At 42.4% G+C, this 57671-nt stretch carries 57 protein-coding genes and 2 riboswitches (1 of these 59 only partly in view); of the genes, 32 read left to right on the top strand and 25 right to left on the bottom strand.

Annotated elements, in window-relative coordinates:
* Nucleotides 1-500 precede the first annotated feature (500 nt).
* From MKZ11_RS02500 to MKZ11_RS02480, 5 genes are all read right to left on the bottom strand, one after another.
* Nucleotides 501-986, bottom strand: a complete 486-nt coding sequence (locus MKZ11_RS02500) for an NUDIX hydrolase (RefSeq protein ID WP_340792486.1) — start codon at nt 984-986, stop codon at nt 501-503.
* Between the two features lie 99 nt (nt 987-1085).
* Nucleotides 1086-1358, bottom strand: a complete 273-nt coding sequence (locus tag MKZ11_RS02495) for a hypothetical protein (RefSeq protein ID WP_340792485.1) — start codon at nt 1356-1358, stop codon at nt 1086-1088.
* A gap of 87 nt (nt 1359-1445) precedes the next feature.
* Nucleotides 1446-1769, bottom strand: coding sequence for a hypothetical protein (locus MKZ11_RS02490; RefSeq protein ID WP_340792484.1), 324 nt, complete (start codon nt 1767-1769; stop codon nt 1446-1448).
* Between the two features lie 369 nt (nt 1770-2138).
* Complete coding sequence (locus MKZ11_RS02485) at nt 2139-3548, bottom strand: amino acid permease (protein ID WP_340792483.1); 1410 nt, start codon at nt 3546-3548, stop codon at nt 2139-2141.
* 247 nt (nt 3549-3795) lie between these two features.
* Nucleotides 3796-5418, bottom strand: a complete 1623-nt coding sequence (locus MKZ11_RS02480; RefSeq protein WP_340792482.1) for a PucR family transcriptional regulator — start codon at nt 5416-5418, stop codon at nt 3796-3798.
* A 151-nt stretch (nt 5419-5569) separates the two neighbouring features.
* On the opposite strand from MKZ11_RS02480, the gene MKZ11_RS02475 reads away from it, so the two are divergent.
* Entirely contained in the window at nt 5570-7033 is a 1464-nt protein-coding gene (locus MKZ11_RS02475) for a CoA-acylating methylmalonate-semialdehyde dehydrogenase (protein WP_340792481.1), read from the top strand.
* A 40-nt stretch (nt 7034-7073) separates the two neighbouring features.
* Nucleotides 7074-8432 (top strand): aspartate aminotransferase family protein, encoded by a 1359-nt coding sequence (locus MKZ11_RS02470; RefSeq protein WP_340792480.1) that lies wholly within the window; start codon nt 7074-7076, stop codon nt 8430-8432.
* 60 nt (nt 8433-8492) lie between these two features.
* Here MKZ11_RS02470 and MKZ11_RS02465 read toward each other — a convergent pair whose 3' ends face one another.
* A complete protein-coding gene (locus MKZ11_RS02465; protein ID WP_340792479.1) occupies nt 8493-9119 on the bottom strand; it encodes a glycerol-3-phosphate acyltransferase in 627 nt (208 codons plus the stop codon).
* A 143-nt stretch (nt 9120-9262) separates the two neighbouring features.
* Nucleotides 9263-9378, top strand: a riboswitch (SAM riboswitch).
* Nucleotides 9379-9503: 125 nt separating this feature from the next.
* On the opposite strand from MKZ11_RS02465, the gene MKZ11_RS02460 reads away from it, so the two are divergent.
* The 3 genes from MKZ11_RS02460 to MKZ11_RS02450 are packed head-to-tail and all read left to right on the top strand — an operon-like array spanning nt 9504 to nt 12635.
* Nucleotides 9504-10793, top strand: coding sequence for an O-acetylhomoserine aminocarboxypropyltransferase/cysteine synthase family protein (locus MKZ11_RS02460; RefSeq protein ID WP_340792478.1), 1290 nt, complete (start codon nt 9504-9506; stop codon nt 10791-10793).
* A gap of 4 nt (nt 10794-10797) precedes the next feature.
* On the top strand, nt 10798-11691 hold the full coding sequence (locus tag MKZ11_RS02455) for an alpha/beta fold hydrolase (RefSeq protein WP_340792477.1): 894 nt from the start codon (nt 10798-10800) through the stop codon (nt 11689-11691).
* The gene (locus tag MKZ11_RS02450; RefSeq protein WP_340792476.1) at nt 11649-12635 is read left to right on the top strand and encodes a homoserine dehydrogenase; all 987 of its coding nucleotides are present in this window, start codon (nt 11649-11651) and stop codon (nt 12633-12635) included. The genes MKZ11_RS02455 and MKZ11_RS02450 overlap by 43 nt, the downstream gene beginning before the upstream one ends.
* Before the next feature lie 136 nt (nt 12636-12771).
* Here MKZ11_RS02450 and MKZ11_RS02445 read toward each other — a convergent pair whose 3' ends face one another.
* The 3 genes from MKZ11_RS02445 to MKZ11_RS02435 all read right to left on the bottom strand — a co-directional run bounded on the left by MKZ11_RS02445 (nt 12772) and on the right by MKZ11_RS02435 (nt 15370).
* The gene (locus tag MKZ11_RS02445; protein ID WP_340792475.1) at nt 12772-14262 is read right to left on the bottom strand and encodes a BCCT family transporter; all 1491 of its coding nucleotides are present in this window, start codon (nt 14260-14262) and stop codon (nt 12772-12774) included.
* A 309-nt stretch (nt 14263-14571) separates the two neighbouring features.
* On the bottom strand, nt 14572-14802 hold the full coding sequence (locus MKZ11_RS02440; protein WP_340792474.1) for an excisionase family DNA-binding protein: 231 nt from the start codon (nt 14800-14802) through the stop codon (nt 14572-14574).
* 67 nt (nt 14803-14869) lie between these two features.
* Nucleotides 14870-15370 (bottom strand): QueT transporter family protein, encoded by a 501-nt coding sequence (locus tag MKZ11_RS02435; RefSeq protein ID WP_340792473.1) that lies wholly within the window; start codon nt 15368-15370, stop codon nt 14870-14872.
* Between the two features lie 7 nt (nt 15371-15377).
* A riboswitch (PreQ1 riboswitch) is annotated at nt 15378-15422 on the bottom strand.
* A 248-nt stretch (nt 15423-15670) separates the two neighbouring features.
* Between MKZ11_RS02435 and MKZ11_RS02430 the strand changes: the two genes are divergently transcribed.
* The 6 genes from MKZ11_RS02430 (at nt 15671) to MKZ11_RS02405 (ending at nt 22453) form a co-directional block, all read left to right on the top strand.
* Nucleotides 15671-17359: a peptide ABC transporter substrate-binding protein gene (locus MKZ11_RS02430; RefSeq protein WP_340792472.1), complete on the top strand. Its 1689-nt coding sequence runs from the start codon at nt 15671-15673 to the stop codon at nt 17357-17359.
* Between the two features lie 173 nt (nt 17360-17532).
* Nucleotides 17533-18471 carry an ABC transporter permease gene (locus tag MKZ11_RS02425; RefSeq protein WP_340792471.1) on the top strand — a complete coding sequence of 313 codons (939 nt, stop codon included), beginning with the start codon at nt 17533-17535 and terminating at the stop codon, nt 18469-18471.
* On the top strand, nt 18468-19391 hold the full coding sequence (locus MKZ11_RS02420) for an ABC transporter permease (protein WP_340792470.1): 924 nt from the start codon (nt 18468-18470) through the stop codon (nt 19389-19391). Before MKZ11_RS02425 ends, MKZ11_RS02420 begins: the two co-directional genes overlap by 4 nt.
* A gap of 14 nt (nt 19392-19405) precedes the next feature.
* Nucleotides 19406-20434 carry an ABC transporter ATP-binding protein gene (locus tag MKZ11_RS02415; protein ID WP_340792469.1) on the top strand — a complete coding sequence of 343 codons (1029 nt, stop codon included), beginning with the start codon at nt 19406-19408 and terminating at the stop codon, nt 20432-20434.
* Nucleotides 20427-21419: an ABC transporter ATP-binding protein gene (locus MKZ11_RS02410; RefSeq protein WP_340792468.1), complete on the top strand. Its 993-nt coding sequence runs from the start codon at nt 20427-20429 to the stop codon at nt 21417-21419. Before MKZ11_RS02415 ends, MKZ11_RS02410 begins: the two co-directional genes overlap by 8 nt.
* Before the next feature lie 131 nt (nt 21420-21550).
* The gene (locus tag MKZ11_RS02405) at nt 21551-22453 is read left to right on the top strand and encodes a DMT family transporter (protein WP_340792467.1); all 903 of its coding nucleotides are present in this window, start codon (nt 21551-21553) and stop codon (nt 22451-22453) included.
* 69 nt (nt 22454-22522) lie between these two features.
* Here MKZ11_RS02405 and MKZ11_RS02400 read toward each other — a convergent pair whose 3' ends face one another.
* The 3 genes from MKZ11_RS02400 to fdhA form a co-directional block, all read right to left on the bottom strand.
* Nucleotides 22523-23410 carry a CPBP family intramembrane glutamic endopeptidase gene (locus tag MKZ11_RS02400; protein WP_340792466.1) on the bottom strand — a complete coding sequence of 296 codons (888 nt, stop codon included), beginning with the start codon at nt 23408-23410 and terminating at the stop codon, nt 22523-22525.
* A gap of 243 nt (nt 23411-23653) precedes the next feature.
* A complete protein-coding gene (locus MKZ11_RS02395; RefSeq protein ID WP_340792465.1) occupies nt 23654-24460 on the bottom strand; it encodes an MIP/aquaporin family protein in 807 nt (268 codons plus the stop codon).
* A gap of 106 nt (nt 24461-24566) precedes the next feature.
* Nucleotides 24567-25787 carry a formaldehyde dehydrogenase, glutathione-independent gene (fdhA, locus tag MKZ11_RS02390; protein ID WP_445326971.1) on the bottom strand — a complete coding sequence of 407 codons (1221 nt, stop codon included), beginning with the start codon at nt 25785-25787 and terminating at the stop codon, nt 24567-24569.
* A 250-nt stretch (nt 25788-26037) separates the two neighbouring features.
* Between fdhA and MKZ11_RS02385 the strand changes: the two genes are divergently transcribed.
* Genes MKZ11_RS02385 through MKZ11_RS02375 form a run of 3 tightly spaced genes read left to right on the top strand, consistent with a single transcriptional unit; the run spans nt 26038 to nt 29085 of the window.
* The gene (locus MKZ11_RS02385) at nt 26038-26727 is read left to right on the top strand and encodes a response regulator transcription factor (protein WP_340792464.1); all 690 of its coding nucleotides are present in this window, start codon (nt 26038-26040) and stop codon (nt 26725-26727) included.
* Entirely contained in the window at nt 26705-26881 is a 177-nt protein-coding gene (locus MKZ11_RS02380) for a hypothetical protein (RefSeq protein WP_340792463.1), read from the top strand. The genes MKZ11_RS02385 and MKZ11_RS02380 overlap by 23 nt, the downstream gene beginning before the upstream one ends.
* Before the next feature lie 2 nt (nt 26882-26883).
* A complete protein-coding gene (locus tag MKZ11_RS02375) occupies nt 26884-29085 on the top strand; it encodes a histidine kinase dimerization/phospho-acceptor domain-containing protein (protein WP_340792462.1) in 2202 nt (733 codons plus the stop codon).
* A 61-nt stretch (nt 29086-29146) separates the two neighbouring features.
* Here MKZ11_RS02375 and MKZ11_RS02370 read toward each other — a convergent pair whose 3' ends face one another.
* The 3 genes from MKZ11_RS02370 to MKZ11_RS02360 all read right to left on the bottom strand — a co-directional run bounded on the left by MKZ11_RS02370 (nt 29147) and on the right by MKZ11_RS02360 (nt 30430).
* Complete coding sequence (locus tag MKZ11_RS02370; RefSeq protein WP_340792461.1) at nt 29147-29506, bottom strand: hypothetical protein; 360 nt, start codon at nt 29504-29506, stop codon at nt 29147-29149.
* Between the two features lie 13 nt (nt 29507-29519).
* Nucleotides 29520-30164: a CPBP family intramembrane glutamic endopeptidase gene (locus MKZ11_RS02365; RefSeq protein WP_340792460.1), complete on the bottom strand. Its 645-nt coding sequence runs from the start codon at nt 30162-30164 to the stop codon at nt 29520-29522.
* Between the two features lie 158 nt (nt 30165-30322).
* The gene (locus MKZ11_RS02360; RefSeq protein WP_340792459.1) at nt 30323-30430 is read right to left on the bottom strand and encodes a YjcZ family sporulation protein; all 108 of its coding nucleotides are present in this window, start codon (nt 30428-30430) and stop codon (nt 30323-30325) included.
* A gap of 353 nt (nt 30431-30783) precedes the next feature.
* Between MKZ11_RS02360 and MKZ11_RS02355 the strand changes: the two genes are divergently transcribed.
* Both MKZ11_RS02355 and MKZ11_RS02350 read left to right on the top strand, forming a co-directional pair.
* Nucleotides 30784-31116 carry a hypothetical protein gene (locus tag MKZ11_RS02355; protein WP_340792458.1) on the top strand — a complete coding sequence of 111 codons (333 nt, stop codon included), beginning with the start codon at nt 30784-30786 and terminating at the stop codon, nt 31114-31116.
* A gap of 69 nt (nt 31117-31185) precedes the next feature.
* Complete coding sequence (locus tag MKZ11_RS02350) at nt 31186-31659, top strand: DinB family protein (RefSeq protein WP_340792457.1); 474 nt, start codon at nt 31186-31188, stop codon at nt 31657-31659.
* Between the two features lie 333 nt (nt 31660-31992).
* On the opposite strand, the gene MKZ11_RS02345 is transcribed toward MKZ11_RS02350, so the two are convergent.
* The 5 genes from MKZ11_RS02345 to MKZ11_RS02325 form a co-directional block, all read right to left on the bottom strand.
* Complete coding sequence (locus tag MKZ11_RS02345) at nt 31993-32625, bottom strand: response regulator transcription factor (RefSeq protein WP_340792456.1); 633 nt, start codon at nt 32623-32625, stop codon at nt 31993-31995.
* Nucleotides 32600-33646, bottom strand: a complete 1047-nt coding sequence (locus MKZ11_RS02340; protein ID WP_340792455.1) for a sensor histidine kinase — start codon at nt 33644-33646, stop codon at nt 32600-32602. Before MKZ11_RS02340 ends, MKZ11_RS02345 begins: the two co-directional genes overlap by 26 nt.
* Entirely contained in the window at nt 33643-34344 is a 702-nt protein-coding gene (gene liaF / locus MKZ11_RS02335; protein ID WP_340792454.1) for a cell wall-active antibiotics response protein LiaF, read from the bottom strand. Before liaF ends, MKZ11_RS02340 begins: the two co-directional genes overlap by 4 nt.
* 79 nt (nt 34345-34423) lie before the next feature.
* Complete coding sequence (locus MKZ11_RS02330) at nt 34424-35110, bottom strand: PspA/IM30 family protein (protein WP_340792453.1); 687 nt, start codon at nt 35108-35110, stop codon at nt 34424-34426.
* A gap of 16 nt (nt 35111-35126) precedes the next feature.
* Nucleotides 35127-35477, bottom strand: coding sequence for a lmo0954 family membrane protein (locus tag MKZ11_RS02325; RefSeq protein WP_340792452.1), 351 nt, complete (start codon nt 35475-35477; stop codon nt 35127-35129).
* 187 nt (nt 35478-35664) lie between these two features.
* On the opposite strand from MKZ11_RS02325, the gene MKZ11_RS02320 reads away from it, so the two are divergent.
* From MKZ11_RS02320 to MKZ11_RS02295, 6 genes are all read left to right on the top strand, one after another.
* Nucleotides 35665-36813 carry a thiolase family protein gene (locus MKZ11_RS02320; RefSeq protein ID WP_340792451.1) on the top strand — a complete coding sequence of 383 codons (1149 nt, stop codon included), beginning with the start codon at nt 35665-35667 and terminating at the stop codon, nt 36811-36813.
* 13 nt (nt 36814-36826) lie between these two features.
* Nucleotides 36827-37597 carry an SDR family NAD(P)-dependent oxidoreductase gene (locus MKZ11_RS02315; RefSeq protein ID WP_340792450.1) on the top strand — a complete coding sequence of 257 codons (771 nt, stop codon included), beginning with the start codon at nt 36827-36829 and terminating at the stop codon, nt 37595-37597.
* A 64-nt stretch (nt 37598-37661) separates the two neighbouring features.
* Complete coding sequence (locus MKZ11_RS02310) at nt 37662-38810, top strand: acyl-CoA dehydrogenase family protein (RefSeq protein ID WP_340792449.1); 1149 nt, start codon at nt 37662-37664, stop codon at nt 38808-38810.
* A gap of 140 nt (nt 38811-38950) precedes the next feature.
* A complete protein-coding gene (locus tag MKZ11_RS02305) occupies nt 38951-40573 on the top strand; it encodes a long-chain fatty acid--CoA ligase (protein ID WP_340792448.1) in 1623 nt (540 codons plus the stop codon).
* A gap of 521 nt (nt 40574-41094) precedes the next feature.
* Complete coding sequence (locus MKZ11_RS02300; protein WP_340792447.1) at nt 41095-41706, top strand: DedA family protein; 612 nt, start codon at nt 41095-41097, stop codon at nt 41704-41706.
* Nucleotides 41707-41713: 7 nt separating this feature from the next.
* The gene (locus tag MKZ11_RS02295; RefSeq protein WP_340792446.1) at nt 41714-42541 is read left to right on the top strand and encodes an undecaprenyl-diphosphate phosphatase; all 828 of its coding nucleotides are present in this window, start codon (nt 41714-41716) and stop codon (nt 42539-42541) included.
* Between the two features lie 97 nt (nt 42542-42638).
* Here the strand turns inward: MKZ11_RS02295 and MKZ11_RS02290 are convergent, their stop codons facing one another.
* A complete protein-coding gene (locus MKZ11_RS02290) occupies nt 42639-43379 on the bottom strand; it encodes an IclR family transcriptional regulator (RefSeq protein ID WP_340792445.1) in 741 nt (246 codons plus the stop codon).
* 170 nt (nt 43380-43549) lie between these two features.
* Here MKZ11_RS02290 and MKZ11_RS02285 point away from each other — a divergent pair, with 170 nt between their 5' ends.
* From MKZ11_RS02285 to MKZ11_RS02250, 8 genes are all read left to right on the top strand, one after another.
* Nucleotides 43550-44422 carry a dimethylarginine dimethylaminohydrolase family protein gene (locus tag MKZ11_RS02285; RefSeq protein ID WP_340792444.1) on the top strand — a complete coding sequence of 291 codons (873 nt, stop codon included), beginning with the start codon at nt 43550-43552 and terminating at the stop codon, nt 44420-44422.
* 17 nt (nt 44423-44439) lie between these two features.
* A complete protein-coding gene (locus tag MKZ11_RS02280) occupies nt 44440-45201 on the top strand; it encodes a dimethylarginine dimethylaminohydrolase family protein (protein ID WP_340792443.1) in 762 nt (253 codons plus the stop codon).
* A 42-nt stretch (nt 45202-45243) separates the two neighbouring features.
* Nucleotides 45244-46662 (top strand): amino acid permease, encoded by a 1419-nt coding sequence (locus MKZ11_RS02275; protein ID WP_340792442.1) that lies wholly within the window; start codon nt 45244-45246, stop codon nt 46660-46662.
* A 12-nt stretch (nt 46663-46674) separates the two neighbouring features.
* Nucleotides 46675-48312, top strand: a complete 1638-nt coding sequence (locus tag MKZ11_RS02270; protein ID WP_340792441.1) for a M20/M25/M40 family metallo-hydrolase — start codon at nt 46675-46677, stop codon at nt 48310-48312.
* A 95-nt stretch (nt 48313-48407) separates the two neighbouring features.
* Nucleotides 48408-49115, top strand: coding sequence for a response regulator transcription factor (locus MKZ11_RS02265; RefSeq protein WP_340792440.1), 708 nt, complete (start codon nt 48408-48410; stop codon nt 49113-49115).
* Complete coding sequence (locus MKZ11_RS02260; RefSeq protein ID WP_340792439.1) at nt 49105-50466, top strand: sensor histidine kinase; 1362 nt, start codon at nt 49105-49107, stop codon at nt 50464-50466. Before MKZ11_RS02265 ends, MKZ11_RS02260 begins: the two co-directional genes overlap by 11 nt.
* A gap of 38 nt (nt 50467-50504) precedes the next feature.
* Nucleotides 50505-51200 (top strand): PepSY domain-containing protein, encoded by a 696-nt coding sequence (locus MKZ11_RS02255; protein ID WP_340792438.1) that lies wholly within the window; start codon nt 50505-50507, stop codon nt 51198-51200.
* A gap of 86 nt (nt 51201-51286) precedes the next feature.
* The gene (locus tag MKZ11_RS02250) at nt 51287-51823 is read left to right on the top strand and encodes a PepSY domain-containing protein (RefSeq protein WP_340792437.1); all 537 of its coding nucleotides are present in this window, start codon (nt 51287-51289) and stop codon (nt 51821-51823) included.
* A 56-nt stretch (nt 51824-51879) separates the two neighbouring features.
* On the opposite strand, the gene MKZ11_RS02245 is transcribed toward MKZ11_RS02250, so the two are convergent.
* Nucleotides 51880-52614 carry an MBL fold metallo-hydrolase gene (locus tag MKZ11_RS02245; RefSeq protein ID WP_340792436.1) on the bottom strand — a complete coding sequence of 245 codons (735 nt, stop codon included), beginning with the start codon at nt 52612-52614 and terminating at the stop codon, nt 51880-51882.
* Nucleotides 52615-53011: 397 nt separating this feature from the next.
* Between MKZ11_RS02245 and MKZ11_RS02240 the strand changes: the two genes are divergently transcribed.
* Complete coding sequence (locus MKZ11_RS02240; protein ID WP_340792435.1) at nt 53012-53932, top strand: nuclease-related domain-containing protein; 921 nt, start codon at nt 53012-53014, stop codon at nt 53930-53932.
* 172 nt (nt 53933-54104) lie between these two features.
* Here the strand turns inward: MKZ11_RS02240 and MKZ11_RS02235 are convergent, their stop codons facing one another.
* The 3 genes from MKZ11_RS02235 to MKZ11_RS02225 are packed head-to-tail and all read right to left on the bottom strand — an operon-like array spanning nt 54105 to nt 56778.
* The gene (locus MKZ11_RS02235; RefSeq protein ID WP_340792434.1) at nt 54105-54995 is read right to left on the bottom strand and encodes a glycine betaine ABC transporter substrate-binding protein; all 891 of its coding nucleotides are present in this window, start codon (nt 54993-54995) and stop codon (nt 54105-54107) included.
* A 2-nt stretch (nt 54996-54997) separates the two neighbouring features.
* Nucleotides 54998-55651, bottom strand: coding sequence for an ABC transporter permease (locus tag MKZ11_RS02230; protein ID WP_340792433.1), 654 nt, complete (start codon nt 55649-55651; stop codon nt 54998-55000).
* On the bottom strand, nt 55648-56778 hold the full coding sequence (locus tag MKZ11_RS02225) for a betaine/proline/choline family ABC transporter ATP-binding protein (RefSeq protein ID WP_340792432.1): 1131 nt from the start codon (nt 56776-56778) through the stop codon (nt 55648-55650). Before MKZ11_RS02225 ends, MKZ11_RS02230 begins: the two co-directional genes overlap by 4 nt.
* 248 nt (nt 56779-57026) lie before the next feature.
* Here MKZ11_RS02225 and MKZ11_RS02220 point away from each other — a divergent pair, with 248 nt between their 5' ends.
* Nucleotides 57027-57671, top strand: partial view of a response regulator transcription factor gene (locus MKZ11_RS02220; RefSeq protein WP_340796894.1) — the 5' portion only. Its footprint extends 39 nt past the window's final position; the window shows 645 of its 684 coding nt (coding positions 1-645); the start codon lies at nt 57027-57029; its stop codon lies off the right edge, out of view.

Below are 57671 nucleotides of genomic sequence, written 5' to 3'. Positions count from 1 at the left end.
AGTTGATCCTACTTATAGTCAAGAAAGACGCACTCCAGGTTGCAAATTTCATCACAGCTAATGAAATGCGCTTTCTCACATAGACCATCCAGCGAAGGCGCGTCTTCGTGGTAGCCGGAGCGATAAGACTGAAAGTGATCTCCTTTCTGGCTTATCGCGGGAGGCATCCACAAAGCGCCGAAGCGGTATTAGTAGGGTTTCTAATTCATCCCACATGTATTGGGACATTCGTTGATCACATTCGATCGATTTATTTATGGCATTCCAGGTTGTAGGTCTCATCCCTGAAAACGAAATGCGCTTTATCAAATAGACTATCCAGCGAAGACGCGTCTTCGTGGTAGCCGGAGCGATAAGACTGAAAGTGCTCTCCTTTCCGGCTTATCGCGGGAGGCATCCACAAAGCGGCGAAGCGATATTAGCAAGACTTTTGATTCTATCCATTGTAAAGCTCATACGCCGTAGTCATTTGTTCAACATATATAGCTAATTAATTTTTCTTATATGTTTCTTTCAAGTTTTAATTCAAATTGTGGCTTAGTTATATAGTCCATATAATGGACACTTCCGTTATAATCTAAATATGCTTGAAAGCGTGTACGTAGTGCGGGGGTTGAGACCATATCTAGAACTTCCTCTTTACTAACCCAGCGACTATCTGATGTTTCATCCGATGTTGTCAACTTCCCACCTACGGGTTCACATACAAAATCAAACATAACTTTTGTGGGTACTATCTTTACACCGCTATGGCCCTCATATGTTGCTGTATTAGAGTAAATCCCTACCAAATGGGATACTTTAACGTCAATTCCACTTTCCTCTTTAACTTCTCTGATTACCCCATCTATTAAGTTTTCCCCGACCTCCACTTGACCTCCAGGAAATACCCAATCACCATCTCGACGGGTTTTTACTAATAATATTTCCCCTTTGGTATTTTCAACAAAGCCCCCCGCAGCAACAATATGTACTGGCATTTGCATTGTCTATCCCTCCATTAAAATATGACTTTATCCCACAATCTGGCCCGATCAAGCAAAAATGGGCGAATGCTTATTTTGCGAAAACGCCCGTTTGCAGAATTACCTCTGCTCGGTGTTAATTGACGATTTAATAAACACAATATATAAAATTATCGCCACGCCTATAACAGCTACGTAAAAGTACCAAATTCCGAAAAGTAACAGATTTGTCATCAAACAACCTATGAGTACTGCTACTCCGATTCCTAATATATGCCTAATCACCGTGGAAGGTAAGAATCTGTAACCTGTTTGGTAAACTAAAAACCCTACGATTGCACTCATTATCACGGAAAACACAAAAACAGAGAAAATCGTAAAATATATTAACATTAAAATACTCCTTATAAATTAATAATCTGGCCCTATTCTGGCAGAATGTTTCTTCAACAACTACGTCCGTTAGTTGTCCTCTTGAAGTTATTTCATTTTTTCTATCTTAAGAGCGTTTACAACCGGTGGAGCTATTTCCATGACTTCATCATATTCTACCCTTACCTTGTCGCCTGCTTGAAATGTTTCATTAGGATACACTGATAGTCCTACTTCAAAGGTGCGGCCTGCCAGTTCACTGTTTGCAGAATCCGATACAACAACAGTAGCGGTTTTACCGTGAACTTCCTCAATTGTACCAACAAAAGTTGTTTTAATTTCATTCTTCGGATTCTCAGCTTTCTCTGAATTACAAGCAAACAATAAACCGTTTGTTACAATGAAGCACAGTAAAATGATCTTATTTTTCAATGTCGCCTTCCACCTTTAAGACTTAGACGAGTATCAAAAAGAAATGTCACATTTTATTCCTCTTAATGGCCCTATAACTGAATAGACGTAGATCCTTACTCCAGAATTGCGCCCGATTGTGGAACTGTATTATTTAAATGCCGTTGATTCAAAACTTTAAAACGTTCCTTCCGCTTTTCGGCGTTTCTCATATCTGGCCACTTTCTAGGGGGTTATGAGACTTGTTAAAGAAAATAACAGATAATACTAAGAAAATTATAGGCACATATTCTATAATGAATCATTGGAATGGCCTGTAAGATTAAATACTGTATAGAAAAAAAACAACCGGTTTCGTCCATATGAACGACTCAGGTTGTTCATTTTTCACTAGCGAATCGTCCTAGAAGACGCTTGTATTATACCTTTCTTCAATTCACCGAGACCGTCTTTCTTGCGGGCAAAGATGAAATAACAAGCGACGGTCACGCCTGCAATCAGTAAGGTGAGAACGGCTTGAACCCTTAATGAGTCAATGACGAGCATTGCAATATAGATTCCTGCAATGACGAAAATGGTTGCATACGTCAGATAAGGGAATAGCCACATTCTAATTTGAAGTGCTTCAGGGTTTTCCCGTTCAAGTCTTCTACGCATTTGCAGATGCGAAAATGCGATGACAAGGTATACCAACAGTGCAACAGCTCCTGAAGAATTGATGAGAAACAAAAATATCTTGTCAGGAGAGGTATAACTAAAGATGACCGCGATATATGAAAAGAGTGTACTGAATAGAATCGCTCGTATAGGGACACCTTTTTTGCTTAACTTTAAAAATGCTTTTGGCGCATCGCCTTTTTGTGCCATTCCAAACAACATGCGTGAGTTTGCATACAATGCCGAATTTAAGCAAGAGAGAACTGCGGTTAAGACGACAAAATTCATAATTTGAGCAGCGGCAGGTATGCCGACATAATCGAGAACCGCAACGAATGGACTGACAAGAAGATTAGCAGAATTCCAAGGCAACAAAGTGACTACAAGTGCAATAGACCCGATATAGAAGATTAGAATTCGCCAAATGACGCTGTTCGTCGCAATCCGGACTGCTTTTGCCGGATGATCTGATTCGCCGGCTGCGATCGTGACAATCTCAGTTCCCATGAAGGAAAAGATGACTACTGTAATTCCCAGCAAGACAGAACCAAAACCGGTCGGCATGAATCCGCCTGCCCCTAAAAGGTTCACCGTTCCGGGAGCTTCTACGCCCGGATACCATCCGAAAAGTACACAAAGTCCAAGAACGAGGAACAAACCGATGCTAACCACTTTTATGAGGGAAAACCAATATTCAAATTCCCCGAACGACTTCACTGAAAAAAGATTCGTCAGTGTTAATAAAACGGTTAGAATCAATGCCATTAACCAAAGTGGGAAATCAGGAATCCAGTACTGCATAATTGCTGCGCCAGCAATTGCTTCTATCGCGATAACGACAACCCAGAAAAACCAATATAACCATCCGATTGTGAAGCCTGCCCAAGGCCCGATCGATTCGGTTGCATAGGTCGAAAAGGACCCGCTTGTTGGATGGGCAGCTGCCATCTCACCGAGCATTCGCATGACTAAGACAACAATTGTCCCCGCAAATGCGTAGGATAGAATAGCGCCTGGGCCAGAAGAGTTAATTACTGCCCCACTTCCGATAAACAGCCCAGCTCCTATGACACCTGCAATTGAAATCATACTGATGTGTCGGATTTTTAAATCTGGGTTTAATTGTCCTTGTGGATTAGACATGTACATTCCCCCTTATGAAAATAATGAATTTCAGTTAAGTGTAAGCGGTTTCAATAATTGTGACTGAATAATCTTTCAACTATTTAATCTAATCATACAGAAATGAAACTAAAAAATTATGGACAAGTTGTAAGATGAAATGAATTTAAATTATACGGAGTGTTAAATAAGTACATGACTACGCTATCTCTGTCGATTTTCTGAACATGAAAACCGATTTACGTGTACTAGCGCAACCGGTTTTAACTTACTTATCCTTCAATAATCGAGAAGCCATGATAGCACTTTCAAGCGCAAGACGCTTAGACGGTTCCATAAAGTTTTTACCTAAAAGTGATTCCAACTTTTCAAGGCGGTGGTAAAGTGTCTGCCTGACGATGAAAAGACGGTCCGCAGTCTCTTTTTTCGATCCGCCGCATTCGAGATACATACAAAGTGTTTCAAAGAGATTGCTATCCATTTCCTGATCATAATCGAAAATGGCAGATAAGTAATCTAGGATATATGTTTTTAGATAATCGTTGTTCTCTACTAATAGAAGGAGTCTGTAAATACCTAAGTTTTCATAAAAATACGTCTCACAAATGCCGGATTCCTGCATTTGTAAAACTTTATTTGCTTCTTCGTAACCTTTTTTTACATCCGTTACCTCTTTGTAGACCGTACTAACTCCGACCGTACATCTAGTACCGTCAATTAAGGTATTGTCCTTCATCTTACCAATGGTTTCGATGATTTGAGAGAAACGTACTGTCTCGCTTAGTAGATGATCTGCGGCAATGAACGAAGCAATGATTACAATCTCATTCTTGTAGGAAGAAACCGCGGGGAAAAAACTATTACGTTTGAAAAGAGCTCGGATCATCATTGATCGTTGCAACTTTATCTCTTCCCAGTCTCCCTCGCCATGGTTTGTTTCCTCTATATTCAGCTGTATAATGAAAATCCTGAAATTCATAGTTCGACTTGTAGAAGGCAGATACGTATGAAGGTCTTCTTCTTCGAAATCTTTACCGTTCAATAAACTTCGGACAAATTCATCTTCGTTATTCTGTTTGCGTTCTTCAATTGTACGATTGCGTAATAAAATTTGAGCAATGGCAAGTGCAGCGCGGTCTAAAATGAGAAATGGGAATTCATCTGACGGTGGTTCTGTTACTTCGAGGAATAGATGTCCCAAAATTTGTCCTAACCCACTAACAGGCATAAGGGCAAAATCTCGATCGTTGAGTGTAAGAATTTTCTGTCCATTATTTGTTAATGGGGAACTTTCAAGGTGAGACCGGATGGACGTTTCCAACACCTTGATCTCCGATGGGTAATAATAAGGTTTCGCCTCATCGGTAATGAGGAGAATATTATGCAGGAAAAATTGGTTCAGTTCCTGAAGAATCTTCAAAATACCATTGGGGGCAAGAGAATGTGTAATGAATTTCCTCGATAAGGTATCGAGTTGTGAAAGCATCTGATGGTGTTGATTAATGATAAATGTATGAAGATCTTGCGTGATATCAACAAATTTTACGGTTTTCTCAAAAATGATGAATGGAAATGCATGATTGTTTACTAAATCGATAATTTCGGGTGGAATCTTCTTGAAGTAAGGACCTACTTCTATACAAAGGCAAGCTACATCTTTTTCTATCAAGCTCGTTACATACTTCAGTTGGCTTGGAAGGTCGAGTTGTAAGCCTACTCCTGTAGTCAGGATCATCTCTCCTCCGTTTATTAAGGCCTCGAATTCTTTTACTTCTAATACATGGGACCATTTTACTTGACGGTCTAGTCCTTCTTGTCCTGCAATGACTTTCGCATATTTAAACGAATCCCGGGAAAGGACATCGCGGACAGTTAGTCTTAAATCATTCATAAATGGTGATGACCTCCATAACGTTAAATTAATTGGCTAATGAATAGACAAAGTGTAAATTGAAAATAGTTCAAATTGTTTGTAAAGTATATTATGAAGTCTAGCGAAAATAGAGCCAACTAGCAAGGGAAATAGGATAGGAGGAATAAAAATGACAATTACAGCAGTGGAAAAGAAAACGCTTACAAACTTTATTAATGGACAATGGGTAAAATCAACGACAGATAAATATGAAGAGGTACCGAATCCGGCAACGGGAGAAATCCTAGCAGAAGTTCCTATTTCAACACTGGAAGATTTGGACAAGGCGGTAGAATCAGCGAAAAAAGCATTCGAAAAGTGGAAGAAAGTCGCTGTGCCTCAACGTTCAAGAATTCTATTTAAATATCAGCAATTGCTAATAGAAAACTGGGAAGCACTTGCAAAAATTATTACGATTGAAAACGGTAAAAACTATGCTGAAGCTTACGGAGAAGTGCAGCGCGGGATTGAGTGTGTCGAGTTTGCGGCAGGTGCTCCAACATTAATGATGGGCCATCAGCTTCCTGATATTGCAACGAATATTGAGTCGGGAATGTACCGGTATCCGATAGGGGTCATTGGGGGAATTACTCCTTTCAACTTTCCGATGATGGTGCCTTGCTGGATGTTCCCCCTTGCCATTGCGAGTGGAAATACTTTCATCCTAAAACCGTCAGAACGGACGCCTCTCCTAGCAAACCGTCTTGCAGAATTGCTGCATGAGGCGGGGCTGCCCGATGGCGTATTCAATATCGTACATGGCGCTCATGAAATCGTAAACGGTATTCTTAATCACCCCGATATTCCTGCGGTATCATTTGTAGGTTCACAGCCAGTTGCTGAATATGTCTATAAAACCGGAACGTCAAATGGCAAACGTGTCCAAGCATTAGCAGGCGCGAAAAATCATACAATTGTCATGCCGGATGCGGATATGGATTTGACGGTCACGAATATTATTAACGCAGCTTTTGGATCTGCAGGGGAAAGATGTATGGCTTGTGCGGTCGTCGTTGCGGTTGGCGATGTTGCAGACGAACTTGTCGAAAAGTTAGTAGACGAGGCAAATAAACTGACTATCGGTAATGGACTAGAAGAAGGAATCTTCCTTGGACCGGTCATAAGGGATTCACATAAAGATAAGACACTCGGTTACATTGAATCAGGCATTGAAGAAGGTGCCAAACTATTGCGTGATGGACGCGGAGATAAGTCCACTTCTGAAGGCGGTTATTTTGTTGGACCGACAATTTTTGATAATGTCACTCAGGAAATGAAAATCTGGAAAGAAGAGATTTTTGCTCCTGTCTTGTCCATTGTACGAGTGGATACTTTAGAGGAAGCAATCGACCTTGCGAATAAATCAGAGTTTGCAAACGGAGCGTGTTTATTTACAGACAGCGCGAAGGCAATCCGCCAGTTCAGAGAAGAAATTGATGCGGGGATGCTAGGTGTTAACCTTGGCGTTCCAGCTCCAATGGCATTCTTCCCGTTCTCCGGTTATAAAAAGTCTTTCTACGGAGACTTGCACGCGAATGGCCGCGATGGAATCGAGTTTTACACACGGAAGAAAATGTTGACGGCACGTCACTAATACTAAGGAATGAGATTTAAAATAGAGGGGAGCGGATGAAATGACTACTTCAAAAGAAACGACAAAAACCTTAGTTGAGATAGACCGGGAGAACGTTTGGCACCATATTTCTGCCTACAATGAAAAGAACCCGCCAATGGTAGTGGAGAGCGGGGAAGGTGCCTGGATTACAGATCATAATGGCAATCGTTACCTAGATGCAATGTCGGGACTTTGGTGTGTAAACGTCGGGTATGGCCGTGAGGAATTGGCAGAAGCAGCATATGAACAGATGAAAAAGTTGGCCTATGTACCGATGACACAAAGCCATAAACCGGCAATTGAATTGGCTGAAAAGTTGAATGCAATGCTCGGTGACGATTACAAAATATTTTATTCCAACAGTGGATCCGATGCCAATGAAGTAGCATTTAAACTTGCGCGCCAATACCATCAGCAAAACGGTGAGCCATCTCGCTATAAATTCATTTCACGTTATCGTGCGTATCACGGCAGTTCAATGGGGGCATTGGCGGCGACAGGTCAAGCACTCCGGAAATACAAGTATGAACCGCTTGCACCGGGATTCTTACACATTGCACCACCAGATAATTACCGCAGACCTGCTGGACAATCAATTGAGGAATACAATATACAGCGCGCCCAAGAGTTTGAAGAGAAGATCATTTGGGAACAGAAGGAAACGATCGCCGGGATTATTATGGAACCGCTTATTACAGGTGGTGGCATCTTAATTCCACATCCGATTTATCTGGAGAAGGTCCAGGAAATCTGTACACGTCACGGTGTACTTCTAATTATTGATGAGGTTATTTGTGGATTTGGTCGTACTGGCAAAGCGTTTGGTCATCAGCACTTTAATGTGAAGCCGGATATTATTACGATGGCAAAAGGACTAACGAGTGCTTACTTACCACTATCAGTAACGGCTATCCGAAAAGACATTTATGAGAAGTTTGATACGGGTGAAGAGAACAGCCATTTCCGTCACGTCAATACTTTTGGTGGGAATCCGGCAGCTTGTGCGGTTGCGTTGAAGAACCTTGAGATCATTGAAAGAGAAAATCTTGTCGAACGGTCGGCAGAACTTGGCGAGCGTCTTCTGAAAGAGCTGGCAAGCTTAAAAAATCATCCGTTTGTTGGTGATATCCGTGGTCTTGGATTCCTCTTAGGGATCGAACTCGTTGAGGACAAGGAAACGAAAGAGCCTGCTTCCAATGCCCGTGTCGCGAAGATTATTGGAGAATGTAAGGCGAATGGCCTTATCATCGGGAGAAACGGTGATACAGTTGCAGGCTTTAATAATATTCTAGCGCTGAGCCCGCCTCTGTCTTGTACCGATGAAGATGTAGACTTCATTATTACAATCATAAAAAAAGTATTTAAAGAAAACGAATGAACCAAGGTTAACTCTTTTAAAATAAAAACTGAGGAGTTCCTAATAGGAGTCCTCAGTTTTTTATTTTTTCTTTTTAAACACCGCTGAAATGCGCTTCTCACTACGCTCTTTCATCCGCTGGAAATTCTCTATATGTTTCCAAATGGCGGTGAAAAATAACAAAGCTGCTATCACAACTGGCCAGTATCCGTCTGCCCATACCGCCATCGCTATAAGTGTCGCATAAAGCATGAGCACACCAAAGACGAGGAAATCTGTAACCAGTGCAACGATAACAAACAGTAAGAATCCAATAAGTCCAATTTTCCAGTCGATGGCAAGTAGTACGCCAATCACTGTCGCAGTTCCTTTTCCACCGTTGAAATTCATATAAAACGGGAAATTGTGTCCGATCACAGCTGCAGCACCTGCGAGGAATAAAAGTAAAGCTATAATGTCTCCTGGAAGTTCCGCGTTTTCTGCGAAGTATTGCACAAATAGGACAGCTACTGCACCTTTTCCAATGTCGATAGCTGCAACAAGTGCACCAAATTTCTTTCCAAGAACTATGGTCGCATTTGAAGCACCGGCATTTTTCACACCGGTTTCTTTCAGATTAATGCCCGAAATTTTCTGTGCAACGCCCGATCCATGCAGGCAACCGATAGAATAGCCAAAGATCAGCACACCTACAATCCATAACCACATACTCATTCCTCCAAAATAACGATAGATTCATTATAACATTCGAGGTAAACACAAGGTTCAGAAATATTATTCAATAAACGCTTGACATAGTATTGGAACATCTACTATACTATGTCACAAGATGGAAAACTGAATATCACAAACTCTTATCAAGAGCGGCGGAGGGAATAGGCCCTGCGATGCCCGGCAACCAGCAAGCGACCAACTTGCAAAGGTGCTACTTCCTACAGATTCGTGTGAACGGTCTGAAAGATAAGGGGAGGAATAAGCGAAAGCGTAACCCTCTTCTTAAGCGAAGGGGGTTATTTTTTATTCCGAAAATACCCCCAACGCCTCCGCACATCACAATCACATCCATCTAAAAAAACTCTGGAGGTAATGACGATGACAAAACTTCAACCCGAAACACTTCTTCTGCATGGCGGACAAAAACCGGACCCTGTAACAGGTTCACGCGCAGTTCCAATTCACAGAACCTCATCTTTCGTATTCCGGGATACAGAACATGCTCAAAAATTATTTGCATTGCAAGAAGCAGGCAATATCTATACGCGAATCACAAATCCAACCGTTGCAGTTTTTGAAGAGCGTATTGCACTTCTTGAAGGCGGCACGGCGGCAGTTGCATTCTCATCCGGCATGGCGGCAATCGCATTCTCCATCTTGAACGTTGCAGGTGCAGGCGATGAAATTGTTGCAGCAAGCAACTTGTACGGCGGTACGTATAATCTATTCGCCGCCACACTTCCACGTTACGGCATCAATGTGAAATTCGTCGATGCAACAGATCCTGAAAACTTCCGCACAGCAATTACAGATAAAACAAAAGCAATATTCGCAGAAACAATCGGTAACCCAAGTCTTCATGTCTTGGATATTGAAGCGGTTGCGGACATTGCGCATGAACAAGGTGTTCCACTTCTCATAGATAGTACGTTTGCATCGCCTTATGGTTCGAATCCGATTGAGTTTGGTGCAGATGTGGTCATTCACTCTGCTACAAAATGGATTGGTGGACACGGTACAACGATTGGTGGAGTAGCTGTTGATGCGGGTACATTCGATTGGACACAAGGAAGGTTCCCGGGCTTCACTGAGCCGGATGCGTCATACCATGGTCTTCGTTACGGAATTGATACAGCAGGCGCGGCCTTTGCCACTAAACTGCGCGTTCAACTATTGCGTGACTTTGGGCCTTGCTTAGACCCGGACAGTGCATTCAACTTCCTTCAAGGACTTGAGACACTGCATCTGCGTGTGACGAGACATAATGAAAATGCCATCAAAGTAGCAGAGTTTCTGAAACAACACCCGTCTGTTGAATGGGTAACATACACTGGCAATGAAGATCATCCATCTTATGACCTTGCGAAAAAGTACTTGAAAAACGGCTTCGGTTCCATTATTGTATTTGGTATAAAAGGTGGACGTGAAGCTGGTCGAAACGTAATAGATAACGTCAAAATATGGTCGCATGTTGCGAACGTCGGAGATGCAAAATCACTGATTATACATCCTGCTTCAACGACGCATCAGCAGCTTGGACCAGAGGACTTGGAAAAGTCAGGCGTGACTGAAGAATTAATCAGGCTATCGGTTGGTCTTGAATCAGTGGAAGATATCATTGCAGACCTTGCACAAGCGATTGAACTAGCGGTACCAGTAACAGTGTGATTTTTTGGCGACAAGAAAGGGCGTGACAATCGTGGAGACGGGAATAGTGGAAATCGGGCATCTGGTATTGGAATCTGGCATCATCTTGGTAAATGTACAGCTTGCTTATGAAAGAACGGGTAGGCTAGATGCACCCCATGTACTTGTTTGTCATGCCTTGACAGGAAGTCACGCGACAGTTGGAACGGATGAATGCCCGGGCTGGTGGAGTGGTCTTGTCGGCCAAGGAAAAAGTATCGATACAAATGAATTTTCTGTCATCTCTTTTAATGCTCTTGGCGGAAGCGACGGATCGACAGGACCTTTGTCAGTTAATCCGACTACAGGAGAACTGTATAGAAACTTGTTTCCCGAAGTGACAATCCGTGATATGGTGCATGCCGAACGGAAAGCGTTGACGGTACTGGGCGTCAACCGATTGCGGGCGATCATTGGCGGTTCGCTCGGTGGAATGCGTGTACTTGAATGGGGAATTTTATATCCGGAAGATATGGATATTCTTTTTCCGATGGCAACGACACCGCAATCGACTAACATTGGCAGCATGCTATATCCGTTTGAAAATGGCAGAAGCGACATGGAGAGTTTTTATCCTTTAATTCGAGCCATGAATACACATGATATTGGTCGTGGACGGGGAGGCATTGAAATAGCTTCCCGCCGTATAAGCGCAAAAATGGTGGCATTTGCGTTTACAGACGACCCCATATATCCGACGGGAGAGATTCGGACATTTGTCCATCTAATTCCCAACTCAATTTATTGTTTGGTCAATACAAAAAATGGTTATGAAAGTTTCTTAGTGGAATTTGAAAAATGGGGACTCGTCATCAAACAGTCTATGGAGGTGGCGGTATGCCGTCAATCAAAGTCGCTCTACTTGGCTTCGGCACTGTAGGTGAAGGGATTTACAGGATTTTAAATGAAAGAAAAGAAGAGATTAAGCGGGAAACAGGATGTGTTATCGAAATCGTCTCCATTCTGGTTCGCGATAAAGCAAAGAAACGTCTGGCAACACCTGGAACGAAAATAACGGATGACATCCAGGAAATACTGTCAAACCAGGAAATCGATTTTGTTTTTGAGGCGATTGTTGGAGAAGAGCCCGCTTATACCTATCTTTCTGACGCAATCGAAAAAGGGTTTCATATTGTAACAGCAAATAAGACGATGTTCGCAAAACATGGTCCGGCACTACTGAAACATGCAGAGTTCAGGGGAGTTCAACTCGGATATGAAGCAACAACGGCGGGCGGCGTACCGATTATCCGAACGGTGGCAAGCTTGTTACCGGTAGATCGTGTGCGACGAATAAGAGGGGTTTTAAATGGAACCTCCAATTTCATCTTGACGAAGATGCGGGAAGAGGGAATACCGTTTAAAGCTGCGCTTCATAAAGCACAGATGCTCGGTTATGCAGAAGCGGATCCGACGGACGATATAAGCGGCAAAGATGCATTCCGGAAGCTGATGATTTTAAGTGCGCTTGCATTCGGCAGTCAGCCGAATTGGCAAGATGTTCCGGTCGGAGGAATCGATAGGGTCACTATTGAAGATGTAGCAGATGCCTCAAAAAGCAAACTTCGTTACCGGCACGTCGCTGACATTTCAGTTGATGAAAAGGGTGCAGTGCACGGAAGTGTTGGACCGGTACTTATTGGTATCGATCATCCGTTGTATGGCATCGATGGCGTGAACAATGCAATCATTGTCGAGACCGATTATCTCGGTGCACTCACACTTGCCGGTCCTGGAGCAGGTATGTACCCGACGGCAAGTGCAATGGTCGGGGATTTCCTCCAGATGATTAGGAAAAGTGAAAAGGTTCTTGTTACTATATAATTTGAAGTATTTAATCCGATGTATAAACCGAGCGAAGGCATCCCCTAGCGCCGCAGCGGATTCAATGGAGTTCTTTATTTCAACATATATAGTTAGAAAAAAGCGATTCCATCTATGGAATCGCTTTTTCAAGTTATTATTTTAATTTCATCAGCTTTAATTCAGCTTTCAACGCTTTGATTAATGCGACAACCATGAGCAGCATGACGAAGGAAAACGGCAAGGCTGCAATGATAATCGTATTTTGCAAGGCGGTGAGGCCGTTGACAGACAGCAAAATTAGAGCAATCGTAGACTGAATGACGCCCCAAATGAGTTTGACATTATTCGGTGGAGTCAACGAACCGTTCGTTGACTGCATGCCAAGAACAAATGTCGCTGAATCAGCTGAGGTAACGAAAAACGATACGATCAATAAAATCGCGAAAATTGATATGATGAACGACATGGGCATTACATCAAACATTTCAAAGATTGTCAGTTCTGTACTCGGTATTGTTAAATCGACCAGTCCTTTTTTCTGGATATCAATCGCAGTTGTGCCGAATGCTGAGAACCAGAATGTGACAAGGAGTGTAGGTGCCGCAAGTACGCCAATCATGAACTCCCTAATAGTCCGGCCTTTTGAAACACGAGCAATGAACATACTGACGAACGGTGCCCATGAAATCCACCATGCCCAGTAAAAAATCGTCCAGTTATCAAGCCATTTCCGATCGGTAGAGTCTAATGGTGCCGTACCAAAACTCATTTGGACGAGATGGGAAAAGTAACCACCGAACGAATCAGTAAACATATTGAAAATTAGCAATGTTGGACCGAGAATGACGATGAATCCAAGCAGTGCGAGAGCAAGGACTAAATTTGTATTCGACAAATATTTGATTCCCTTACTTAACCCCGACCATGCAGATGCAACAAACAGGATCGTAACGACGCCGATAATTATAAATTGCGAAGTGATATTGATTTCAATACCAAATAAGTAATTGAGGCCTGCATTAATTTGAACAGCACCGAAGCCGAGTGATGTAGCGACGCCGAACGCTGTTGCGAAAACGGCAAGTACATCGACGAGAGTACCCCAAGGGCCAACCATTTTTTTACCGAATATCGGCTTCAATGTTGCTGAAATTAATCCCGGTTCCCCTTTACGGAACTGGAAGAAGGCTAGAGATAATGCAATGACCCCGTACATGGCCCATATATGGATCCCCCAGTGGAAGAAAGACTGACGTAATGATTCTTTGAACGCCGCATCCGTATTTGGATCTTCCGAAGCAGGACTGATCGCGAAGTGCGATAACGGTTCAGCAGCCCCATAAAAGACGAGCCCGATACCCATTCCGGCAGAAAACAGCATAGCAATCCATGTAACTGTCGAAAACTGTGGCCGGTCCGTATCTTTTCCAAGTCGGATTTTGCCAAACGGACTAACAATGAAAAAGAAACTGAGTGCTAACATAAATGACATGAGTAGCATATAATACCAGCCGAAAGACGATGCAACAAAGTTTTTGGCGTTTGTTGTGACCGCTTCAAAACTTTCAGGTGCTAACGCGCCATACCCGACGGTCAAAATAATCAGACCGATTGTGATATAAAAGACATTTGATATTTTCTTCATGAATCCCCCTCGTGGAGCAGTTAATTTCGAAACAGCTTCTAACTATACTAGTAAAGTAAAATGAAAGCAACCAATCAGTGAATAAAGTATTCCCCTTTATAGTATTTTCCATTCATATCGCTGTGTCGCGTATAGTTATTAGCATAGAGCTTTTATTGATTATGGATTGATGTAAAACAGTTAGATGATTTTTTTGAGAAAATGGTGGAGTTCTTTCTATATTAAATAGGGAATGGACAGAACTTTACTGCAACCCAATCTAAGAGTTATCGCAAAACAGCTGAAGACATTTGTGTCTTCAGCTGTTTTTCAATCTTCATCTTTAATATCGCGATCGGGCGGAATCGGCTCGTTACGCCATTCGTCGATTTGGTGTTTCAATAGTTCAAGCTGTTCCAAATAGAGTCCGAACTGATCTTTATTAATAAGGAATTGCTTGCCGTCATGAACGGAGCGGATGCGGCCTTCCCTCACATACTTTTGGACTTGTTCGATGGGCATGCCAAGGTGTTCAGCAGCTTCTTGAATTGTGATATACATCGATACATCTCCCTGAAAAATCCCCTCTATTTCAATTATGAGCAGTGAAATGGAGAGGATGATTATGTTAAATAAGTTTTTCGAAGTTCAGACGTTTATTCAGAGCGTGAATGATAGGAATTCCGATAGCCATAACGACAAATTCTCCAATTGCAAGTGTTAGGTAGATGATAAGAAACGGAAGTCCATTAAATTCTGGGATGTCTGCAAAAAAGCTAAGTTGAAATGCGATGATTACCATTGTGAGCGTAAAGACGATAGTGTTAAAAAGCATTCGTTTGAAGATGCCTTTAATGAACTTTGCAGAAAAGATCGTTATTGAGAGGGCGATTACTGAATGCAGTACTCCGAAAATAATATCAACCGCTACTGGTGAAAATAGCAAGTTAGCACTAAATACACCGACTACAATACCAAAAATATACTTTTTATTGAAAACGACGAGATGGTTAAATATCTCTGAAATACGGAATTGAATAAGGGTAAATCCGAATGGTGCGATTAAAAAGGTGACGGCGACATATAAAGCCGCAATAATTCCGTTTGTTGTTAATGTTTTTACTTTCATTATTCATTTCCTCCTAGTTTTTTTGCGTGGGATGGTTACGAACCACGTGTTAAAAAGCCTGCATAACAGAATAGCATACACCCACCGTTTTGTATATGTGATAAATTATTCTAGATATTTTGAAACGCCTAAAGTATTCTGCTATCAATTTATTTGTAAGATATTGAGGAAAAATGTCGGAAAATAGAATGTTTTTTAAAGTATTGGAATATTCATTAATCGGTAGTATAATAACTTCTAAGGTGAATTGTGAACTTTCAGTTTACCGAAAACAAAAAAGAATAAGGGGGAACTTCATTTATGAGTATGAAAAGGTGGCCTTTACTTCTAGTTTTGGTTTTTGCTATGAGTTTGTTTCTAGCTGCTTGCAGCGGAGACGAAGAAGGGGATGGCAAAGAGAAAGAAGATGCTAGTAAAACAGAAGAGACGGATGCTGGAAAGTCTGATGCGACAGAGGAAGCTAAACCAGCACCAGAACAGAAGCTAAGTGTAAATATTAAGTCAGAACCGCCTTCTTTACATCCAGGCTTAGCGACTGACACTACTTCAGGTGCAGTGCTGAACCAAACATTTGAAGGTTTAATGCGTGTCAACCAAGAAGGAGAAGTAGAAGAAGCGATGGCGGAAAGCGCCGAAATGTCTGAAGACGGCTTGACGTATACATTCAAAATTCGCCAAGATGCAAAATGGTCAAATGGTGATCCTGTAACCGCACAGGACTTTGAGTATGCATGGAAATGGGTACTAGATCCTGCCAATGCCGAGACAGATTATGCATACCAATTATATATGATCAAAGGCGCAGAAGCTGCCAAAGAAAAGGGTGGTTCTCTGGACGATGTAGCTATCACGGCAGAGGATGATCATACATTGGTCGTCGAATTAGAACAACCGACAGCTTATTTCCTTGAACTAACTGCGTTTTATACGTACTTCCCTGTTAACCAGAAGGTAGCGGAAAGCAACGCTGGTTGGGCTCAGGATCAATCCGACAACTATGTAACAAATGGTCCTTTCCTAATGGAATCTTGGAAGCATAAGGATATCATTGTGCTTAAGAAAAACCCTGATTATTGGGATGCGGACACAGTTAAACTGGAAACGATTAATATGCTTATGATTGATGATGAGAATACTGCAAAACAAATGTATGACCAAGGTGAATTGGATTGGTTGGGTTCACCGACAGATTCTATTCCGTTGGCAGCTATTCCAGATTATAAGCAAAAGGGACTACTGAATATTTCTCCACTCGCCGGCGTTTATTACTACGCATTTAACGTAGAGGAAGCACCGTTTACAAATGTAAATATTCGTAAAGCATTTGCAATGGCAATCAATCGTGAAGGTATTGTAACGAATATCACGCAGGCGGAGCAACAGCCCGCGATGGCATTGGTGCCACCTTCTATCTTTGAAGAGAATGCAACCGGTTACTTTAATGATAATGATGCAGAAGAAGCGAAGAAGTACTTGGCTAAGGGCTTGGAAGAATTGGGTCTGACTGAATTGCCTACGATCAAGCTTTCTTACAACACGAGTGAAGCACATGGTTCCATTGCACAAGCAGTACAAGATATGTGGAAAGAGAACCTAGGCGTTAACGTTGAGCTTAACAATGAAGAATGGGCTGTATATCTTGACTCCATGGGTTCAGGCAACTTCCAGGTTGGCCGTATGGGTTGGATTGCCGATTTTAACGATGCAATCAACTTCTTGGAAATCTTCGAAACAGTTGGAGGAAACAACTATACAAATTGGGAGAATGCCGATTACCAGGCATTACTGAAAGAATCTAGAGTAGAAACAGACGTTGCTGCCCGTGAGGAGATGTTGCGTAAAGCAGAAGGCATCTTCATGGAAGAGTTGCCATTAGCTCCAGTCTACTTCTATACAAACGTGTGGACAAATAAAGAGTATGTCAAAAACGTTGAAGTATCACCACTGGGTCTAGTTCAGTACAAGTGGGGCTATATTGACGCTGAATAAATAGGAATATGTTTTTTTGAGTTGAAAATCTAATGATATTCATAAGATTCATAGGGGTGATTTATTTTCACCCCTATTTTTAGTTTAGAAAAGAAATAGACTTGCCATTACTAGAAACTGATTCCTTTGATTGAAGTTTCACTTTATCCAAAGGGTTATGGAGGTGTTATCACTTGGCTAGATACTTGATTAAACGAATTGCCTATATTTTTCTTTCACTATTTTTTATCGTAACAATCACATTTGCATTAATGCAATTAGCGCCGGGAGGGCCATTTACATCAGAAAGGAAAACATCTCCTGCGATTGAAGCGCAAATGAAGGAAGCGTATGGACTGAACGATCCCATGCACGAACAATATTTTAAGTATCTAATTAATGCTGCCAAATTAGACTTTGGACCTTCCTTTAAATATGAGGGTCAGGAAGTTACTGATATTATAAAACGAAGTTTCCCCTATTCTCTCATTTTGGGACTGGAGGCAATTTTCATTGCATTGGCTTTAGGTGTGTTATTTGGTGTGATAGCTGCCATAAGACATAATAAAATGGGTGATTACACAGTCATGGTTATAGCGATATTGGGAATATCAGTACCCAGCTTTATCATGGCGACTGTCCTGCAATATATATTTTCGATTCAATTGGAAGCGTTACCAATTGCTAGATTTGAGTCGTTTGCGCATACGATATTACCGGCGATTGCCTTGGCGACAACACCACTGGCTTTTATTGCTCGGTTAATGCGTTCCAGTATGCTGGAAGTTTTGAATGCGGATTATATTAAAACCGCAAAATCAAAAGGCTTATCAGAGCGCGTTGTTATTTATAGACACGCACTGCGAAATGCTATATTGCCGGTTGTCTCGTACTTAGGACCGCTAGTTGCTGGAATATTAACAGGAAGTTTTATCATTGAAAAAATATTCGCCATTCCTGGTTTAGGCAATGAGTTCGTGGTCAGCATTACAAATCGGGATTACACCGTCATCATGGGAACTACTGTGTTTTTTAGTGCCCTTTTACTTGTTTCGATTCTGATTGTCGACCTTGTTTACGGGTTGATTGATCCGCGGATAAAAGTAACGGGAAAGGGGGCTAATTTCCAATGACACGCGTACAACTAGAGGATACTGATTTTGAAGCATTGATAGTAGATCATGCGGAATCTGAAAAAATTGTGGGGGATAGTACATCTTACTGGAAGGATGCTTGGCGTCGTTTCAGAAAAAACAAACTGGCCCTATTTGGGATAGTCGTTATTATATTACTGGCAGTTATGGCCTTTATCGGCGAACCGATTTCAGGTCAAACCTACGATAAAACCGATTTAATGAATGCGAATAAAGCACCATCAGCTGACCACTGGTTTGGTACAGATAACCTAGGCAGAGATGTGTTCGCAAGAACTTGGTATGGTGCGAAAATTTCGTTATTTATTGGTTTGATGGCATCTCTAATTGACTTGGTAATCGGGGTTGTTTGGGGTGCAGTGGCCGGCTTTTTCGGTGGAAAAGTAGATGAATACCTTATGCGGATTGCCGATATTTTGTATGGTGTACCGTATTTGTTGGTCGTTATATTATTAATGGTCATTATGCCAAAAGGGCTGTGGACCATGATCATTGCGATGACCATAACTGGCTGGATTAGTATGGCAAGAATTGTACGTGGACAGGTTATGCAATTGAAGTCCGAGGAATATATATTGGCGTCCAGTTCTCTTGGTGCAAGTAATTCCAGGTTGTTATTTCGGCATTTGATACCTAATACACTTGGCCCAATACTCGTGACATTAACATTAACTATACCAACCGCAATATTTACTGAATCATTTTTAAGTTATCTTGGTTTGGGTGTACCTGCACCCCGTGCTAGTTGGGGGACGATGTCATCAGATGCTTTATCTTCGTTCCAGTACTATCCGTACCAACTCTTTTTCCCGGCATTTTTCATTTGTTTGACGATACTTGCTTTTAATGTCATTGGAGATGGATTAAGAGATGCCTTGGATCCCAAAGAGCGCAAATAAAGGGGGTTACCGCAATGAAAAAAATATTGGAGATAAAAGATCTTGCTGTATCATTTGAAACGTACGGAAAAGATGTACAAGCCGTGCGCGGGGTTTCATTTGAATTGAACGAAAAGGAGACTTTGGCCATTGTTGGAGAGTCGGGATCAGGAAAAAGTGTTACTGCCTATTCAATTATGGGCTTAATTCCCACGCCACCCGGTAAGTATGTTAGTGGCTCAATTCTCTTCAATGGAGAAGATTTAATACAGAAATCAGAAAAACAAATGCAGAACGTTCGCGGGAAAGAAATAAGTATGATTTTTCAAGACCCGATGACCTCAATCAACCCGACGATGATTGTAGGAAAGCAGATTGCTGAAGGGCTTATCAAACACCAAAAGATGACCAAAAAAGATGCGAATCTACGGAGTCTTGAACTGCTGAAACTTGTAGGTATTCCGAACCCTGAAAAACGGATAAATCAATATCCTCATCAATATTCGGGTGGCATGCGACAACGGGCGATGATAGCAATCGCTTTAGCTTGCAATCCCAAAATACTGATTGCTGATGAACCAACAACTGCACTTGACGTAACGATTCAGGCTCAGATTCTAGAGTTAATGCGTGATTTACAGCAAAAAATAGGTACAGCAATCATCCTCATTACCCATGACTTGGGTGTTGTAGCCAATACAGCAAGCCGAGTTGCTGTCATGTATGGCGGAAAGATTGTTGAGACAGGAACTGTCGATGAAATATTTTATAATCCAAAACACCCTTATACGTGGGGGTTGTTGGGTTCGATGCCAAAGCTGGATAGCAGGAAAGAAGAACTGCAAGTCATTCCTGGTTCCCCGCCAGATTTGGCTGATCCGCCCAAAGGCTGTCCTTTTGTTACAAGGTGCCCATATGCAATGAAGGTATGTAAAAATCACATGCCAGAGTATACGAAACTATCAGAAACACAAAAAACAGCATGTTGGTTATTGGATGAGCGTGCCCTAAACGTAGAAGTGCCAGAATCGGCGGTTGTCGGAGGTGTGAATGTTCATGGGTAAGGAGCGAGAAAAATTACTTGAAATCAAACAATTGCAGAAACACTTCAAAATGGACCGTAGCAATGTTTTAAAAGCAGTAGATGGAATTACATTTGATATCTATAAAGGAGAAACATTCGGCCTAGTTGGAGAATCAGGATGTGGTAAATCTACAGCGGGGCGTACCATTATGCGTCTTTACGAGGCAAGTGGGGGAGAAGTGAAATTTCATGGCGAAGATGTTCACGCCAGAAAATCCAAAAAAGAAAAAAAGAAATTTAACCGCAGCATGCAAATGATTTTTCAGGACCCGTATGCTTCCTTGAATCCGAGAATGACGGTAAAAGATATTGTGGCAGAAGGACTTGATATTCATGGATTGGTAAAGAACAATAATGAACGTACAGCCCGCGTTAATGAACTGCTGGAAACGGTTGGACTGAATGGTGACCACGGTAACAGGTACCCGCACGAATTCAGTGGCGGTCAACGTCAGCGAATCGGTATCGCTCGGGCCTTAGCGGTAGATCCGGAGTTTATTGTAGCCGATGAACCAATTTCAGCACTGGATGTGTCCATTCAAGCACAAGTTGTAAACTTGCTGAAAAAGCTACAGGTTGAACGAGGACTGACGTACTTGTTTATTGCACATGATTTGTCCATGGTTAAACATATAAGTGACCGTGTGGGCGTGATGTATTTAGGAAGCATGGCTGAAATAGCTACAAGTGACGAATTGTATGAGGACCCTTTGCATCCTTATACTCGAGCCTTGTTAAGTGCGATACCTATCTCTGACCCTAAAGTAGAACGGACCCGGGAAAGAATCATGATTAAAGGAGACATACCAAGCCCGATTAATCCACCAAGCGGATGTCGATTTAGAACAAGATGCCCACTTGCCATGGGTATTTGCAGCAAAGTAGAACCAAAATTACAAGAGCATAAGAAAGACCATTGGGTGGCATGCCACCTGTACGCTGAAGAATACAAAGCAATGGAATGAAAAGTAAGGCTCATCTTGTGACGATGAGCCTTACTTTTTTTATTGTCTAGGAGCTGAGAGATAGCTTATTTTCAAAATGTGAAAAATTAGTTTGTATGGTATCTTCTATATAGAGAAAGAGGGGGATGACTGTGTCACAGCGTATTTCATATCTAGTTGTGTTGTTGGGGGCGGTACTTTGGGGAACGACCGGCACCGCACAAACGTTTATGCCACAAACAATTCATCCGTTGGCAGTGGGAGCATCGAGACTCGCTGTAGGCGGTTTTTCATTATTGTTTATTTTACTTATTATGCGTAAAATTGATTTTCGGAATTGGCCGTGGAAGTCTACTCTTTATGCGGCTGTTTCGATGGCTATTTTCCAATATTTATTTTTTTCTTCTGTCAGATTAACAGGAGTAGCAATTGGTACGGTCGTTACGATCGGTAGTGCTCCTGTCTTTTCCGGAATCATTGAATGGTTACTATTGAAACGACGCCCGACCCGGGTGTGGATCATGGCGACTATACTGGCGATTATCGGGTGTGTATTGCTCTTTTTAAATAAAGGCGGAATCGTCGTCAATCCTGTGGGGATTTCAATGTCACTCGGAGCTGGGATATTGTTCGCGTTTTATACCCTTGTCAATAAAGACGTACTCGACAAGGTGGATCCTGTACCTGCCGTTGCGGTTATCTTTTCGATGAGTGCAATAATGCTCCTACCATTTCTATTTTTATTCGAAACGGAGGGGCTTATGACGGGGCGCGGAATATCTGTCGTATTATATCTTGGAATTGCAACGACAAGTATAGCCTATATTCTGTTCTCCGCTGGGTTGAAGAGGATTCCTTCATCGTCAGCAGTCACGCTGTCACTTGCTGAACCGCTTACTGCAGCGATTTTAAGTGTGCTTGTCGTAGGTGAGCGACTGAATGGGACATCGTGGATGGGTGTTGCAATGCTGCTGGGCGGTATTCTTGTATTGACGTTGAGTGGGAAGGAAAAAGTTGTTCAGGTGACAGGTACCCAAACAAACACGATCGTTTGAATAATCGTGTTTGTTTGGACACTGAGGAAAACTGATATATAGGGGGCTTTAGGGGCCTTCCGTATTTCTTTAATCTGTCCATTTAGCATAAAACCTTGTGGCGATAAAGCCGGTCAAGATGAGTAGCGTTGCTAGTAGTCCACCTTCCAGACCAAATGCACCGCCTGTCAACCAATCATGTCCCTCAGCTATTTCAACATTATAGATTCCGTTCGGTGCTGTACCGCTTACCGCAAAACCAAAGACATTCCCCTGGAAGTAGTTCCAAGTAATGTGGTAACCAATGGGTAGCCAAAGACTATTCGTGGCGTTAAACATATAAGCGAATAAAATTCCGACCAAAGCAATGTTTACTAATCCTAAAATACTTACATTCGGATTTGCACCATGCGCTATGCTGAAAATCAAGGCGGATGCCACATAGATAACCCACTTATTATTCCCTCTGTTTGCCATGGTGGACATAACATAACCTCTAAAAAACATTTCCTCAAAGATGCCAACGAGAATAAACATAAGTAGAAAAGTAACCGTAAACATTGAAAAATGAGGATTTGAAAATGAATTAATGAGCGAAATATTGGCAGTCGCCATTAATATAATAAAAATCACGATAATCGATAAGGCGCCAAGAAAAAGTCCAAACCATAAGTCTTTCATCGAGCCTCTAAAGCCAAGCTCTTTCAACGAACCCTTATTTAAAAAACGCCATAATAAAAGAGTGATTACTATTCCTCCGGCTGTACCACCGCCTTGGACTAAAAGGGAAATCCAGGGATGTGTATCCAAAGCAGTTTGTATATCGAGATAACCAGACTCTCCATTAAAAGGTGCTTCAGTTGAAATTAATAGAAGTATTCCGGGAAGTGAGAATAACTGTTGAACAATTAGCATCGCAACAAAAGCTAGTAATATGAGCCAGCCAGCCCTAATTTGGCCAAATGGGTTTTTAAACATCTTAGCCCTCCAATATGACTGAAGTAGTATGACTTTGCAGAGTCTTTAGAACGTGAAAATAGTGACAATCAGTTTAAGAACGGATAAAACGAGTGAATAGAAGCCCCATAATCCATCGTATGCATGTTGTTACCTCCATTAGAAAACACCCTCCTGTTTAGTCGGTTTAGACACTAACCAAATTTGTTGCAGGGGGTGTTTATTCACGTTTATTTGGGTTATCTAATGGTTAATGGACTGCATTCATATTTGTTGAGTTTTCCCCATCTTGTTCATGAAATATGCACTTAGAATTGTAATAATACAAATTACACCTATAATCCAAAATTCCACAGAATTTATCCCGCTGAACACTTGTTGATAAAAAAGAGCTCCAAATACCCCACCAAGTAATGGACCAACAATTGGAACCCAAGCATAACGCCAATCAGATGACCCTTTTCCAGGGATCGGTAAGAAAAAGTGTGCAATTCTTGGACCTAAGTCACGCGCGGGATTAATCGCAAAGCCGGTTGTTCCTCCTAGTGACAATCCAATGGAGAGGACAAGGAATCCGACGATGAGTGGATTAAGACCTTCTGTAAATTCATTTGCACCAATCGCAAGTATTCCAAGGACAAGTACGAATGTACCGATCATTTCACTTACTAAATTGGAAAGCGGCTTTCTTATGGCTGGAATGGTTGAAAAAATAACTAACTTTTGGTCTTTATCGCTTGTTTCTTCCCAGTGTGGTAAATAGTTAACGTAAACAATGACTGCTCCGATAAAAGCACCAATGAGTTGAGCTAAAATATACGCCGGAACATCTGCCCAAGGAAAGGCGCCAATCACGGCTAATCCTACTGTAACTGCCGGATTAATATGGGCACCACTTATCCCGCCCACTGCATAAATAGCTACTGCTACGGCTAGTCCAAAGCCCATCGTAATCACAATCCAACCAGAATCCTTTGATTTGGTTTTATTAAGCACAACACCGCCAACAACACCGCAACCTAAAGTGACTAAGATCATTGTTCCAATTAATTCACCTAAAAATGCCGACATAGAAAATTCCCCCCTGATTGTCGATACGGGATAGAAAAAATCCACAGCTCGCTTACAAGACTGTCAAAGCTTTTGCCGTGGATAGTTATCATCTATGTTAAACTGGTTATCTTTTTATCAGTCCATGTGGATCGATAACGAACTTTTTCGCTGCACCTTTATCAAAAACTTGGTATCCATTAGGCGCCTCTTCTAATGAAATAAGCGTAGCATTTACTGCCTTGGCAATTTGGGCTTTACCGCTCAGTATTGATTTCATTAAAAACTCATGGTACTTCATGACAGGAGTTTGTCCCGTAACGAAATGATGTGCTTTTGCCCAGCCTAATCCCATTCGGATTTTCAACGTCCCGAATTTGGCATCTTCATCAGCCGCTCCTGGATCTCCAGTTACGTACAAACCTGGAATTCCTAATTTGCCTCCAGCACGTGTCACTTCCATAATTGAGTTAAGAACAGCTGCAGGTGCTTCTCCGCGATTAGGTCCGTTACCATGCGCTTCGAACCCGACGCAGTCAACAGCACAATCAACTTCGGGAGTTCCGAGAATTTGTGCAATTTGTTCGCCTATATCATCATGCTGACTAAGGTTGATTGTTTCGCATCCGAAACTTCTTGCTTGCGCCAATCGTTCTTCAATCATATCTCCAACAATGACACAAGAGGCGCCTAATAGTTGTGCTGAATGAGCGGCTGCTAATCCCACAGGGCCAGCCCCCGCTATATATACAGTCGATCCAATTGTAACTCCGGCACTGTATGCCCCATGAAATCCTGTAGGAAAAATATCTGATAACATGGCTAAATCAAGAATTTTTTCCATCGCTTGTGCTTTATCTGGAAACTTCAATAGTTGAAAGTCTGCATAAGGAACCATTACATACTCTGATTGTCCACCGACCCAACCACCCATATCAACATAACCGTAAGCTGATCCAGGACGGTCTGGATTAACGTTTTCACAAATATGAGTATCTTGTGATTTACAATTTCTACAGCGACCACAAGCAATATTAAAAGGTACGGAGACAAGATCTCCTACTTTCATAAATTCTACATCCCGACCTGCTTCAATGACTTGTCCGGTAATTTCATGTCCTAATGCTAGACCACTTGGTGCAGTTGTTCTCCCGCGCACCATATGCTGATCACTTCCGCAAATATTTGTAGCAACCACTTTTAGAATGACTCCGTGTTCACACTTACGTCCGACATTTAGTGGATTCACCCCGGGGCCATCCCGTAACACTAAATCTGGAAAACCAATATTTTCAATTGAAACTTTTCCTGGTTCTTTGTATACAACGGCACGATTTGACATCAACATTACCCCCAATAGTAGTTTGTCCTTGCATGCTATTGATATGTTTGTCTACTGTCGAATATGCACCAATTGACTGAATTGACTGGGTGACAGTCACCCAGTCAATTCAAAAACAAACACAAAAGTACAATTAAACGTGTTTGTTTGAAATACAAATACAATTCATCTTAAGAGTTTCTTCATATTTACAGTTGGTAAATGTTAAGATTTGGCGGTTACAATTGGTATCATAGAGTAAAGCGAGGTGCGGAAGATGGCGAAATTCACAGTACTTGTAGCGGATGACGATCAGGATATCCGTGATGGGATAGAAATTTATTTGAAAAATGAAGGATATGATGTGCTAAAGGCAGCGGACGGTAAAGAGGCGCTAGAGCTGTTGGAGTCGAATGACGTTCATCTTCTCATACTCGACATTATGATGCCGAATATGGATGGTATTACAGCGACGTTCAAAATTCGGGAAGCTCGTAATATCCCGATTATCATGTTAAGCGCTAAGGCCGAGGATTCCGATAAAATTCATGGGTTGTCCGTTGGCGCGGATGATTATGTGACGAAGCCGTTCCACCCGATGGAATTAATGGCACGCGTAAAGTCGCAACTTCGCCGTTATATCCAATTCGGTACGTATGACGGACAGAAAAAGGTAGAAATAGATGGGTTGGTTCTTGATGAAGAAGCAAAAGAAATAACCGTCGACGGAGATGTGGTAAAGTTGACGCCGATTGAATATAAAATTACAGAATTACTGATGAAAAATGCGGGGCGCGTTTTTTCCATCAATGAAATTTACGAGCGTGTCTGGAATGAAGCCGCGTATAATGCTGAAAATATAGTAGCGGTACATATACGTAAAATCCGTGAGAAAATCGAAGCAGATTCGAAAAATCCAAGATATGTAAAGGTGGTGTGGGGCGTTGGTTACAAAATCGAAAAATGACTGGGCTGTTGTTTGGTCAATCATTGGGATTGTCATAGCGGCGTTAAGTATTGGTTACTGTTTCGCCCACATCATTGAACTGGTTAGCAATGGCATGGAAAATTCGGGTAGGGCAATTGCCCAATTGACTCGACTTATTAAAGGAGGCGTTTAACTATGAATAGTAATCGATCGCCCCTTATATTGTGGACTGTACTTGCAGCGGTATTTTTAATGGCACTTATTTCTATTGTTCAGAAGGGTCCTCAATATATCGGAAAAAGTTTCGTCGAAACGGAAGACTTTAAATCCAGTATGAATAATTTTTATGAAAACATCGGTCCAACCGTTTTAAATCCGGTTAATTTAGAAGAAGCAGAAAAAAAGATTCTGGTAGCGAAATCGGAAATTGAGGAACACCGTAATCAGTACGGATCCTTGTCAGAACAAATCGCCAATATCCAAGACCAATACGTGGATCGGATTGCAGATGCAGAAGCGGCTAAAAGTGAAAAGCTGAAATCCGCATTAATCAAGGAAAGAGACGATAAAATAGATGATATCCAACAAAACTTTGAAAGTGATGCGCATGTAGAAGCAAAAATTAGAGCTGAAAAGGCAGCTTTCCTGAATCGCTATTTGATTGAAAATCAAGAACAGAGCTTTGAAGGCTTCCCGGTTGCATATAAATTTAAAGATACCAAAACAGGAGAAACGTTCACTTCAGGCGATATCAATGTTCCTGCCGCTTATAAAAGAACCTTTAATGAAGGAAATGGATATTTTAAAGCACAGTCAATACCAGCACGGGAGAATTGGGGTTCCGTAGGTTATGTGAGAAGTGAAATTGAAATGGACTGGGACGACATGTTATCAATCAGCAATCCTGCGCGGGCATTTGAAGGTGAAGTTATCGTTCCGAAAATTGCTTTGAAAGATGGATTACTCAGTCATGAAGTAAAACGATATAACCAGGACAGATATTTTTCGTTTGTTCTGTGGTTAGTAGGAGCACTTGCATTAGTTGTGTTGTTCACAAAACTACAGTTTAAAAAGGAATGGGTAACTCAAAATCACTTAGTCGTGAAATATGATCAACTCAAAATTGATATGAAAGTAATGCTATTAGGTATTTCTGTTTTCGCACTATACGTTGCATTAACTGCCATGTCACACAGGTTCTCCTATATCATTTTTGTGAACAGCATGGAGGCATGGATAACAATCGTGATACAGTTTGCATTTCTTGTTCTGTTCTTGTTGGTAACCGTGTTTCAAATCGTTAATGGAATAATAAGATTGGAACATGAAGGGGTACTTGTACAGGACATCGCAGACAGTTACACAGTGAAATTCCTTGGAGCTTTTAAAGAGATGTTTTTGAAAAAGTCAATTGGCGTTCAGACATTCATTTTACTCATCGGCTTTTTCCTTGCTGGAATTGGTTTCGCAGTCGTTTTAATGATGCCTCCATCTTTAATTCTCTACATTCCGGCTGTTCTTTTTCTAGGCTTGCCGGCACTTTATATGTTGGTGATACGTTCGGCTTATTTGAACCGAATTATCTTGGCTACGGAAGAAATGGCGAACGGTCGTCTTCATGAGGAAATTAAGGTCGAAGGGAAGTCACCTCTTGCCGAACACGCGAAGAATTTGAATAGCTTGCGTGAAGGTGTCCATGTATCAATGACTGAACAGGCGAAGAGCGAACGGCTAAAAACGGAACTGATTACAAATGTCAGCCACGACCTTCGAACACCATTGACCTCAATTATTACGTACACAGACCTGTTGAAAAAGGAAGATATCACTGCTGAAGAACGTACAAAATATGTAGATATTTTAGATAAAAAGTCTCAGCGATTGAAGACATTGATCGAGGATCTATTCGAAGTGTCAAAAATGGCGAGCGGCAATTTGGAGCTGCATAAGCAACGTGCCGATTTGACGCAATTACTCCAACAAGCACTTGCAGAGCACGAAGAGGAAATTGCGAAATCAGGACTTGACTTCAGGGTGAACTTTCCAGCGTCTGCGCTCGTTGCTTATGTGGACGGAAAAAGATGGTGGCGTGTACTGGATAATTTAATTGTCAATGCTATCAAATACACAATGCCCGGCACCCGTGTTTATATTACGCTACGAAAAGTGGGCGATAATGCTGAATTCGTCGTGAAAAATGTGACGAAGTATGAGCTAGGTGAAAACACAGATGAACTGTTTGAACGTTTTAAGCGAGCAGATACATCACGGCATACGGATGGTTCTGGACTTGGTCTTGCGATTGCACAATCCATCGTCGATTTGCATAATGGGAATATGAAGATCGAAGTCGATGGGGATTTATTCAAAGTAACGGTTGTCGTGGCGGGCGTTTAATAAATATATAATACAAAAAGCTGTACGCAATGCCCTTATAGAAGGGGGAATGCGTACAGCTTTATTCTTTTTGACCGTATACTCCAAGATAGTTTTTCCGTGAAATGATATCAACCTTCCTACCTTCTTTTTCATACGTCGTCATTGTTTCCGTTTGATCAACTTTTTTCCATCCGCTCAATCGGATAATTAACTTGTAGCGAATAGGCAAGCCATGTTCTTCGGATGCTGGTTTCCAAGTGTAACTCTCAAAGCTTTTTTCACTTGAGACTTTCTGAATTTTTGCCTGGTCGGGGATGGGGAACCCTTCAGAATAAAGAGCCTCCTCAAATGTTTGTCCATAGTAAAATAAGAGCGCAATGAGGAATGCCATGAAAGTAACTAGCAGGTAGCGTATTTTGAATGGTTGCTTTTCTTCCAACTCGTTCACCCTTTCAATAGAAGTAAATGACATAGATGCCGACAATCAGGACTCCAATATCCGCAAACATGTGAATTGTCCAAGAGGGTAAAATTGTTCCACTTTTTTCATTGGCAAGCTGAAAAATAATTCCGCCGATCCAAAGCCCCGAAACGGCTAGCACGAGGAGGGGAAGGCTGAACCATGGAAGAAAAATCGTGATATGGTAGACCGCGAAAAGGAAAGAGGGTAAAACATATTGAACCTGTGACTTTCCGATAAGATTCGGCAACAGACCGCGGAAGAAAAACTCCTCCAGTATCGAATTACCGAGTAGGATGTATAAGGCGATGAACGGAAAAGTTAGAGTCGTTATACCCGCCTTAGAAAGGTCAACGATTAGCGCATCAATATCTATGAATGGCTGTAAAATAATGAAAGCCACAAGGATAATCCCCATAATTGCAACTCCGGAACCGATTGCAACTTTCATGCTCTTTTGATCGGTTAGACGCATGCGTAAGAATGGGAATCCTGACTTTCGGAATAAAATGACCGGGATAAATAGGAAAAGCATCGCTTTCGCCACCGTTTTCCATAAGTATGCAACCTCTAAAGATTGTTCGATCCACAGAAGGAAAACGATGCTAATTACTGATAAACTAAGTCCTCTTTTCATAGCATGAACCCCCGATCGCTGATTCAGTATTGGACGACCGCTCTATGTATTAAGTTTCATTCAGGAAAATTAAAGAAAGAGGGCGCCTTTAAAAGCGCCCTCTGAAATCAGATATGTTTCCATACTAGTGATTGCTTATTGGTGCCTGACAAGGGCTCCTAATAAATGAAGCTAGCACCAATAATAATTAACAGGATGAAAAGAACAACAATCAGTGCGAATGAATTCCCTGCGAATCCACCTTCGTATCCACCAGATTGACCCATTTTTAACACTCCTTTCGTCAAAGCTCTAATCTAGCTTATGTGGGAATTACAGGACTGTAAGGGCAAACGCCTCTTAATCCAATCAGGAAAAGTTTATAGGTAATCATTTAGAGGAATAGTAATGGAATACAGAAAAAAGAGTAGACAAATAAAAAAATGGAGTTGCCATCCTGCATCACTTGACGACGTCCTGCTTGCAGATTGGATTAAAGATGTTGTATCATTAAACTAAAGTATTAGAATCAATACATTTTTCGGAAAAACGGTGGTGTCCATCAGGCATTAATTGCACCGATACCGAAGTGGAATCGCCGTTCTCCGAATTGCCATTCGAAGAAGGAGGTTTTATAAAGATGACTAAGTCAGACGGTAAATATCCAAACAAAGAAGATCTTGAACCAAACGTAAAAGGGATGCCCAATTCCGATGAGCTGCCGCTTGCGGATCCATCCGATTCAAATACATCACATATCTTTAGAGAAAACGAACAAGACAAGACGGGTGAGAACAAACCTTCAGCTTTTGGAACAAATAAGGTAGACAACCCTGACACAGGATACAACAAGCCGAAGTCAGGTGAGCGCTTTCCTTTTGGTGAGAATACTAAAGAAAATGGCAACTTCGATCAACATACACATGACAAATGGAATAAAGAGAAACCGAATGAAGATCCTTTTAAACCATAATTAAGCAGCGGTCGTCCCTTTGAGGAGCGGCCGCTTTGATTTTAAGGTAGAGTATAAGGATAGAAGGGAATGGTAATCATAGAAACATTAAATCAGTTGAAATTTACACGTATTTATACACTTGGACGCCTTGTAAAGTCAAAAACAGAAGCTTGGGACGCACAACCAACAGGGTTCAATAACACAATTCGTTGGAATGCGGGCCATATTTATATAACGATGGAAACACTTATTCAAAAAGCGGTGGAGGGCTATGAACTGGTCAACCCTGAATGGATAGAACTGTTTGTGTCAGGGTCAAGCCCTGATATCTGGGAAGATAATGTTCCCTCAACAGAGGAGCTCCTTGCGGCTTTGGAAGAACAACCGGGGCGTATTGTTAAAGCGCTGGAAGGGAAACTGACAAATACGTTACAGGAACCGATGTCAATTGGGCCTTTGCATACAATGGTGACAGTTGAGGCAATCGTTCAATTCGCGGTGTGGCATGAAGGTGTCCATGCAGGCATGATTAACGCTTTGAACCGCTTGGCAGGAGAGTAAGCCTAAAATAATAGTGCGCAAGCATCTGTTCAGGAGCGATAGGCATCATGACGGTGATAAGCGCCTTTCACAGGTTATTAGCGGCCGATAATTTTATAATTTCCTGTATTAAAAAAGCAGCGACCAAACATCAGATTTAATCTAATGTTTGGTCGCTGCTTTTCCATATATTATAGAGATTTTACGTCTAGTCCTCAGCAACTAGAGGCTTACAGGATGTGGGGGCACGCAGCCGAGAGGGATTGAACTACATCCTGCCCAGGCAAAGCTCGCCTTTCTTTAGCCCGTCTTATGTCTGTTGCATCTGAAATGGCGATTTCGCTTTTGTTTATTTCAATCGACCAACTCATGCTTAAACGCATAAATGACAGCTTGTGTCCGATCTTGTACTTCCAGTTTAGATAATAGATTGCTAACATGCGTCTTCACTGTTTTCAATGCAATAAATAAATCATCCGCTATTTCTTGATTCGTTTTTCCTTTCGCAAGATGTAGTAAAATTTCGAGTTCGCGTTCGGTCAACTCTTCATGGGGCTGTCGCTCATTACCAGCACGCATTTTTTGCATCATTTTCGTCGTCACTTCCGGTTCTAATACCGTTTGTCCTTTCAGCGTTTCACGGATCGCTTCTGCAATTCGCTTCGCATTCGACGTTTTCAATATGTAACTAATGGCGCCTGCTTCAAGTGCTGGATATACTTTGTCATCATCCAAAAAACTTGTCACGATAACAATCTTTGCTTCCGGCCACTCCTTTATAATAGCGGCAGTGGCTTCAGCGCCATTCATTTCCGGCATGACCATATCCATCAAAATAATATCCGGACGCAATTCGAGTGCTTTGCCCACGGCTTCACGTCCGTTTATCGCTTCGCCTATGACTTCCATGTCAGGCTGAATCTGTAAGTACGCAGATACACCGATTCGTACCATCTCATGGTCATCCACTAACAGGATTTTGATCATTCAGTTCATCTCCTTTTCTGGCAGGCAATTTTACTTCCACAATTGTCCCTTGTGAGGGAACGGAAACAATTTTGCATGTGCCCCCGATTTCAATTGCACGTTCTTTTACATTTTGCAGTCCGTACGAGCCGCCTTTTCCATCATTATCCTTAAATCCTATACCGTTATCTTGCACGCGGAAAATGGCAAGACCGTCCCGTTCCACGAACAACACATCTACTTCTGTAGCTTGTGCATGCCGTAGTGTGTTGGATAACGTTTCCTGTGCAATACGGAATAAGTGATCTTCTGCACCTTTCGATAAAGTTACTTCTTCCAAGCGAAAACGAATATTGAATAGTACTTTCTCTCTCAATTCAACTAATAGTTCTTCAAGACCTTCGGCGAGCGATTTGTTATTCAAAGCCGCCGGCCGTAAATGAAGGAGCAATGCCCGCATTTCAAGTTGTGCCTGCTGAACGATCCGTTCAACTTGGAGCACCGGTTTTTGTGTTACTGTATCTTCATTACTTTCCGTAATGGCGGATAATAGCATCGAAGCGGCGAACAGTTGCTGGGAGACGGAATCATGCAGTTCGCGAGCGAGTCGCTGTCGTTCCTGTACAATGCGCTCTTGAATTAGTTTGTCTTGGGCTTCCGCACGCTCATCGATAATTCGCTGCAAACTTTTCCGTTGTGTATGAATGACAGTTGACACTGTCCCGATTGCCCGGTCCATACGGGGGGAAAATTTTTCGGTTGAAGAGGCATCTTGTTCAGTGTCGATTAACCCCGTTAACCTTTGCTCGATTGCTTTTTCTTTTGAACTTCCAAGAAAACTCGTCCAAATGGCAATTCCCCAGGCAAGCAGGAGAGCTGTATTCAAAATCCACCAACCGAGTGGAACATCTGCAAATTGCAATTCATAAAATGCAAACCAGCTTTCCTCTAATGGCAAGCCAAGAAGAAAATAGATATATGCTGCTGCAATTGCGATAAATAAAAATGATAAAACAAGCCCTCGTCCGATAACAGCCTTCATTTTCTCGTCACCTCGACATCTCCGCCCCAAGTGGAAAGAGTAATGATTAGCTCAGGAGACTCAGCTGATTTCCCTTCATAACTATCCTTCATATGGAGCGATTCATTGATGAGCCGTTTTCTGTAGGTATCGAAAAGTTTAGCATCGCCGATTAGTGTCGTGTAATGAACGCGTACGGGAATCTCGTAAGGCAAGTCAATCTTAATTTTCCCTATACCTTGCCTAACGGAAATTAAAGAAGTTCCTTTCGGTAACACCGTATCGGTAACGTCGATGTGAATATCACCAAAGATCCCTTGGATATGAATGTCCTCCCACTCGTACGATGAAAAGGGGGATGATTGAACGGAAAATAATTTGTTTTTCCATATCCCGTTCGGTGTTTCACGCTGAAGGTCTTTGAGAGGACGCATAATTTCCTCCGACGGGACGCCTTTCCATAACTTTACAAGGACGTACAAGATGACGGTGAAAATGAGAACCCGTAAACTCCACAATGTAAAAAGCGCCATTGCAATGAAAAACAAGCCAGGTAAAAATAGTAGTTTCGACCGTTTTCGTAACCCGTAATAAATCAGTCCGGCACCAAGAAGGACGAACACGATGTTGCCATTATGAAAAAAAGCTGCTTCGACAAAAATGAGCAGTAAAAATGTGAATCCCCAAAATGTGATTTTGCTCGTATCGAGTCGTTTCATTTTTTATTCTCCCTTCTTGAGGTCAGAATCTCTGGAAATAAGGAAAGGAAGGCAGATGCCTCCCTACCTACAATCTATTTTACACAATTTCTTCCGCTTTTGCGGATTCTTTCTCTAATGTCCAGACTTCAGGTGCTAGATGATCGGCACCCTCCGCTTTTCCTAATGATTCCAAACGACGGTCCATAGAGGAAGTTTCGTACTCACGTTCAATTTTCCCGCCAAGGTTTTCGATATACTTTTTCATGTCACCAACTGATGCCATCTTGCTGTCTGCATTTTCAGGAGAGATGACTTGGTCCATCCGGTGATGGGCACGTGTCACGTTCTCTTTTCCCATTAATTGCAATTGACGCACTTTCATATCTTTCACTTTATGTTTCATTTCCTCGAATTTACGCTCTAGGGAAAGAAGTTCATAAGCTGTTTCCGTCACACTTTCTGATAGCTCTGCCGCACGTGTGTCATACGTAGCAATCTCCTCTTCTGCAAAAGCGACTAAGTCTTCTTCGCCGGCAGTTTTTGCAAGTTTAAGCTGGCTGCGGCGTTTATCCGCCATGTTTTCTGCTTCTAATAGCTCTTTCTGCAGTTCTGTTTTTAGTTTGCTTTGACGTTCAAGCAATTTCCCGATTGAGTCCGTTTGTTTTTCTGCCTCGCGAATGTATTGATTCAACATTGCGATTGGATTTTTGCTTTCTTTCTTGTCTAATACCGTGTGAAGATCTGCCTGTATTGAGTATTTAAATCGATTCCAAAGTGAGTTCATAGTTAGTTCCTCCTCATTATTTTGTGATTTCATTCCACTGACGTTCGAAGTTTACAAATGGATCATCAGAGGTGTTAGTGATGATGTTACTGTTTTCTGAGCCATGCCATTTACGCCAAACATAGAAGACACCGACTATAGCAATAATCCCGATGAACGCAGGCACATTTGCAATTGCTGTTAACAAGCCAATGACAAGTACGCCTCCCCAGAACAATTTCGAGATTGTGGAAGTGCTCTTTCTGAAATAATGGAACCCCGCATATGCAACCACTGCAGAAAATGCAAGTGCAAGAAGTGATCCAAGATTTGCAAGGACAACGATTGCCGCTGTAATACCAAGTGCTGCCAGACCAAGTTTTTTCATTTGTGTTCCTCCTTTCGATTGTAGCTTAATCTTATAATGATTTTCCGCTTGTCCAAACGGGCGCTGTGCGGATTTGTAACTACGCCTTAAGGCTGAATCCTTCTAGGACATACTAGACTTCAATAGATTTGTAAGTTATTCTAGTATTCAATGAAGATTCTTTTAATTCAGAGAATGAGGTGTAGGTATGAAAGATGTTGTCATTGTTGAAGGGGTACGAACTGCAATCGGGCGAAGAAAAGGAGGTTTTGCAAATTACAGACCTGATGAACTTGCAGCAGTGGTGTTTGAGGAGCTTGTCAAGCGGGCTGGTATTTCGAAGGGCGATGTTGAAGATGTCATTTTGGGGTGTGTGACACAAGCAGGAGAACAGGGTGGAAACATCGCCCGTACAGCTGCGTTAATCGCAGGCTTCCCTGTACATGTGCCCGGAGTGACAATTGATCGGCAATGCGGATCGAGTCAGCAAGCTGTTCATTTCGCGTCGCAGGCAATTCTCTCGGGAGATATGGATATCGTCATCGCAGGCGGCGTTGAAAGTATGACACGTGCACCAATGATGTCCAATATGGGAGATGTGAAACCCAGTCCAAAGCTTATGGAAAAACATGAAATCATTAATCAGGGACTATCAGCGGAGCGGATTGCAAACAAATGGGAGCTGTCACGGGAGGAACTTGATCAATTTTCATTTGATAGCCATCAAAAAGCAATTCGTGCAATTAATGAAGGAAAGTTTGAAGACGAAATTATACCCGTTGAAATTACAAATGAAGATGGCACAACCGAAATTTTCTCTATAGATGAAGGCCCTCGTCCAGGAACGACAACAGAAGTGCTGGCTGGATTACGGACAGTATTTGATGAAAATGGTGTGATTACAGCGGGGAACGCAAGTCAAATGAGTGATGGCGCGTCTGCGGTCCTCCTGATGTCACGTGAAAAAGCGGACAAGCTAGGCCTTAAACCACTTGCACGCATTGTTGCGCGAGCAGTGATCGGTTCCGATCCGACATTAATGCTGACTGGACCGATTGAAGCAACGCGAACAGTACTCGAGACAGCGAATCTTTCAATAGAAGATATAGACACGTATGAGGTGAATGAAGCGTTTGCACCTGTTCCACTTGCATGGCTGAAAGAAATCGGTGCAGATCCCATTAAATTGAACCCGAACGGCGGGGCCATTGCCCTTGGCCATCCGCTTGGTGCGACGGGAACAAAATTGCTGGTATCCATGATGCACGAATTAAAACGAACCAATGGACGGTACGGGTTACTCGCAATTTGCGAAGGGATGGGTATGGCGAACGCAACAATTATCGAACGCCTTTGAGGGGGATTTAGGGATGGAAATGAACAAAATTGCTGCAATTGTAACAGGTGGAGCGTCGGGTCTTGGAGAGGCCACTGTAAGAAGGATAGTAGGCGCCGGAGGGAAAGCAGCTATTTTCGATAGGGATGAAGTGCGTGGATGTGCACTTGCGAACGAACTTGGGGAAGAAAGTGTTCTATTTCTAAAAACGAATGTTGCGAATGAGGAAGAAGTGGAAGTGAATGTAGCTTCCGTCAAAGAGGCATTCGGGGAAATAACTGCCGTTGTCAATTGCGCGGGCATTGCGACGCAAGGGAAAGTATTGTCGCGAAGCGGTCCGCTAGCGCTAGACCAATTTGAACAAGTAATCCAAGTCAACTTGATAGGTACATTCAATGTAATTCGTTTGGCGGCGGCCGCTATGCAAGGGAATGAACCAAACGAAGAAGGTGAGCGCGGGGTAATTGTGAATACCGCATCAGTTGCTGCTTTTGAAGGACAAATTGGACAGGTTGCCTACAGTGCATCAAAGGGTGGTGTAGTGGGAATGACGTTACCGATTGCCCGTGAACTTGCGGCATTCGGTATTCGTGTGATGACTATCGCGCCAGGTCTTGTAGAAACACCATTATTTGATGGGCTACCGGAATCCGCGCGTAATTCACTTGCTGCAATGGTCCCGTTCCCAAAACGACTTGGACGACCAAAAGAATATGCAATGCTAGTTGAAAGTATTTTCATAAACACATTGCTCAATGGTGAAGTAATCCGGTTGGATGGGGCGATTCGGATGCAAGCCAAGTAAGAAAAATGGCATATGTAACGTACAAGACATAACTATATACATGCTATCAAAGGAGGCTTTACCATTGGCAAAGTACAGATTCGAAACGGATGAGCACGTCATGTTCAGAGATTCACTCCGAAAGTTTCTTCAGAAAGAGGCAATCCCGTATTACGATACCTGGGAAAAAGACCGGCTCATCCCGGTAACATTTTGGAAGAAGCTTGGTGAAATGGGATTTCTCTGTCCGCAAGTTGAAGATGAATACGGCGGACTTGGTCTGGACTTCAGCTTCGGCGTCATTATCGGAGAGGAACTTGAACGAGTGGGATCAGGTCTTACAGGCGTGGGATTACACAATGATATCGTCGTTCCCTATATTGAATCATACGGCACAATCGAACAGAAAGAACGTTGGTTACCGGGTTGTGTGAGCGCTGACATTATTACAGCTATCGCAATGACGGAGCCGGGAACAGGATCAGATCTCGCCAATATCCAAACGACTGCCATTAAAGACGGTGATTACTATGTCGTCAATGGTCAAAAGACATTTATCACAAACGGCATTAATGGGAATCTTGTGCTCGTTGCAGTAAAAACCGATCCGCATGCTGAGCCGAAACATCGCGGTGTCAGCCTGCTTGTAATAGAAGAAGGAACGCCTGGTTTCACGAAAGGCCGTAAGCTCGATAAAGTTGGTCTGCATTCGCAAGACACGGCGGAGCTATTTTTTGAGGAGTGCCGTGTGCCAGCATCGAACTTGATAGGTGAGGAAGGAAAAGGATTCAGCTACTTAATGGAAAAACTTCAACAGGAACGGCTTGTTGTTGCGATTGCTGCACAAACGGCATCAGAAGATATGCTGGAAATGACGCTCGAGTATGTAAAATCGCGAAAAGCATTCGGAAAACCGATTGCTTCATTTCAAAATACACAGTTTAAACTTGCAGAAATTGCAACTAAAGTGGAAATTGGCAAGGCATTTGTCGAATCGCTTATCGAAGACCATATAGCTGGAAAAGATATCGTCACAAAAGTATCTATGGCAAAATATTGGCTGACCGATACGGCACGGGAAATCTCCTCGGAGTGCATGCAACTGCACGGTGGATACGGTTATATGGAAGAATATAAAATTGCAAGACGTTATCGAGACATCCCTGTTGCGTCGATATATGCGGGGACGAATGAAATCATGAAAGTCATTATTGCAAAGAACATGGGGTTGTAATAGGTTAAGAAACTCAGTGGAATAAATGTACTCATCGTCTCATATTATTAGTCGGGACCGTATGTGATGAATAATTGCTAGTCCATGCCGCACCGATTAAGAAAAAAAATCCATTCTAAATGAAAAGGGGATTGATTGGTATGATGCAAACACCACTTTTATTATCATCTTTCATAAAACGAGCGGAGCAATATTTCCCGGACAAGTTAATTATTTCGCGAACCGGGGAAAATTCCATTCATCGTATTCCGTATAGCGAATTTGCGAAACGAACGCGAAAACTTGCAGATGCATTGACGAAACTCGGCATGCAGCATGGAACAAAAGTCGGTTCATTCGCTTGGAATCACCATCGTCATTTAGAAGCGTATTTTGGCGTGCCTGGAACAGGCGCTATCCTTCACATGATCAATATTCGATTGTCTCCGGAACATATTGCGTATGTCATCAATCACGCAGAAGATGAAATTCTGCTGGTCGACGATAATTTATTCCCACACCTTGAAAAACTTGCACCCTATTTGAAGACGGTGAAACATTATATCATCATGGGAGACAGCACGGAAATCCCGGAGACATCTCTTGAAAATGTGCATTCATATGAAGCGCTTCTTGCAACTGCATCGGAAGACTATGCTTTTCCTGAAGATCTTGATGAAAACACACCAGCAGGGATGTGCTACACATCCGCTACGACAGGTAATCCGAAAGGGGTCATCTATACGCATCGCGGACTTGTGTTGCACAGTTATGCACTAGGACTAGCCGATGCGATGGGTTTATCAGAGAAGGATGTCATACTGCCAGTTGTACCAATGTTCCACGTCAATGCTTGGGGAATGCCGTTCGCTGCAGTCTTTTTCGGAACAACACAAGTTTTGCCAGGACCAGGCTTAAACCCAAAATTGCTATTGGATCTGATTGAGCAGGAGAAGGTGACTGTAACTGCTGGTGTCCCGACAATTTGGCTCGCAGTGCTGAAGGAACAGGAAGAGAAACCGAGAGATTTGTCTTCGCTACGGGGAATCGTAAGCGGCGGTTCTGCATCGCCAAAAGGATTGATCCGGGCATTCGAAGAAAAACTTGGTGTGCCGTTCATCGTCGGCTATGGCATGACTGAAACAACACCACTTGTCAGCATGTCTGTCTACACTTCTGGCATGGCAGATTTAACGATGGATGAGAAAATCGATATCCGAGCGCTTCAAGGATTGCCGATGCCAGGCCTTGAAATCCGTATCATCAATGAAAATGGCGATGCACCTTGGGATGGCAAGACGATGGGGGAATTGGCGATTCGGGGCCCTTGGATTGCAAGTGAATATTATAAAGATGAAAGAACTGAAGAAGCATTCCGTGATGGGTGGCTCCTTACAGGTGATATCGCAGTCATGACGGAATTTGGCTACCTTAAATTAATGGATCGTACAAAAGATTTGATCAAAAGCGGGGGCGAATGGATTTCGTCTGTTGACTTGGAAAACGCCTTGATGACACATGAAGATGTTTTTGAAGCAGCGGTTGTCGCAATTCCGCATGAGAAATGGCTTGAGCGCCCACTTGCATGTGTTGTCTTAAAAGAAGGGAAGGTTGCTGATGAAGAGATGAAACAGCGATTGCTAACCTATTTAGGAGGCCAGTTCGCTAAATTGTGGGTGCCAGATGATGTTGTCTTCTTGGATGAAATTCCGAAAACTTCAGTCGGCAAGTTCCTAAAAGCTTCTTTACGTGAAAGTTTGAAAGACTTTACGCTAAAAGTATAAATAGAAAAGCCATCTGGCTTCTATCAGATGGCTTTCTTTTCGTCTAGGAAGTTATGAGGTTTCCTCTGATGAAGCTTGTTGATAACTAATTAATAAAGAAGTAATCGGGTAGTCTTGTGGATAAAATATAAAATTTTCTGAAATTATCAACAATTTTATTAAGTTATCCACTTCATATGAGGATAACTTAATAAAATGTAAGGATATCCACAATCAAAAATTGTTAGGAGTTCATCAAGACAGAAATAGGTGTTTACAAGATATCGACAGTGATTCCCTACAAAAGACGGACATATCAATCTAGGTTCTTAAAAAACGGGAAGAAATAGACGGTTTCACAAACTTTAGCCATAATTATTTGATTTGAAAAATCGAACTGAAATCATATTTCGGATGCCTTCGGCGTAGAATTATAGTAAGAACACGAAACCTTAGCATATACTGAATCGTCTTTATGCTGCCGGACTCTGTTTGCATAGAGGTTCTGTATTTAGTAAAGTAATAGTTGGTGGAGGCGTAAGGTGGAAAATTGGATTACTGAATTTATGGGTCAGTTTGGTTACTTTGGTGTGTTTTTATTAATCATGATTGAGAACGTCTTTCCGCCTATCCCGTCTGAAGTCATATTGACATTTGGCGGATTCATGACGACCTATTCGGATATGACCCGGGTGGGTGTCATTATTGCAGCAACGGTGGGGTCGGTTATCGGGGCGATGATTTTATATAGCCTCGGGTTATTTCTAGATGTGGAGCGCCTCGAGAAAATTGTCGATCGGTGGGGCAGCGTTTTGCGTCTTACACGAAAAGACATCCGCAAAGCTGATGCATGGTTCGACAAATACGGTCCGTGGACAGTACTACTCTGCCGCCTTGTTCCCTTAATCCGGAGCCTTATTTCGATTCCGGCAGGCATGTCGAGTATGAATTTCCCGCTATTCCTTGTGCTTACAACAATCGGCAGTCTGATCTGGAACGCAGCACTTGTTACAATTGGTGCAGCAGTCGGTGACAACTGGGAATCGATTGTCCACTTTATGGATATCTATTCGAACATCGCGTATGCACTACTAGCCATTAGCGGTATAGCGGTATGTATCTGGTACATTCGCTTCCGTAGAAAGAGAGTGTAATTAACTTATGGAACTAATTGATTTGGTTAAAGCGTTAATACTTGGATTTGTTGAAGGAATGACAGAGTTTGCACCTGTTTCTTCGACAGGTCACTTGATCATTGTCGATGACATGTGGCTGAAAATAACAAATTTTCTTGGAGATCGATCGGCATTCACATTTAAGATTGTTATCCAACTGGGTTCGATATTAGCTGTTGTTATTGTCTTCTGGAAGCGTCTGTTCAGCTTGGTGGGCCTCTATAAGATTGAAGGCCAGAAAACGAACTCAAGTTTTAACTTATTGCACGTCATTGTTGGGATGTTGCCGGCAGTTATTGTGGGATTTGCACTTAAAGATCTGATTGATGAACAACTATCAGGTGTAGAAACGGTGATTTTTGCACTGGTTGCAGGTTCAATTTTAATGATTGTAGCTGATAAACTTGGTCCGAAAAAACCGTGGGTGAATACATTGGATCAAATTACATACAAGCAGGCATTTACAGTAGGTCTTGTCCAATGTCTATCCCTATGGCCAGGATTTTCACGTTCGGGTGCGACAATTTCGGGCGGTGTCCTGTTCGGCATGAATCATAAGACCGCGGCTGATTTCACTTTCATCATGGCGGTACCGATCATGATGGGTGCTAGTCTAGTGTCAGTTGCGAAAAACTGGGAAGAACTTTCGATGGATGACCTATCCTTTTATATCGTTGGATTCGTCAGTGCGTTCGTCTTCGCACTTATCTCAATTCGTTTCTTCTTAAAGCTAATCTCACGTGTTAAGCTTGTACCGTTTGCAATTTATCGACTTATATTAGCAGCTGTATTAGCGTTTATTGTATTTTTATAAGAAATTGAAACGACTCCTGCATGGTGATGTGCGGGAGTCTTTTTTTGTACCTTTATAATAGAGCCTAAAGTTATTAGAGTTCCTTCAAAAGTAGTAATCAATTATTATTAGAGCCTAATTTCTCAGAAATTCGTCTTCCTGTTTCCATAACCTTTTCAATAAGGAAATCCATCCGCTCTTCAGTGAGGTTAAAACTGACAAAACCTATACTAATTGCCCCCACAACTTCCCCAAGACCGTCAAGAATGGCCACCGCGACAGAAGAAGTCCCTTCCGTTCTCTCACCATGGCTCGTTGCGTATCCTTGTTTTATAATTTTTTTTAGCGTTACCTTAACCGGGGCCAATTGCTCTATAGGTAAAAGTTTTTGCAAAATAGCTATGGCCTTGGAAGACGGCATGTTAGCAAGCATCGCTTTATTCGCTGCACCGATATGCATGGGAATACGCAAACCCAGTTGGTCATAAATCCGGATGGTATTGTTTTGGCTATCTATTCTTTCCAATATGATTGCTTCCAATCCTGCTGGACGACTAAGATAAACACTTTCATCGACTTCATGGCTTAACCGCTCCAGTTCGGGTCTGACTTTACTGATGTAATCCATCGAATCATACACTTGCAAACCGTATTCCAACCAAATCGTTCCAAGTCGATAGCATTTCGTACGCTCATCCTGCTCTACCATCCCTTGTTTTATCATCGCTTTCAGCAATCTGTGCATTGTGCTGAGAGGTAAATCGCATTGCTTGGAAAGGTCAGAAATAGATACGCCACTTTCTGCTGTTTGCATTGCAAGGGTTTTGGCCACGATCATGGCACGGTCAATTGATTGCATATAAAAATACCACCTATCATTTAAATGACTACAGAACCTTCATTATCTAAAGAAAAAAGTTTAAATTATTCTAAATACATTGACATTGTATCATAAAGAGAATATATTTTACATATAAACTTTCCATTCTTCGGAAACGTTTTCCACTAGTCGGAAAAGGGTGAAGTGAAATGACGTATTGTTCATCAATGTACAGACCATTAAAACGAGTGATTGTAAAGCATCCAAATGATGCCTTTCGCAATCAAAATCATCTAGAAGAAAAATGGAAAATATTTAATTACCTTGAAGAACCAATTTTCGAAGAAGCGGTTCACGAATTCTCGGATTTTATAGCAATTCTTGAAAAACATGTTCCACAGATTGATTATTTGCCAATATCGAACGAAGTAGGAATGGATTCGTTGTATGCACATGACCCGGTGAAGTTTACGCCTGCAGGTGCAATTATTTTGAAATCTGGAAAAGAGCTTAGACAGCCTGAAGCCGCAGTGTATAAAGAATTCCTTAAGGAAAAAAACATTCCAATTGTTGGCGAATTAACAGGAGACGCAGTTTCAGACGGCGGTGATATTATTTGGTTGGACGATAGGACGCTTGTTGTAGGCCGCGGGTATCGCACGAATGATGAAGCAATCCGACAACTGAAAAAAATGACAATGCCCTTCGTTGACGAATTTATCATCGTTCAACTTCCGCATGACCAAGGAGAAGCAGAATGTCTACACCTTATGTCGTTTATCAGTATGGTTGATCGCGATTTAGCTGTTGTGCACTCACGCCTAATGCCGGTATTTTTTCGTCAGTTGCTCATTGAACGGGGAATCCAGCTTATTGAAGTACCCGAGGACGAATATCACAATCTTGGTTGTAATGTATTGGCACTTGCGCCGCGGGTTTGTGTAATAGTGAATGGAAACGCTTCCACTAAACAGCAACTTCTCGACGCTGGGGCCACAGTTTATGAATACAAAGGTGAAGAAATAAGCGTGAAAGGGACGGGCGGGCCTACATGTCTGACGAGTCCCGTCATAAGAAACTAAAAAATGGGGGAATGGATATGTTTAAAAATGTAATAGTAAAAACACCGGGGAAAAGTTATTTAAACGGTTTAACAACATCAGATCTTGGAAAACCGGATTATGAAAAACTACTCGTACAACATAAGAGTTATATAGAAGCCTTAAAAAAGTGTGGCGTTACAGTTACTAATCTGCCAGCAAGTGAAGAATTTCCAGATTCCACATTTGTGGAAGATGCGGCTGTGTTGACATCTGATTTTGCAGTCATTACAAACCCGGGAGCAGACTCCCGTAATGGAGAAATCAAAGAAATCGAAGCTACCCTAAAAGAGTTTTACGAGAAATTGCGTTATATAAAATCGCCTGGGACGCTTGATGGTGGCGATATTCTACAAGCGGAGAACCAATTCTATATTGGGATTTCAGAACGGACGAATGAAGAAGGCGCACTTCAATTAAAAGGTATTTTGGAACAAGAAGGGTTTATAGCGACGATTATTCCGTTAAAAGAATTTTTCCATTTAAAAACCGGAATTGCTTATTTAGGAGATAACAAGATGGTCGTTGCAGGGGAATTCGTTGATCATCCAGCATTTGACTCATATGACAAAATCGTCATTGACAAGGAAGACGAATACTCTGCTAACTGTATTCGTGTCAATGATTATGTCATTATCCCAAGTGGATATGGAGAAACAAAGCGAAAGTTGAACGAAGCTGGCTATGAAACAATTGAACTGGAAATGTCTGAAGTGCAAAAACATGATGGGGGATTGAGCTGTCTGTCATTACGATTCTAAGCGCTATAGAAGAATGAAAGGGCAAACAGGGGAGGAAATGACATGCCGAACAAAGGGGAACAACCGCAAGACAATCTATTGAAGCGTTCCATGAAAAGTCGCCATCTGTTTATGTTATCTCTTGGAGGCGTTATCGGGACAGGTTTGTTCCTGAATGCCGGTTACACAATTAATCAAGCCGGTGCAGGAGGAGCTCTGCTTGGTTATTTATTCGGTGGTCTAATTTTGTATATGGTTATGGTCTGTCTTGGGGAACTGGCTGTCCATATGCCGGTGACGGGCTCTTTCCAGACATATGCAACGCGGTATATCAGTCCTTCGGCAGGCTTTTCACTTGGCTGGATGTATTTTGTAGGTTCAGCGGCCACTGCGGGAGTAGAATTTACTGCTGCTGGAATTCTTATGCAACATTGGTTCCCAAATGTCCCTATTTGGATTTGGTGTTTGGTATTTATGGTTCTTCTATTCTCTTTGAACGCTTTGTCGACAAGAGGCTTTGCAGAAGCTGAATTCTGGTTTGCAGGTATTAAAGTTCTTGCAGTTATTCTGTTTCTAGTTATTGGATTTGCTGCGATCTTTGGTTTTATTCCGATGGAAGATCGTGCAACACCATTTTTAGCAAACTTAGCCCCTACTGGGTTATTTCCTGCCGGCATCGCGATTGTGTTTGTAACAATGATGAATGTCATTTTCTCCTATCAAGGCTCGGAGCTGGTTGGAATTGCGGCAGGGGAAACTGAAAATCCTGAAAAGAACATTCCGAAAGCCATTAGAACTATAATTTTTCGAATAATAATTTTCTATATTGCTTCAATTATCGTCTTATCTGCCATTTTCCCGGCATCCGAACTTGGTTTGCTCGCTAGTCCTTTTGTGACATTAATGGAAATTGCCGGTGTCCCATACGCGGCGGGCATTATGAACTTTGTCATTTTGACGGCGATTTTGTCGGTCGGAAATTCATGTCTATATGCGTCAACACGTCTTCTATGGGCAATGTCAAATGAAGGGATGGCACCTAGGATGTTCGGGCGTCTTTCGAAACGGAGAGTTCCGCTTAATGCCCTAATCTTCACAATGTCATTCTCCCTTTTATCATTATTGACAAGTGTCATGGAAGCGGAAGCGGTGTTCGTTTTGCTCATGTCGATTGCAGGAATATCCGTTACAATTTCGTGGATGGGGATTGCAACATCCCAATTGATGTTCCGTCGTCACTATTTAAAAGCGGGTGGAAAGTTGGTAGATCTGAAATATAAAGTTCCCTTCTATCCCTATGTCCCGCTGTTTTGTGTCGCATTTTGTTTACTAATCCTTATCTTTCTGGCATTCGATCCAACTCAGCGCACGGGCCTCTACTATGGTATCGGATTCTTCGTGGCATGTATGCTGTTTTATAAGTTGAGGTTAGAAAAAAAGCACAAGGTTATTCTTGAAACTGAAGCGAAAACCATGAATTAAAGGAGAATTATTATGAACCAATTACGATGGGGGACGCCCTCTACACTTCGCGAATTGTTATGTGAACTCGTGAGCTGGGATAGCCGTACGTTAACCGAAGGGGAGAACACATTTGCTCCAAAGTTAGAGGCGAAATTAAATGAACTAACTTATTTCATAGATAATCCGCATCAGTTGGCGCTTCACGATGCAGGTCTCGGTCGTCAAGCCCTCACTGCTTTGTATAAGCATCCAGAAGCAACAGAAACTATTGTACTTATCAGTCACTTCGATACTGTTTGGACTGAAGAATACGGTGTCTTGGAACCATTTGCATTTTATCCGGAGATGCTGACAAAAATGTTATCTGAGCCCAAGCACAATGCTGATCTCCCGGAAGATGCCCGTATTGACCTGGAGACCGGGAATTACTTATTTGGCCGTGGTACGATGGATATGAAAATGGGGCTTGCCCTTCATATGCAGTTAATCGAAAAAGCGAGTGTCGAAAAGTGGCCGATCAATTTGTTGCTAACGACCGTCCCGGATGAAGAAGTGAACTCGGCGGGTATGCGTGCGGCAGTGAAAGAACTTGTCCGCATCCGCGAAGAACAAGGGCTGACGTATAAACTATTTTTAAATGGCGAACCTTCATTTTCTCAAAGTCCGACAGATATAGAAGAATATATCTACTCAGGAACTATCGGTAAAATAATGCCGGCAGCATTGTTTTATGGAAAAGAAACGCATGTCGGTGAGCCGCTCAAAGGTATGACAGCAAATTATATCGCTTCATTCTTGACGCAACGTATGGAATGGAATGAACTATTCCGCGAAACCGATCTGGGAGAAACTACGCCGTTACCGGTTTCATTGCAACAAAAAGATTTGAAATTGCAATACTCGACGCAAACGCCTTATCGTGCAGTTGCCCTTTATAATGTTTTTCTGTTTAAGCGCACTGCTGGAGAAGTGATGGATTTGTTCGAGCAAGTAGCAACTGAAGCGATGGATGCTTGCAATGATAGATATAAAGTTATTTGTGAACGTGAACAAGTGAAGGGTGTGGGGGAAGTAAGGGTATTCCGCTACGAGCAACTACTCGAATATGCCATTCAAAAATTGGGGCATGAGGAAGTTGAACGCTTGAAACAAGAAACGCTAGAAAACGCTGATTGGGATGACCGTGAAAAGTCACTTCGTATCGTCGACAATCTTATGATTCAATGCCAGGAACTTGCACCGGCAACTGTGCTTCTTTACGCACCGCCATACTATCCTGCAGTGAATTCGTCATCTGACCCGCTTGTTAAAAAGTCGATTGAGTTAATGAAGGATGCGGCGAAAGAATTGGGTAATAAAATTGGCCAAATGCATTACTTCAATGGTATCTGTGACCTCAGCTACGTTCAATACGAAGATGACGCAAACGGCTGGACTACATTTGAAAGTAACACACCGGTATGGGGCGACACATACAGCATTCCCTTTACTGAGATGGCTCAGCTGAAAGCGCCGGTACTAAATGTAGGTCCATTCGGAAAAGACGCTCATCAACGGACCGAACGATTACACGTCGACAGTGCTTTTGTCGAAATGCCCATTATGCTGGAAAAGCTAGTGAAGAGTATGTATATCGAGAATGAAAGTCTGGAAACATGCACAGGCTAAAATAACTGGAAAATGGAGACCTTCGGAAATAGTGAAGGTCTCTATTTTTTGTCTGAATCTGTTAAGATGAAAGAAAAAGTGGCAGGTGAATTGGTATGAAAGAGCAGATTTTAATCATCGAAGACGAAGAAAATATCGCACGTGTTCTTCAGCTTGAGCTTGAGTTTGAAGGATATGGAACGGGCATTGCTCATACAGGGCCAGACGGGCTTATTAAATATCGTGAACAACAGTGGGATCTCGTTCTGTTAGACCTTATGTTACCCGGATTGAATGGGCTAGACGTCTTACGGCGGATTCGAGCAACAGAAGTAGACACGCCTGTCATTTTGTTGACGGCGAAAAGCAATGTTGAAGATAAAGTAGCAGGGCTTGACTTGGGAGCAAACGATTATGTGACGAAACCTTTTGAAATCGACGAACTGCTTGCGAGGATTCGTTCGGCACTCAGATTCTCGAAACCTGTGGAGCCGGTAGAAGCTAAAGACGAACATCTCCTCGAGTACGCAGGTCTCTCGCTTCACGAGCAGACACGTGAAGTAAAAAGAAATGGGCGTTCCATCGAATTAACACCACGAGAGTTTGATCTTTTGCTTCATCTGCTGAAACATCCGAACCAAGTACTTTCACGCGAACAATTACTGGATGCCGTTTGGGGATTCGATTATTACGGTGATACAAATGTTGTGGACGTGTACATCAGATATGTCCGAAAGAAGATTGAACAAGGGGAAAAAAGGACCCTTATTCAGACCGTTCGGGGTGTTGGTTATGTATTAAAGGAACAAGCTAATGAGGCTTAAAACGAAAATCCATCTTTTTTCCACGCTGCTGATGCTCGTCATTTTAACATTGACAAACACGGGTATTTATTTTGTGTACGAAAAAATGGCATATGACACACAATACCATCAGCTGAAAACGCAATCGAATGAGCTTATTGCCTCTCTCAGCAAGATGACCGAAAAAAATGATCCAGCGACAGTGCTTCGCGCCTACATTCCTTCGAATGGAGCAGTTCGTATTCTCGATCCAACTGGCAAGGTAAAAGTAAGGACTCAAACGGCTGAAGGAATTGAGCGCTACAATCCTGAAATAGCTCCAAAAGAACACTATTCAATCGGCGAATTTGATAACACTCCCGTACTTTTTATGCGTGAACCGGTCATTTGGACAGACGGTAAAGTGGTTGAACTGCAAATGCTTCAACTTCTGGGTGATGTAAAACATAATTTAAATCTGCTTAAGCTAATTCTCCTCGGGGTGACCCTCATTGCGATGATTCCGATTACGGTTTCGAGCGCTGCGCTTGGCCGTATCGTTATACAACCCATCGATAATCTAATTAAAACGATGACACAAAGCCGCCGAACAGGGAAATACGAAAAAATCGATGTATCGGCTGAAGGGAAGGACGAAATGGCGCAGATGGGCCATGAGTTCAATGATATGATGGGACAGCTTGAGAGCAACTTTAAAAAGCAAGAACAGTTCGTTTCCAACGCTTCACACGAATTAAAAACACCACTCACAGTTATTGAAAGCTACGCTCGGCTTTTATCACGCCGGGGGTTTGATAACCGTTCAGTAGCAGAAGAGGCAGTCGAGGCTATTCTGAATGAATCAATTCGGATGAAGGATATGATTGAGCAAATGCTTCACTTGGCAAGAAATCAGGAACAAACCGCATTTAATTTCGCGGAAACTGATATTAATGTGTTAGTCGAAAAGACTTTACAACCGATGCGACAAGCATATACAAGAGATTTCATTTTTGAAGAAAATGGTCCGGCGGTCGCTGTAACAGACATGGATAAGCTCAGACAGCTTCTATTTATTTTGCTTGATAATGCACGGAAATATAGCGCCGGGGAAATTAAAACAGCTATTTCTGTATCAGAAACCGCCATTTCCATCGCCGTCATCGACTACGGTAATGGCATCCCTAAAGAAGCCCTCCCGCACCTTTTTGATCGTTTCTATCGGGTTCATGAAGACCGAAACCGAAAAACGGGTGGCACCGGACTTGGATTGGCAATTGCAAAGGAACTTGCAGACGGCCTTGGTGCGGAACTGAAAATCGAGAGTGTCGTTGGAATGGGGACGACATTTCGAATCATCATTCCCAAAAAACGAATTCTCACCGAATTTTAATGTTCCCATCGTATGATGAACGAGAGGAGGCAACTAGTATGCAATTTTTTAAAAAGTCTTGGTTCATTCCAACCCTGTTAACTATTGTTATTCTAACGGCGGGCGGATTATATATAGGTAGTTTAATTAACAAGAAGGCGCCAATAGCGGCTGATGAAATCCGGGCTCAGCTTGAGAGCATGTATGGTGGAACTGTCAATCAGATTGCCATGGAGGACGGTGTATATAAAGCGGAAATGAGCCGGAGTGGGGCGTCATATTCAGCTGAAATCGATGCAACGACGGGGAGTGTTATAGCACTCTTACAAACCGGTGAAAGGAAGGAAGTGGTTCCGCAAGTCCTTTCCGAGGCCGAGGTAAAGGGAATTATTGCGGAGAAGTATAGCGGGGAAGTTGAACGGATTTCATTGAATACAGGCGAAGAAGTCCCAGTTTATGAAGTGAAGCTGTCGAAAGACCCGAAGTTTACAAAAGTGACGGTTGACGCGATCACTGGGAAAACAATCTCCGAAAACGCAAAAGAAACAATAGGTGAAAACGTGTTAATTACGAAGGAAAAGGCAATCGCAATTGCACAGAAACAACTTAAAGGTGAAGTAGATGATGTATCGTATGAAAAAACGAATGACGGAGGCTATTACCTCATCGAAATTGAATCGGCTGACGACCGGGAAGGCACCTTCCAAATTCATGCTATTTCAGGAAAAGTGATGTCCGTCACATGGGATGATTGATTCTCATCGAATTCTAATAATCCTCACAATGTCCTCTCATGTTCAACAGGTAATATGAAGGTAATAACAAAAGGAGGAGATACAAGATGAAGAAATGGATGACTATCCCGGCATTGGCTGGTGTGCTTGTAATAGGTGGGGTTGCAATGGCTGGAAACACGGGACACAGTTTGGCAGCGACATCGAAAGATCTATTGACGATTGAAGAAGCTGAGGCGATTGCTGTAAAATCAGTCGATGGAAACGTGACGAAGATTGAATTGGACCGTGAACGTTCAGGCGATATTTATGAAGTTGAGGTTAAATCGGGCAGTGTTGAATATGATCTAGACATTGATGCAAAAACAGGAAAAGTATTACGCACGGATAAAGACAATGACAATGACGATGATTCTGATGATAAAGTCATCGTTACTGATGGTAAATTCATAACGGAAAAAGCTGCTGTCAAAATTGCGATGAAAGAAGCAAAAGGGACAGTGACGGACATTGAATTGGATAATGAAGATGGCCGTGTAATCTATGAAATCGAAATTAATGATGGCACATATGAATATGATTTCGACATCGACGCAATTTCAGGTAAAGTACTGAAGTTTGAAAAAGACCGCGATGACGATTGAAGTAAAGGGCTGTTCCTCAACAGCCCTTTTTCTATGGGGAAAATGATTTATCTCGTTTATATTTCGTATGTTTTTCCAACTTCAGCGAGTTCAGCTGGCCCATCATAGATAGCAACCGCCGCATCCAGAATTTCATTGATATTTCCGTGCAAGGGCAAGTGGGTCAGCACAAGTTGCTTCGCTCCGGCCAATTTCGCCAACTTACCAGCTTCACTGCCTGCCAGATGTCCCGGTGCCTTACCGAGGTGTTCTTCATACAAATTCGCCTCGCTGATTAACAAATCAGTACCGCGTGCGAAATCGACGAGTTCATCCCGCCATTCCGTATCTGCGGTGAGAGCGATGGAACGGTCGCCCACGGTGAATTTCATGGCTAGACAATAAACAGGATGTATGGTCCGGCAAAAAGATACGTCAAACGGGCCGATTTGAACAACCCTATCCTCAGTGATACCAATGCCCATTGTCTGATCTTGGTACGAAAGTTTTTCGAAATTCTCTTGATCCTCCATATGCCCATAAATCGGCAATGGGGGAGCTTGATTGCCTAAATAGAAATTAATGATCCTGCTGAATTGCAGGCTTCCAAGATCTGCAATATGGTCAGCATGATAATGGCTGATGACAACAGCGTCCAGCTTTTCTAACGGTAAATAATTTTGCAATGAGGAAAGAACGCCACTGCCGCAATCAATGAGGCAGTGAAAACCATCGTGTTCAATTAAAAAGGACGATGTGGCGCTATTCGCTTTCGGGTAACCGCCCCATATCCCGATAGGTGTTATTTTCATAGGATCATTCCTTCCGTTGGTTGATGTTAGTGTACCGTGAGATGAACTTTTTGAAAAGATTGGCGGGAAATTGGAGCTTCAAAGATAACTTCCAATTTATACGCTCTCTTCACTAGGTATCCGCTCAATTGTTCGAATATCATGATCGATTAAAGGATAGAGCGTACTATAGATTGTTTGAAGACGGTCATAAGATGCCTCGTGCCGGTCATAAACCGACGCATGGCGAGCATAATTTACCTAGAGATGGTCATAAAATCAAATAATTTAGATTTTTGTCCAATACTTTTTATTACTCTAGTTTCATTTATCTGAATATGGTAAGATTTTATCGAGTGGTCATCAAAAACTAGCAAGGAGGCTGAAGAAGTTCATTAGTAAGCAAAGAAAAGAACCATTGCTTCTTGAAGGATTGGGAGCGGCTATCAGACGCCTAACGCCAGAACAAAAAATGTCTTTACCTGTATTGGAGGCAAAGTATGCTGCAATGAAAGCTGGGTTCGGTGGAGAGCGGCAGTTGGATAAGGTTTTTGAAAACTATTCCTTTCCAATGAAGTATCGGGTTCTGCACGATTTATCCCTCACATCCAGCACTCACTTTCAAATAGACACGCTCTTCATCACCCCATCGTATGGAATCATATTTGAAGTGAAGAACATCGCGGGAGAACTTAAAGTAGTTAATAATCCACCTCAACTAATTCGCACACTGGATAATGGGGAAGTGAAAGGCTTCAATAGCCCCATCACGCAGGTGCAAAGTAATTGTGAGTTGCTACAGGACTGGTTCCACTCGCGAGATATTTCATTGCCGGTTTATGGCGCGGTAGTGCTGGCTTACTCGAAACAGCGTATTGAACTGTTTGATACGACAGTTCCATTCTTATTTCCGAACGCAATCCCCACTTATATTCGCCATCTACCTACAACCACCCCATTGTTGGACGATGCAGCGTTCACAAGACTGACGGATGAATTCATTGCCAGTCATCGCGAATTTATTCCGCCCCCAATCTGTTCGACTTATCCTACTATCCGAGACAAAATAATCCAAGGTGTTGCTTGCCCATCCTGTGGCTTTTTAGGAATGAAGAAATATATGAAGGGATGGCGTTGTACAGAGTGCGATAGGACAAGTATCGACGCGCATAAACAGGCAATTCGCGAGTGGTTCCTTCTTTATGGCGGGAAGATGATGAATAAAGATTGTCGTGACTTTTTACAAATTGAACGTCAAAGCGCGACACGCATTTTGCAAAGTATGGATTTGCGAAAAGAAGGTGAGAATCGAAACCGGACGTATTCAATGTTTAGTTAAAAGAGACAAGATATCTTAGGTCGGTCATAAACTCGTTCGTAGCGAGCATAATACCTCTTGAGACGGTCATAAACTCATCTATGGCGGTCATAACCCTTCGCGTGCCGAGCATAACGCCAAGATTCTCAAAAAAACGCACCCCTTGCATTCACAAGAGGTGCGTTTCTCCTATTTATTTCTTCTCAATTAACCCTGATTCAATAAGGAAGTCTTCTGCTACCTTTTCGACCATCATGCCGTCGTTATCGACTTTGCCGTTCATTTTTTGCATTGATTCTTCGTCAATCACGCCTTCAAGCATAATGAGCACTTCTTCGATTTCAGGGTACTCTTTAAGCGCTTCTTTGCGTACAAGCGGAAGGGCATGATATGGCGGGAAGTAGGATTTATCGTCTTCCAACACACGCAAGTCGTAATCCTGCAACTGACCGTCCGTTGTGTAGGAGTTGATAACATCTACTTCTTTGGCACCAATAGAACGGTACATAATACCGTGGTCCATCCCCTTGACGTCTTTGAATTTCAAGCCGTATTCCTTCTGGAAGCCTGGTAAGCCATCGGGACGGTCGATAAATTCGAAGACGGCACCTAATATGAAGTCCTCCGATACTTTTGCGAAGTCACTGAATGTCACAACGCCGAGTTCTTCGGCCCTTGATTCATCCAAGGCGAGCGTATAGGTGTTATTGAAACCAAACGTATTGAACGCAATCATGCCATCGCCATCGACAAGTCGTTTCGTTGCCTCTAGCGTTTCTTCTGCTGTGCCCGGGTCTTCATGATAATAGTTGACGACGATTGTCCCTGTGTAATCGGGAATAACGTCAATAAGTCCGTTTAACATTGCGTTCCAAACGACGTTGGAGCCGCCAAGATTTTCTTTATAAATGACTTCAATATCTGTTTTATCTTCAATCAATTGTCCCATGACATGTGACAATATGATACTTTCCGTATTGTTCCGTGAACCGAGTGTTAGTGACTCTTTTTCGATGAAAATACATCCAGACAGCATACTCACAATGAGTACTGTCGAAAATAGAATTAGGAATTTCTTTTTCATAGTTACTTCAATCCTTTCGGCGTTGTCCAGCGTTCAATCCCACTAAAGAGCGTTTCAAGGATTATCGCAAGGATTGCAGCCGGGATTGCCCCTAGCAAAATCAAACCGTCAATTCCACGTGTAATACCGAGGAAGATGAAATCACCAAGCCCGCCTGCTCCGATGAAGGCTGCAAGTGTTGCGGTACCGACGTTGATGACTGCTGCTGTACGGATACCGGCCATAATGACGGGAATCGCAAGTGGCAGTTCCACTTTTAACAGGACTTGCATGCTTGTCATACCCATCCCTTTTGCAGCCTCGGTTGTTGCTTTGTCGACATCTTTAATACCGGTGTACGTGTTTCGGATAATCGGTAATAAGGAATAGAGGAATAGGGCAGCGATTGCCGTTTTTACGCCGATTCCGAAAATCGGGATCATGAAACCGAGCAATGCAAGACTTGGAATCGTCTGCATAACGCCTGCTCCACCCAGTACGATTGTCGTGAGTTTCGGAACGCGCGTAATAATAATACCTAACGTAATACCGAGGACAATGGCGATAAGCATCGAGAAAAAGACAAGTTGAATATGGACTGATGTCGCTTCAAGCACTTCTCTCCACCGCATTTGAAATTGTTCGACGAGTTGTTGCCAAATATTTAAATTATTCATTGGATATCCCCCGTTTCTGTCCACTGGCTGGACATGGCGGACAACAGCGAACCTCGTGTAACGACGCCTACTAATTTTTGCGTTTTATCGACGACTGGGAGAATGCCGTAAGGTGCTTCATTCATCATAATAATAGCGTCTTTAGCTGTCGCAGTATCAAATAAAAATGGTTCCCGGGACACCATGATCTCTTCAATTATTTTAATGTCGTCTAATTTTTTAATTAGATCATGTGCAGATATAATTCCAACTAATTTATTGTCATCATCGACAACGATAAGGTTTGTAATTTTTCGCTGACGGATGAACGAAAGTGCTTTCTCAGGTGACCATTGAGGGAGAGCGGTGTAAACCGATTCTGACATGATGTCGATAACCGGCATGAGTTCGGGATTTTGGATAATCCGATGTTTTCCTATGAACTCTTCTACAAAGCCGTGGGCTGGTTCGTGAAGTAATTTCTCTGGGGTGTCCAACTGCAGAAGTTTGCCGTCTTTCATTATAGCGATGCGATCGCCCATTTTTAAAGCTTCATCCATATCATGAGTGACAAAAACAATGGTCTTTTTCAACTTCTTGTGCAAGGATAGAAATTCATTTTGAAGTTGTTCACGTGTTAGTGGATCGAGTGCACTGAAAGGCTCATCCATCAGAATAACATCCGGGTCTGCTGCAAGCGCTCTTGCGATACCGATACGTTGCTGTTGCCCGCCTGAAAGTTCTTTTGGATACCGGCTTGCATAAATTTCAGGATCAAGACCAACCAATTCAAGAAGTTCGTTGACGCGCGCCTTGATTTCTTTGTCATTCCAACCTTTCAGCTGGGGGACTATTGCAATGTTTTTTTCAATTGTATAGTGGGGGAAAAGCCCGATTTGCTGAATGACATACCCGATATTCCGGCGTAGTTCAGAGGCATTGTAGGAGTTGGTATCCTTACCGTTGATAGTGATTTTACCGCTTGTGTGGGGTTCCATTCTGTTAATCATTTTCATTGTTGTCGATTTTCCGGAACCACTTGGCCCAATGAGGACAAGAAACTCTCCTGATGGAATATCGAAACTGACAGATTTTACTGCTTGGAATCCGCCATCGAACACTTTGCTTACATTTTCAAATTTGAGCATGGTTACCTCCTTGTAGTTTTTTACTACGAATTTATTTCCGAATAGTAGATGAAAAAATCATTCGGAGTTAAAAAAAAGCAGACACTTTACGCTCCTGATAACGTTCGGAGCGATGTCTCACTCAATCAGTATAACATATTCTGGTTGGTTTTTCAGAACTTTTTTATTTACTTCCTCAGAAGTGTCCAAATTGCCTGTCTGTTGCGCCTTCCATTACAATGGATAATAGAAGGGAAGTGTATCGGGAAATGGATATGACAATCTTCGTCGTTGAAGACGATGTAGCAATTTTTGATTCACTGAAAGAGCGATTTGGACAATGGTCTTTCAATGTAAAAGGACCGAATGACTTTCATGATATTATGGTCGATTTTATAAATGAAAAACCACATCTCGTTATTATGGATATTCAGTTGCCGGCCTATGACGGTTTTCATTGGTGCCGCGAAATCCGGGCAATTTCAAAGGTGCCAATTATTTTCCTATCCTCTCGGGATCACCCGATGGATATGGTTATGGCAATGAATATGGGAGCGGATGATTATGTTCAGAAACCATTCCATTCAGATGTACTGCTTGCAAAAATCCAGGCGTTACTCAGACGGACATACGCATACGGTGAAGAGGCGCCGGATGTACTCGAATGGAATGGGGCGGTGATTGACATGAAGCGCGGTGTCATCCGTTTAGATGGCATTGAAGTCGAATTGACGAAAAATGAGTTTTACATATTGGCGGTACTTGTTCAATCAAATGACGAGATTGTCTCACGTGATGAGTTGATCCGTAAGTTATGGGATGACGAACGTTTTGTTAACGACAATACATTGACGGTGAACGTCACGCGCCTCCGTCAAAAGCTCACGGAACTGGCTCTTGGTGATGCAATCGTC

This window comes from Sporosarcina sp. FSL K6-1508 (genome assembly GCF_038007465.1).
GTDB lineage: Bacteria > Bacillota > Bacilli > Bacillales_A > Planococcaceae > Sporosarcina > Sporosarcina psychrophila_B.
Note: the sequence above shows the minus strand (reverse complement) of the source record. Positions and strands in the feature narration are given on the sequence as shown.

Bases quoted from the DNA above. Each gene is read 5' to 3' on its own strand.
- MKZ11_RS02500 (WP_340792486.1), bottom strand. From the start codon at position 986: ATGCAAATGCCAGTACATATTGTTGCTGCGGGGGGCTTTGTTGAAAAT.
- MKZ11_RS02495 (WP_340792485.1), bottom strand. From the start codon at position 1,358: ATGTTAATATATTTTACGATTTTCTCTGTTTTTGTGTTTTCCGTGATA.
- MKZ11_RS02485 (WP_340792483.1), bottom strand. From the start codon at position 3,548: ATGTCTAATCCACAAGGACAATTAAACCCAGATTTAAAAATCCGACAC.
- MKZ11_RS02480 (WP_340792482.1), bottom strand. From the start codon at position 5,418: ATGAATGATTTAAGACTAACTGTCCGCGATGTCCTTTCCCGGGATTCG.
- MKZ11_RS02475 (WP_340792481.1), top strand. From the start codon at position 5,570: ATGACAATTACAGCAGTGGAAAAGAAAACGCTTACAAACTTTATTAAT.
- MKZ11_RS02470 (WP_340792480.1), top strand. From the start codon at position 7,074: ATGACTACTTCAAAAGAAACGACAAAAACCTTAGTTGAGATAGACCGG.
- MKZ11_RS02465 (WP_340792479.1), bottom strand. From the start codon at position 9,119: ATGTGGTTATGGATTGTAGGTGTGCTGATCTTTGGCTATTCTATCGGT.
- MKZ11_RS02460 (WP_340792478.1), top strand. From the start codon at position 9,504: ATGACAAAACTTCAACCCGAAACACTTCTTCTGCATGGCGGACAAAAA.
- MKZ11_RS02450 (WP_340792476.1), top strand. From the start codon at position 11,649: ATGCCGTCAATCAAAGTCGCTCTACTTGGCTTCGGCACTGTAGGTGAA.
- MKZ11_RS02445 (WP_340792475.1), bottom strand. From the start codon at position 14,262: ATGAAGAAAATATCAAATGTCTTTTATATCACAATCGGTCTGATTATT.
- MKZ11_RS02440 (WP_340792474.1), bottom strand. From the start codon at position 14,802: ATGTATATCACAATTCAAGAAGCTGCTGAACACCTTGGCATGCCCATC.
- MKZ11_RS02435 (WP_340792473.1), bottom strand. From the start codon at position 15,370: ATGAAAGTAAAAACATTAACAACAAACGGAATTATTGCGGCTTTATAT.
- MKZ11_RS02430 (WP_340792472.1), top strand. From the start codon at position 15,671: ATGAGTATGAAAAGGTGGCCTTTACTTCTAGTTTTGGTTTTTGCTATG.
- MKZ11_RS02420 (WP_340792470.1), top strand. From the start codon at position 18,468: ATGACACGCGTACAACTAGAGGATACTGATTTTGAAGCATTGATAGTA.
- MKZ11_RS02415 (WP_340792469.1), top strand. From the start codon at position 19,406: ATGAAAAAAATATTGGAGATAAAAGATCTTGCTGTATCATTTGAAACG.
- MKZ11_RS02410 (WP_340792468.1), top strand. From the start codon at position 20,427: ATGGGTAAGGAGCGAGAAAAATTACTTGAAATCAAACAATTGCAGAAA.
- MKZ11_RS02400 (WP_340792466.1), bottom strand. From the start codon at position 23,410: ATGTTTAAAAACCCATTTGGCCAAATTAGGGCTGGCTGGCTCATATTA.
- MKZ11_RS02395 (WP_340792465.1), bottom strand. From the start codon at position 24,460: ATGTCGGCATTTTTAGGTGAATTAATTGGAACAATGATCTTAGTCACT.
- fdhA (WP_445326971.1), bottom strand. From the start codon at position 25,787: ATGTTGATGTCAAATCGTGCCGTTGTATACAAAGAACCAGGAAAAGTT.
- MKZ11_RS02385 (WP_340792464.1), top strand. From the start codon at position 26,038: ATGGCGAAATTCACAGTACTTGTAGCGGATGACGATCAGGATATCCGT.
- MKZ11_RS02375 (WP_340792462.1), top strand. From the start codon at position 26,884: ATGAATAGTAATCGATCGCCCCTTATATTGTGGACTGTACTTGCAGCG.
- MKZ11_RS02365 (WP_340792460.1), bottom strand. From the start codon at position 30,164: ATGAAAAGAGGACTTAGTTTATCAGTAATTAGCATCGTTTTCCTTCTG.
- MKZ11_RS02360 (WP_340792459.1), bottom strand. From the start codon at position 30,430: ATGGGTCAATCTGGTGGATACGAAGGTGGATTCGCAGGGAATTCATTC.
- MKZ11_RS02355 (WP_340792458.1), top strand. From the start codon at position 30,784: ATGACTAAGTCAGACGGTAAATATCCAAACAAAGAAGATCTTGAACCA.
- MKZ11_RS02350 (WP_340792457.1), top strand. From the start codon at position 31,186: ATGGTAATCATAGAAACATTAAATCAGTTGAAATTTACACGTATTTAT.
- MKZ11_RS02345 (WP_340792456.1), bottom strand. From the start codon at position 32,625: ATGATCAAAATCCTGTTAGTGGATGACCATGAGATGGTACGAATCGGT.
- MKZ11_RS02340 (WP_340792455.1), bottom strand. From the start codon at position 33,646: ATGAAGGCTGTTATCGGACGAGGGCTTGTTTTATCATTTTTATTTATC.
- liaF (WP_340792454.1), bottom strand. From the start codon at position 34,344: ATGAAACGACTCGATACGAGCAAAATCACATTTTGGGGATTCACATTT.
- MKZ11_RS02330 (WP_340792453.1), bottom strand. From the start codon at position 35,110: ATGAACTCACTTTGGAATCGATTTAAATACTCAATACAGGCAGATCTT.
- MKZ11_RS02325 (WP_340792452.1), bottom strand. From the start codon at position 35,477: ATGAAAAAACTTGGTCTGGCAGCACTTGGTATTACAGCGGCAATCGTT.
- MKZ11_RS02320 (WP_340792451.1), top strand. From the start codon at position 35,665: ATGAAAGATGTTGTCATTGTTGAAGGGGTACGAACTGCAATCGGGCGA.
- MKZ11_RS02315 (WP_340792450.1), top strand. From the start codon at position 36,827: ATGGAAATGAACAAAATTGCTGCAATTGTAACAGGTGGAGCGTCGGGT.
- MKZ11_RS02305 (WP_340792448.1), top strand. From the start codon at position 38,951: ATGATGCAAACACCACTTTTATTATCATCTTTCATAAAACGAGCGGAG.
- MKZ11_RS02295 (WP_340792446.1), top strand. From the start codon at position 41,714: ATGGAACTAATTGATTTGGTTAAAGCGTTAATACTTGGATTTGTTGAA.
- MKZ11_RS02290 (WP_340792445.1), bottom strand. From the start codon at position 43,379: ATGCAATCAATTGACCGTGCCATGATCGTGGCCAAAACCCTTGCAATG.
- MKZ11_RS02285 (WP_340792444.1), top strand. From the start codon at position 43,550: ATGACGTATTGTTCATCAATGTACAGACCATTAAAACGAGTGATTGTA.
- MKZ11_RS02280 (WP_340792443.1), top strand. From the start codon at position 44,440: ATGTTTAAAAATGTAATAGTAAAAACACCGGGGAAAAGTTATTTAAAC.
- MKZ11_RS02275 (WP_340792442.1), top strand. From the start codon at position 45,244: ATGCCGAACAAAGGGGAACAACCGCAAGACAATCTATTGAAGCGTTCC.
- MKZ11_RS02270 (WP_340792441.1), top strand. From the start codon at position 46,675: ATGAACCAATTACGATGGGGGACGCCCTCTACACTTCGCGAATTGTTA.
- MKZ11_RS02265 (WP_340792440.1), top strand. From the start codon at position 48,408: ATGAAAGAGCAGATTTTAATCATCGAAGACGAAGAAAATATCGCACGT.
- MKZ11_RS02260 (WP_340792439.1), top strand. From the start codon at position 49,105: ATGAGGCTTAAAACGAAAATCCATCTTTTTTCCACGCTGCTGATGCTC.
- MKZ11_RS02255 (WP_340792438.1), top strand. From the start codon at position 50,505: ATGCAATTTTTTAAAAAGTCTTGGTTCATTCCAACCCTGTTAACTATT.
- MKZ11_RS02250 (WP_340792437.1), top strand. From the start codon at position 51,287: ATGAAGAAATGGATGACTATCCCGGCATTGGCTGGTGTGCTTGTAATA.
- MKZ11_RS02245 (WP_340792436.1), bottom strand. From the start codon at position 52,614: ATGAAAATAACACCTATCGGGATATGGGGCGGTTACCCGAAAGCGAAT.
- MKZ11_RS02235 (WP_340792434.1), bottom strand. From the start codon at position 54,995: ATGAAAAAGAAATTCCTAATTCTATTTTCGACAGTACTCATTGTGAGT.
- MKZ11_RS02230 (WP_340792433.1), bottom strand. From the start codon at position 55,651: ATGAATAATTTAAATATTTGGCAACAACTCGTCGAACAATTTCAAATG.
- MKZ11_RS02225 (WP_340792432.1), bottom strand. From the start codon at position 56,778: ATGCTCAAATTTGAAAATGTAAGCAAAGTGTTCGATGGCGGATTCCAA.